The organism is Pseudomonas sp. BGA-UO-ETr-WB11 (assembly GCF_059567785.1).
In genome coordinates, this window is record NZ_JCAQOS010000005.1 from 281,720 (window position 1) to 339,390 (window position 57,671).

A 57,671-nucleotide genomic window follows, 5' to 3' on the forward strand; every position below is an offset into this window, starting at 1 on the left:
GTGTCGCTGAATGACGGGCCCATGGCGCGCGAAACACAGGCAGCCAGATAGACCACGCGCGGGCGCTGATCAGCGCTCGGCGCGGTGAGGCGAATGGATTGCGCCGCTTGCGGCATGGCTGCCGTCCACTGCGGTAGGCGATTGCCGGAGAGGCTGCGTAGCACGCTGGAGGCTTTGGCCAAGCGCGGTGCGCCGAGCAATTGGCGGACGCCGTTGGCCGCCATCAGGGTCAGCCGTGTGCCGGCTAGTGCATTGGCAAAGTGGCCAGCCAGCCAGTTGGCGGTGCCTGCGTGGTGCGCGTCACGGGCGCGTAGTTTACGCACCAGATCGCCGGTATTGATGCCCACCGGGCAGCGTTGGGCGCATAGACCGGTGGCGGCGCAGGTGTCGATGCCTTGGTACTGATAGGCCTGTTCCAGCTCCGTGGTGTCGATGCCGGCACGCTGTTTGGCCTGGATGTCGCGCCAGATGACGATGCGTTGGCGCGGGCTGAGGGTCAGGCCCTTGGCCGGGCAGACCGGCTCGCAGAAACCGCACTCGATACACTTGTCGACGATTTCGTCGGCGGCCGGTAGCGGCTTCAGGTGTTTGAGGTGGATTTGCGGGTCAACAGACAGCACCACGTCGGGGTTGAGGATGCCGTGGGGGTCGAGTAGGTGTTTGATCGTCCACATCAACTGGTAGGCATCGCTGCCCCATTCCAGCTCGACGAAGGGCGCCATATTGCGCCCGGTGCCGTGCTCGGCCTTAAGTGAACCACCGAACTCGACCGCCACCAGTTGCGTCACTTCGTCCATAAAGGCCGAGTAGCGCGCCACCTGCTCAGGTGTGTCGAAGCCTTGGGTGAAGACGAAGTGCAGGTTGCCTTCCAGGGCGTGGCCGAAAATGATCGCTTCGTCGTAGTGGTGTTTGTCGAACAGTTTCAGCAGACGATTGACGCCTGCGGCCAGTTGCTCGACCGGGAAGGTCACGTCTTCGATGATCACCGTGGTGCCGGTCTGGCGGACGGCGCCGACGGCGGGGAAGGTGTCCTTGCGGATCTTCCACAGCTGTTCATAGACGACTGGGTCGCTGCTGAAATCGACCTGTTTTTCCACCGGGAAGTGGGCGATGGAGGCCATGATCTGCGCCAGCTGCTCCTGCAGCAGCGCTTGGCTGGCGGCGCGGGATTCGATCAGCAGGGCGCAGGCGTTGGCGGACAGCGCCTTGACCCACACAGGCATGCCAGCCTTGTTCTCGACCGAGCGCAGGCTGCGCCGATCCAGTAATTCCACTGCCGACACCGGTTGGCTTTTCAGCACCGTCACGGCGTGGCAGCAGCTCTGCACGTCGGGGAATACCACCAGTGCGCTGGCCTTGTGCGGGTGGTCCGGCACTGTGTGGTAGGTGACCGAGCTGATAAAGCCCAGGGTGCCTTCCGAGCCGACCATCAGATGGCTGAGGATATCCAGCGGCAGCTCGTAGTCGATCAGAGCATTGAGTGACAGGCCGGTGGTGTTTTTCAGCCGGTATTTATGCCGAATTTTGGCGGCCAGTTCGGTGTTGGCACGGGTCTGCCGGCCCAGTTCGGCCAGTTGCTCCAGCAATTCGCCATGGCTGGCGTGAAAGCGCGCCACGCTGAGCGGGTCTTCGCTATCGAGTACGCTGCCGTCGGCCAAAATCAGGCGCATGCCGGCCAGGGTGTGATAGCTGTTCTGCGCTGTGCCGCAGCACATGCCGCTGGAGTTGTTGGCGACGATACCGCCGATTTTGCAGGCGTTGATCGAGGCCGGGTCGGGGCCGATTTTGCGTTGCAGCGGGGCCAGCACGGCGTTCGCCTGGGCGCCGATCACTCCGGGTTGCAGACGGATCTGCGCGCCGCCTTTGAGCAGTTCGCGGCCGTTCCAATTGTCGCCGAGAACGATCAGTACCGAGTCGCTGATGGCCTGGCCCGAAAGGCTGGTGCCGGCGGCGCGGAAGGTCACCGGCACCTGGTGGATGTTGGCCAGTTGCAGCAGCTCGACGACTTCGGCCTCGCTCTCAACCCGCAACACCAGCTTGGGGATCAGTCGGTAGAAGCTGGCGTCGGTACCGAAGGCCAGGGTCGACAACGGATCATCGAAGCGGCGGGTGACTGGGATCAGGCGTTCGACGGCGGCGAGAAAGGCGACGGGCAGGCTCATGGGCGCTCCGGATTATTGTCTGGTGTTACTTTTTGTAGGCGCGGAGTGTTCCGCGATGCCGTTTACCTTGAAAGCATCGCGGCTGAAGCCGCTCCTACAAAGTGCAGTGCAGTGCTCAACGGCCCAGTTCGCGCACCAGCGACTCGGCGCTGATGTCGCGGATCGACTTGGCGCCGGTCAGGGTCATGGCCACGCGCATTTCTTTATCGATGAGTTCCAGCAGGTTGCTCACGCCGGCACCACCGGCGGCGGCCAGGGCGTAGACGAAGGCGCGGCCGAGCATCACGCTGTCGGCGCCGAGGGCGAGCATGCGCACCACGTCGAGGCCGGTACGGATGCCGGAGTCGGCCAGAATCGCCAGGTCGCCTTTCACCGCGTCGGCAATCGCCGGCAGGGCGCGGGCGCTGGACAATACGCCGTCGAGCTGACGACCGCCGTGGTTGGAGACGACGATGCCGTCGGCACCGAAGCGCACCGCATCTTTGGCGTCTTCAGGGTCGAGGATGCCCTTGATGACCATGGGGCCGTCCCAGAAATCGCGAATCCACTGCAGGTCTTTCCACGAGATCGACGGGTCGAAGTTCTCGCCCAGCCAGCCAATGTAGTCGGCGAGGCCCGTGGGATTGCCACGGTAGGTGGAGATGTTGCCCAGGTCGTGAGGACGGCCGAGCAGGCCGACGTCCAAGGCCCAGCTTGGATGGGTCATGGCTTGCAGCATGCGGCGCAGCGGCGCATTGGGGCCGCTCATGCCGGAATGGGCGTCACGGTAGCGAGCGCCGGGCACGGGCATATCGACGGTGAACACCAGGGTGGTGACGCCGGCGGCCTTGGCCCGCTCCAGGGCGTTCTTCATAAAGCCGCGGTCTTTCAATACATACAGCTGGAACCACATGGGTCGGCTGATGGCGGGCGCCACTTCTTCAATCGGGCACACCGAGACGGTCGATAGGGTGAAGGGAATGCCTTTAGCGGCGGCTGCTTTGGCCGCCTGCACTTCGCCGCGGCGGGCGTACATGCCCGTCAGGCCGACCGGTGCGAGGGCCACCGGCATGGCCAGGGTTTCACCCAGCAATTGGGTTTCTAGGCTCAGCTGCGACATGTCGCGCAACACCCGCTGGCGCAGGGCGATGTCGGCCAGGTCGCTGACGTTACGGCGCAGCGTGTGCTCGGCGTAGGCGCCACCGTCGATGTAGTGAAACAGGAACGGCGGCAGCTTGCGCTGGGCAGCGGCGCGGTAGTCGGTGGAGGCGGAAATGATCATGGGATTCATACCAATTCAAGTACTGGAGCTGGGTGACTTCGGCCAGATCTCGCCAGTTGCGGCGAGACCGAACCGAAATGGCCGCGAGCTGAAATAAGCAGCTTGCGGCCATTGCTGGCGCCGGATCGCCGACGCGCAGCAGAGCCGAACGGTTAGTGGACCAGCATGCCGGTGAACACATACGCCTGCAGCAGGGTGATCAGGCCGACGAAGGCGGCGAAGATCAGGCTGTGCTTGAGGGTGAAGCGGAACAGGTCCGACTCCTTACCCACCAGGCCGGTGGCAGCGCAGGCCACGGCGATCGATTGCGGCGAGATCATCTTGCCAGTCACGCCGCCACTGGTATTGGCCGCCACCAGCAAGGTCGGATCGACGCCGATCTGGTGCGCGGTGGTGGCTTGCAGCGAGCTGAACAGGGCGTTGGACGAGGTATCCGAACCGGTGAGAAACACGCCCAGCCAGCCGAGGAACGGCGAGAAGAACGGGAACAGCACACCAGTGCCGGCCAGTACCAGGGCGAGCGTCGAGGACATGCCCGAGTAGTTGGTGACGAAGGCGAAAGCCAGCACCATGCCGATCGACAGGATGGGCAGTTTCAGCTCGATCAGGGTGTCACGCAGGGTGGTCAGACCAGTTTTCACATCAATGCGCAGGACCAGCATGGAAATCAGCGCGGAGAAGAAGATCGCCGTGCCGGTGGCCGAGACTGGGTCCAGTTTGTAGATGGCGGCAATCGGCGTGGGGTTGAGCACGATTGGCGCGACCTTGATCACCAGTTGATCCAGGTGCGGGATGGCGAAGTACAGCACCCAACTTTCCAGGGCGCCGCCGACGGCGAACAGCGCCTTGAAGGGTTTCAGTGTCCAGATGGTGACCAGCACGGTGAGGATCAGGAACGGCGACCAGGCTTTGAGTATCTGCCCGAAGCTATACGGCGAAGCGCTGGTGCTGCGAGCGCCGCCAAAGCCGCCAGCAAAGGCGCTGATGGCCGGGCTGACGCCTGCGACGGCGGCTTTGGCCGCGCGGGCTGGCTGCCAGAACTTGAGGAATAGGGTCAGGGAAATCAGGCTGACCAGTGCCGAGGTGATGTCCGGCAGTTCCGGGCCGATGAAGTTGGAAGTCAGGTATTGGGTGATGGCGAAACTGACACCGGCCACCAGGGCAGCCGGCCAGGTTTCCTTGATGCCGCGCCAGCCATCCATCATCGCTACCAGCCAGAACGGCACCAGTACGGACAGGAAGGGCAGTTGGCGGCCAGTCATGGCGCCGATCTTGAACGGGTCAATGCCGGTGACCTGGCCGGCCACGGTGATCGGGATGCCGAGGGCGCCGAAGGCTACCGGGGCGGTGTTGGCGATCAGGCACAGGCCGGCGGCGTACAGCGGGTTGAACCCCAGGCCGACCAGCAGGGCGGCGGTAATGGCCACCGGGGCGCCGAAACCAGCAGCGCCTTCGAGGAAGGCACCGAAGGCGAAGCCAATCAGGAGCACCTGCAAGCGTTGGTCATCGGTAATTGACAGCACCGAGCTGCGGATCACTTCAAACTGACCACTCTTAACCGTCAGTTTGTAGAGGAACACCGCGGCGACAATGATCCAGGCGATGGGCCACAAGCCATACGCGAAGCCATAGCCGGCGGCGGCGAAGGCCATGTCGGCGGGCATCTGGAAGGCGAAGATGGCCACGGCGATGGACAGCGCCAGGGTGATGCTGCCAGCCACGTGGCCCTTGAGGCGGAACACCGCCAGGGCGAGGAAGAAGAACACGATCGGAATCAGTGCCGCCATTGCCGACCAGCCAAGGCTGCCGAGTGGGGTGTAAAGCTGTTGCCAGGTTTGCATGATGGGGTGGCCCCTAATTGTTGTTGGAGTGCCTGGGCGAAAACGTGGCGGCAATTGGCAGGCCTTCAAACGTTTTCGTGATTAAATTGGTAATACCAATTTACAGAGCTGCTCGGTCAGGGTAAAAGCACATCCGGGCGCTGTCAATTTGTCGCGCTGCGACTTTGGTCTAGGGGTGGTCGTGGTTTGCTCGCTTGTCGGGCGTCGGCCGGCTGTTTAGGCTGGTGGCTGAGCTGGAATTAAGTCGTCGTGTTGCTGCCTGGCTGTCTGCGACGCCGTTTTGGAGTGGGTTATGGGTTTTGCACCGATCAATCAGCGCCGCTTGTCGGATGACATCGTCAGTCAGCTGGAAGCGCTGATTTTGGAGGGCTCGTTGAAGACCGGTGAGCGCCTGCCGGCCGAGCGGGCGTTGGCGGAACGCTTTGGCGTGTCACGGCCGTCACTGCGCGAGGCGATCCAGAAGCTGGTTGCCAAAGGCTTGCTGGTCAGCCGTCAGGGCGGTGGCAACTATGTCGCCGAGGGGCTGGGTGCAACGTTCAGCGACCCTTTGCTGCATTTGTTGGAGAGCAGCCCGGAGGCGCAGCGCGATCTGTTGGAGTTTCGCCATACGCTGGAAGGTTCTTGCGCCTTCTATGCGGCGCAGCGCGCCACCGAGCTTGACCGTGAGCGCTTGCGCGAGGCCTTCGAGGAATTGCAGCAGTGCTACGCCGGGATCGGCAAGGTCACCCGTGCACAGGAGGGCGCTGCCGATGCGCGCTTTCACCTGGCGATTGCCGAGGCCAGCCACAATGCCGTGTTGCTGCACACCATTCGCGCCCTGTTCGACCTGCTTAAGCGCAATGTGCTGACCAATATCGGCGGTATGTACGCCCAGCGCAGCGAAACCCGCGAGATGCTGATGCAGCAGCATGGCGAGTTATACGCGGCGATTATCGACGGCCAGGCCGAGCTGGCACGGCAGATCTCCAACCGGCATATCGATTATGTGCAGGAGGTGCTGGCGGAGGTCGGTCAGGAAGCTCAGCGCACGGCGCGAGCGCAGCGGCGGCAGGGTTTGTAGCGAGGGGCTCAGGCTGTGCGCGACCAGGGTCGCGCACGCATGATCAGTCTTCTTTACCCTTGGTGCGCACGGCGCGATGAAGTTCGCGATCGGAGTCGCGTTCCTTCTCGGTGTGGCGCTTGTCGTATTCCTTCTTGCCTTTGCCCAGGCCGATCTCGCACTTGATTAGGTGCTGCTTCCAGTAGATCGACAAGGCGACGCAGGCGTAGCCCTTCTGCTGCACTGCGGTGGTCAGCTTCTCCAGCTCGCGGCGGTTGAGCAGCAGTTTGCGCGTGCGCAAGGGGTCGGCGATGACGTGGGTGCAGGCGGCGGTCAGCGGCGTGATGTGGCAGCCGATCAACCAGGCTTCGTCATTTTTCAACAGCACGTAGCTGTCTACCAACTGCGCCTTGCCGGCACGCAGGCTTTTAACTTCCCAGCCAGCCAGAACCAGACCAGCCTCGAACTTGTGTTCGATGAAGTAGTCGTGACGGGCTTTCTTGTTTTGGGCAATGGTGCCCTGCGGGTGTTTCTTTTGCTTGGCCATAGGGGCGGCATTATAGGCAGTCGCGGGCTGCGCGGCTACGGCGAAGGCAGGCCCTTGAGAGGGGCAGAGGAAACCCGGACAATGCGCGCTGTTATTGGTTGTGGCTGAAGCTGTCGGTTGGATATGTCGGTGTGGCGCTGGCCTCGGTGTTGTTGCGGGGTGTGTCCGTCGCGCCTCTGCCGGCAGTCCTGGCGCCAGCCCGTTCGCTGCGCCATTGTTCAAGTGAGATCTGCATGACGACTCGTATTCTGCGTTCCGCCCTGTTGCCCTACCCGGCGGCGGTTCTTTATGGCCTGGTCAATGACGTGGCCCGCTACCCGGAGTTTCTGCCGTGGTGTTCGGCCACCGAAGTGCTGGAAGTCAGTGAGGTGCAGATGCTCGCTCGCTTGGTCATCGCCAAGGGCGGCCTGAGCCAGCGCTTCGTCACCCGTAATCAGTTGCAGCCTGGGCAGCGCATCGAGATGAATCTGGAAGAAGGGCCCTTTACCCAGTTGAATGGGGTCTGGGAATTCAAGGCGTTGGGTGAGCAGGCCTGCAAGATCAGCCTGGATTTGTCCTTCGATTATGCTGGCCCCTTGGTCAAAGCCACGTTGGGGCCGTTGTTCAATCAGGCTGCCAATACTTTGGTGGATGCCTTTTGTCAGCGGGTGAAACAGCTGCATGGATAAGTCGATGATTGTGATCGAGGTGGTCTATGCCCTGGCGGACAAGCAAAAGCTGCTGCGTCTGCAGGTGCCAGCGGGCACCACGTTGCGCGAAGCGGCCGAGCGCTCGGGGATGGCGGCACATTTTCCCGGTCTGGACCTGGCGACCTGTCCCTTGGGGATTTTCGGCAAGGCCGTGAGCAAGCCCCAGGAGCGGGTACTAGAGGAGGGTGAACGGGTAGAAATCTACCGGCCGCTTCTGGCTGATCCGAAGGAAGTGCGCAAACAGCGCGCAGCCAAGGCGGCGCAAGCCAAGGCCGGTGAGGGCTGAAGGCGCTTTGCACAAGGCAATAAAAAACCCGGATTTTCCGGGTTTTTTATTGCGCGGCAGAGTTACTGCGGCGAGGTTTCCAGCGGCTCGGGCGTAGGTACCGGTACGGTCTCGACGTTGTCCACTTCACGCTGGATTTTTTCTAGCAGTGAGCCAGGTGCTGGCGCGGCTTCAGGCTCTGTAGGGGCTTTGGCTTCTGCCTTGGGCGACGTACCTGGCTCGCTGGACGGCTGGCCAAGAATGGCCTCGTCACGGCTGACGCCGGGCATGAAGTCGCCAGACAGGCCTACCAGTTGATCACTTTCGTTGAAGAAAATGCTCACATGCTCCTGTAGACGCTGACCGCCGCCTGGTTGGATGCTGTAGAGGTAGTCCAGGCGATCGGCGTGGAAAGTGTCGCTGATCAGGGCATTGCCCATGATAAACCGCACTTGGCGTCGGGTCATTCCGGGCTTCAACTGGTCTATCATGTCTTGCGTTACGACATTGCCCTGTTGAATGTCGATTTTATAAACCCCGGGGAATGAACAACCGGCGAGTGCGAACAGTCCGGCGAACGTCAGGCTGGTAAGCAGGAGCTTGGTGTTTTGCATCGGTGGGTGACTTCCACTATCTTGGCTGGGCAATGTAAACCCCGATCATACCCGCATTAAAGGAAGCTGCGAAGCAGCATCCGTGAGAAAGCTGACCATGGTTGAAAATAGCGAGCTACGTAAAGTTGGCCTGAAAGTGACCCTGCCGCGGGTCAAGATTTTGCAGATGCTCGACTCCGCCGAGCATCGCCACATGAGTGCGGAAGATGTGTACAAGGCGCTGATGGAATCGGGCGAGGACGTCGGCCTGGCCACGGTTTATCGCGTGCTGACGCAGTTCGAGGCCGCGGGTTTGGTGGTGCGCCACAATTTTGATGGCGGCCATGCCGTGTTCGAACTGGCTGACGGCGGTCACCACGACCATATGGTCTGCGTGGAAAGCGGTGAGGTGATCGAATTCATTGATGCCGAAATCGAAAAGCGCCAGAAAGAGATTGTTAGCGAGCACGGTTTTGAGCTGGTAGACCACAATTTGGTGCTCTACGTACGCAAGAAAAAGTAAGCGCTGGTGTAATGGCAAAAAGGCGACCTCAGGGTCGCCTTTTTGCATTCTGGGTTCGCGGCGGCGTTTAGCTTTGTGCCGTGCTCACCATCTTGCGGGCATGGGCCAGGGATTCGCTGGTGAGATCGACGCCGCCAAGCATGCGGGCGATTTCCTCAATGCGGTCGCTGTCTTGCAGATGGGCTACGGCGGTGCGGGTGGCATCGCTGCCACGGGCTTTGTGCACGAACAGGTGGTGATGGCCCTGGGCGGCCACTTGCGGCAAGTGGGTGACGGTCAAGACCTGGCCGCGTTCACCCAGTCGGCGCAATAGCTGGCCAACCACTTCGGCGGTGGGGCCACCGATGCCAACGTCGACTTCGTCGAATACCAGGGTCGGCACCCGCGATGTCTGCGCGGTGATGACCTGAATTGCCAGGCTGATGCGTGACAGTTCGCCGCCTGAGGCCACCTTGGCCAAGGGTTTGAGCGGCTGGCCGGGGTTGGCGCTGACCAGTAATTCCACCTGCTCTTGCCCGTGGGGGTGGGGTTCGGCGTGAGCAGTTGCCCGCAGTTCGATAGTGAAGCGCCCGCCAGGCATGCCCAGGCGCTGGATTTCGCCTTCTACGGCGGTGGCCAACTGGCTGGCAGCGTCTTGACGCAGTTGGCTGAGTTCGGCGGCCTTGTCCTGATAGTGGCGGGCGTAAGCAGCCAGCTCACTGCTCAGGCGCTCGCAAGCCTGGTCGTCGGCATTCAGGCTTTCCAGTTCATCAAACAGTTGCTGTTGCAGGGCGCCGAGTTCGCTGGGCTGGATACGGTGTTTGCGGGCCAGGGTGTAGATGCTGTCCAGGCGCTCTTCCAGTTGTTGCTGGCGGGCTGGGTCGGCGTCGAAATGGTCGAGAAAGCGGTTCAGCTCGCCAACGGCTTCCTCGACCTGAATTTGGGCGCTGGCCAGCAGGTTTACGGCTTCGCTAAGGGCGCCAGGTGGGCTGTTGAATGGGCTCAGGCGCTGCAGGCTGGACGTCAGGGCGGACAGCACGTTGCCGCCGTCGTGCTCGCTGCATTGCTCCAGTACCAGGCGGCAGGCGCTGAGCAGGCTTTCTGCGTTGGCCAGGGCTTTGTGGTCTTGCTCCAGTTGCGGCAGCTCATTGTCGCCGAGGGCCAGATTGTCGAGTTCCTCAAGCTGGTAGCTGAGCAACTGATGACGCGCGCGTTGTTCGTCGCCGGCATTGGCCAGGCGCTCCAGCTCCTGACGGGTCTGGCGCCAGCGTTGGGCGGCCAGTTGCACCTGGCGCGCCAGCTCCTGGCTGCCGGCATATTCATCCAGCAGGCGGCGGTGGGTGTCAGGTTTAAGCAGGGATTGGTGTTCGTGCTGGTTGTGGATGTCGATCAGCAGTTCGCCAAGGGCCTTGAGGTCGCCTTGGGGGCAGGGCGAGCCGTTGATGTAGCTGCGCGAACGGCCTTCGGTGGTGATCACCCGGCGCAGGATGCACGGGCCGTCGTTGTCTAGGTCGCGCTCGCTCAGCCACTGGCGGGCTTCGGGGATGGCGGCCAGGTCGAAGCTGGCGAGAATGTCGGCCTTGTCGGCGCCTGGGCGCACCACGCCGCTGTCGGCACGATCGCCCAGGGCCAAGCCTAGGGCGTCGAGCATGATCGATTTGCCGGCGCCGGTTTCGCCGGTTATCACCGACATGCCGGCGTTCAGCTCGAGGTCGAGGTGTTCGACGATGGCGTAGTTGTGAACAGAAAGATGTACCAGCATGGTGGGCGCTCCCAGGCCTGTGTCTGGTTATTTATACAGTGTTTTGTTTGCGCCTGACAATCCTTGCTCGCCCTTGAAGCTGCAAAATCTGTCCCCATATAGAAGGCAGAAGTGCGAGCGCTGACTCGCCATTGTTTATCACAGGAGGAACGCATGGCTGACGAACAGAACCTGGATCCGCAGGCCTTTGAGGCGAATGTTGCTGAGGCAGCGGGTGATGACCTGGTGGCGCGCGTGCACGCCCTTGAGGAGCAGCTGGCAGCGGCCCAGGATCAAGCCCTGCGCGTGTTGGCTGATATGCAGAACGTGCGTCGCCGTGCCGAGCAGGACGTTGAAAAGGCGCACAAGTTCGCCCTGGAAAAATTCGCCAGCGATCTGTTGCCGGTTGTCGACAGCCTGGAGCGTGGCATTGAACTGACCAGCGCGGACGATGAGGCGATCAAGCCGGTGCGCGAAGGCATGGAGCTGACCCTTAAGCTGCTGCAGGACACCTTCCGCCGTTTCAGCATCGAGGCGCTTGATCCACACGGCGCACCGTTTAATGCCGAGCATCATCAGGCTATGGCGCTGCAGGAAAGTCCACATGTTGAGCCGAACAGCGTGCTCAAAGTGTTCCAGAAAGGCTATCTGCTGAGCGGTCGTCTGTTGCGCCCGGCCATGGTTGTGGTCAGCAAGGCTCCGACTGAGGCGCCACCGTCGATTGATGAGCAGGCTTGAAATTCGCCAGCCGGCCCCCATCTATTAGTACAAGCGATTAAGTGCTGCCGCGATCGGTAAACCCGAGTCGCGGAAATTCAAAATTTTGGGAGAGTTAAGAATGGGCAAAATTATTGGTATCGACCTGGGGACTACCAACTCCTGCGTCTCGGTTCTGGAAAACGGCGTCGCTAAAGTTATCGAGAACGCCGAAGGTGCACGCACCACTCCGTCGATCATTGCGTATGCCAACGACGGCGAAATTCTGGTTGGCCAGTCGGCCAAGCGTCAGGCTGTAACCAATCCGCACAACACCCTGTACGCGGTGAAGCGTCTGATTGGCCGCCGTTTTGAAGAAAGCGTTGTACAGAAAGACATCGAAATGGTGCCGTACAAGATCGTCAAGGCTGACAACGGTGACGCCTGGGTAGCGGTCAATGATCAGAAAATGGCCCCGCCACAAATTTCGGCTGAAATTCTGAAGAAGATGAAGAAAACCGCCGAAGACTACCTCGGCGAGCCAGTGACCGAAGCGGTGATTACCGTGCCGGCCTACTTCAACGACAGCCAGCGTCAGGCCACCAAAGACGCCGGCCGCATTGCCGGTCTGGACGTTAAGCGCATCATCAACGAGCCGACTGCGGCTGCGCTGGCTTACGGTATGGACAAGGCCAAAGGCGACCACACTGTGATCGTTTATGACCTGGGTGGCGGTACTTTCGACGTGTCGGTGATCGAGATCGCTGAAGTCGATGGCGAGCACCAGTTCGAAGTGTTGGCCACCAACGGCGACACCTTCCTCGGTGGTGAAGACTTCGACATTCGTCTGATCGACTACCTTGTCGACGAGTTCAAGAAAGAAAGCGGCATGAACCTCAAGGGTGATCCGCTGGCCATGCAGCGCCTGAAAGAAGCCGCTGAAAAAGCCAAGATTGAGCTGTCTTCGAGCCAGCAGACCGACGTCAACCTGCCGTACATCACTGCAGATGCCACCGGTCCTAAGCACTTGAACGTGAAAATCTCCCGCGCCAAGCTGGAGTCGCTGGTTGAAGACCTGGTGCAGCGCACCATCGAGCCTTGCCGTATCGCGTTGAAAGACGCCGGTATCGACGTTGGCGCGATCAACGACGTGATTCTGGTCGGTGGCCAGACTCGTATGCCGTTGGTGCAGAAGCTGGTAACCGATTTCTTCGGTAAAGAGGCGCGTAAAGACGTTAACCCGGACGAAGCAGTGGCCATGGGTGCTGCTATCCAGGGCGCGGTATTGTCGGGTGATGTGAAAGACGTATTGCTGCTCGACGTTAGCCCGCTGACCCTGGGTATCGAAACCATGGGTGGTGTGATGACCGCGCTGATCGAGAAAAACACCACGATTCCGACCAAGAAATCGCAAGTGTTCTCGACTGCTGACGATAACCAAGGCGCCGTGACCATTCACGTGCTGCAGGGCGAGCGTAAGCAAGCCAGCGGCAACAAGTCCTTGGGTAAATTCGACCTGGCCGAGATTCCGCCGGCTCCGCGTGGCGTACCGCAGATCGAAGTAACCTTCGATATCGACGCCAACGGCATCCTGCATGTCGGCGCGAAAGACAAGGCGACCGGCAAGACCCAGTCGATCGTGATCAAGGCCAACTCCGGTCTGTCTGAGGAAGAAATTCAGCAGATGGTTCGTGATGCTGAAGTCAACGCTGAAGAAGATCGTAAGTTCGAAGAGCTGGCGACCGCACGCAACCAGGGCGACCAGTTGGTGCATGCCACTCGCAAGATGATCACTGAGGCTGGCGATAAGGCCACTGCCGATGAGAAAGCGGCCATCGAAACCGCATTGAGTGCCCTGGAAGTAGCCGTTAAAGGCGACGACAAGGCTGAAATCGAAGCGAAGATGAGCGCTCTGTCGGAAGCGACAACACCGCTGGCGCAGAAAATGTACGCCGAGCAGCCACAGCAAGCCGGTGGTGCCGCTCAGGGTGCAGAAGAAGCAGCGGGCGCGGACGACGTGGTTGATGCCGAGTTCGAAGAAGTCAAAGACAACAAGTAAGCCTTAGCTGGTGACCCACAGGGATGTGGGTAATACGGCAGGCCGCCTGGAGCGGCTGCTGCCTTGAGCGGCTTTTTAGGTCAAGGACATTAGCTGGATTCGCCGCGCGGGAGCTTGCTCCCGCGTTGGCGTGTCTGGGGTAGACGATTTAAGAGTGCGAAAAACTTATGGCCAAGCGTGATTTTTATGAAGTTCTGGGTGTCGAGCGCGGCGCCAGCGAGGCGGAGCTGAAGAAGGCCTATCGCCGCCTGGCAATGAAGCATCACCCGGACCGCAATCCCGACGATAAAGCGTCGGAAGAGAAGTTCAAAGAGGCCAATGAGGCCTACGAAGTATTGTCCGATGCCAGCAAGCGTGCGGCTTACGATCAGTACGGTCATGCCGGTGTCGACCCGCAAATGGGTGGCGGCGGCGGTGGCGGGGCGAACTTCTCCGACATTTTTGGCGACGTGTTCAGTGACTTCTTTGGTGGTCAGCGCGGCGGTCAGCGTGGCGGTGCCCAGCGTGGCAGCGACCTGCGTTACACCCTGGAGCTGGATCTGGAAGAGGCAGTGCGTGGCACTACGGTGACCATTCGCGTGCCGACCCTGGTCAATTGCAAGCCGTGCGATGGCTCGGGTGCCAAGAAGGGCACCAGTCCGGTGACCTGTACCACCTGTGGTGGTATCGGCCAGGTGCGTATGCAGCAGGGCTTCTTTTCGGTGCAGCAGACCTGCCCGCGTTGCCACGGCAGCGGCAAGATGATTTCCGATCCGTGCACCAGCTGTCATGGCCAAGGCCGTGTCGAAGAGCAGAAGACCCTGTCGGTCAAGGTGCCGCCAGGCGTCGACACCGGCGACCGCATTCGTCTGACCGGCGAAGGCGAGGCGGGCACGTTGGGTGGGCCGGCAGGCGACCTGTATGTGGTGGTCAATGTGCGCGAGCACGCGATCTTCCAGCGTGACGGCAAGCACCTGTATTGCGACGTGCCGATCAGCTTTGCCGATGCAGCCTTGGGTGGCGAGCTGGAAGTGCCGACGCTGGATGGTCGGGTCAAGTTGAAAATTCCGGAAGGCACGCAAACCGGCAAGCTGTTCCGTTTGCGTGGCAAAGGCGTGGCGCCAGTGCGCGGCGGTGGTGCGGGCGACCTGATGTGTCGGGTGGCCGTGGAAACACCAGTGCACCTGGACAAGCGCCAGCGCGAATTGCTGGAAGAGTTCCGTCAGTCGCTGGCTGGCGATAGCTCGCACTCGCCGAAGGCCAATGGCTGGTTTGAGGGTGTGAAGCGTTTCTTCGGCGATTTGTAATTCGCAGCTGTGGGTTGCGGGTGGTGGGTCACGGCCTGCCACCCGGAGCGTGCGGCGTTAAGCCTTGGGCTTGGAGCTGAGAGTTATGCAACGTATTGCAGTGATGGGCGCCGCTGGGCGCATGGGCAAAACCCTGATCGAAGCGGTGCAGCAGGCCGCGGATGCGAGCTTGAGCGCGGCGATTGATCGTCCGGACAGCACCCTGGTGGGCGCTGATGTGGGTGAGTTGGCAGGCGTCGGTCGCCTGGGCTTGACCCTCGCGGGTGATCTGCAGGCTGTGGTCGAGCAGTTCGATGTGTTGATCGACTTTACCCATCCGTCAGTCACCCTGAAAAACCTTGAAGTCTGTCGCCAGGCGGGCAAGGCCATGGTAATTGGCACGACCGGTTTTTCCGTGGCTGAAAAGCTGCTGCTGGAGCAGGCTGCCAAGGACATTCCGATTGTGTTTGCCGCCAACTACAGCGTCGGCGTCAACCTGTGCCTGAAGCTGCTCGATACCGCCGCGCGAGTGCTGGGCGATGAGGTCGATATCGAAATCATCGAAGCGCACCACCGGCACAAGGTTGATGCGCCATCCGGTACGGCGCTGCGCATGGGTGAAGTGGTGGCCAATGCCTTGGGGCGCGATCTGCAAAAAGTGGCGGTGTATGGCCGTGAAGGCCAGACCGGTGCCCGCGAGCGCGAGACCATTGGCTTTGCCACGGTGCGTGCTGGCGATGTGGTCGGTGACCATACCGTGCTGTTTGCTGCGGATGGCGAGCGGGTGGAAATCACCCATAAAGCTTCCAGTCGGATGACCTTTGCCAAAGGCGCGGTGCGCTCGGCCTTGTGGTTGGATGGGCGTGCGGCGGGCCTCTACGACATGCAGGATGTGCTGGGTTTGCGCTGAGTCACTGAACTTGCTTGTCTTTGGGTTGGACCGCGAGAGGGCTTTCCTGTAAGCTACAGCTTTAGTATGTCCACTAAAAGTTACGCAGAATGAATCAGATAAAGAAGCGGGGTGACGGTTGGTACGTCATCCCGCTTTTTTACAATCTGCGTTTGCTTCACGCTTTGATCGACGGAGGTTTTCTTGAGTAAGCCAGCCATTCTCGCCCTTGCTGATGGCAGCATTTTTCGCGGCGAATCCATTGGAGCTGACGGGCAAACCGTTGGTGAAGTGGTGTTTAACACCGCAATGACCGGCTATCAGGAAATCCTCACCGATCCTTCCTATGCCCAGCAAATCGTCACCCTGACCTACCCGCACATCGGCAACACCGGCACTACGCCGGAAGATGCCGAGTCCAACCGCGTCTGGGCCGCCGGCCTGATCATTCGTGATCTGCCGCTGATTGCCAGCAACTGGCGTAACAAACAGCCACTGGACGAGTACCTGAAAGAGCACGGTACTGTGGCGATCGCCGGTCTCGATACCCGTCGCCTGACCCGCATCCTGCGTGAGAAAGGCGCACAGAATGGCTGCATTCTGGTCGGTGCGGATGCCACTGAAGAGAAAGCACTGGAACTGGCGCGCAGCTTCCCAGGCCTGAAAGGCATGGATCTGGCCAAAGTCGTCAGCTCCACTGAGCGCTACGAGTGGCGCTCCAGTGTCTGGAACCTGCAGACCGACAGCCATCCGGAAATTGCTGCCAGCGAACTGCCGTACCACGTGGTCGCCTACGATTTCGGCGTCAAGCTGAACATCCTGCGCATGCTGGTGGATCGCGGCTGCCGCCTGACCGTGGTGCCGGCACAAACCCCGGCCAGTGACGTGCTGGCGCTGAACCCGGATGGTGTGTTCCTGTCCAACGGCCCTGGCGACCCTGAACCGTGCGACTACGCGATTCAGGCGATCAAGGACGTGCTGGAAACCGATATTCCGGTATTCGGTATCTGCCTCGGTCACCAGTTGCTGGCCCTGGCCTCCGGCGCCAAGACCGTGAAAATGGGTCATGGTCACCACGGTGCCAACCACCCGGTGCAAGACCTGAAAACCAGTGTGGTGATGATCACCAGCCAGAACCACGGTTTCGCCGTGGAAGAAAGCAGCCTGCCAGCCAATCTGCGCGCCACCCACAAGTCGCTGTTCGACGGGACCCTGCAGGGTATCGAGCGCACCGACAAGGACGCGTTCAGCTTCCAGGGTCACCCGGAAGCCAGCCCGGGGCCGATGGATGTCGCGCCGCTGTTCGATCGTTTTATCGAAGCCATGGCCAAGCGCCGTTAAGCCCGCCGACTGACCAAAGGATTCGAGAGTAAGCACATGCCAAAACGTACAGACATTAAAAGTATCCTGATCCTCGGCGCCGGCCCTATCGTTATCGGCCAGGCCTGCGAATTCGACTACTCCGGCGCCCAGGCTTGTAAAGCCCTGCGCGAAGAGGGTTACCGGGTCATCCTGGTGAACTCCAATCCGGCCACCATCATGACCGACCCGGCCATGGCGGACGCCACCTACATCGAGCCGATCAAGTGGTCCACCGTGGCCAAGATCATCGAGAAGGAGCGCCCGGACGCGCTGCTGCCGACCATGGGCGGCCAGACGGCGCTGAACTGCGCACTGGACCTGGAGCGCCACGGCATTCTGGAAAAGTTCGGCGTGGAAATGATCGGCGCCAACGCCGACACCATCGACAAGGCTGAAGATCGCTCGCGCTTCGACAAGGCGATGAAAGACATCGGTCTGGCGTGCCCGGTTTCCGGTATCGCCCACGACATGGAAGAAGCCTACGGCGTACTCGAAAAAGTCGGCTTCCCGTGCATCATTCGTCCGTCTTTCACCATGGGCGGCACCGGCGGCGGCATCGCTTACAACCGTGAAGAGTTCGAAGAGATCTGCGCCCGCGGTCTGGACCTGTCGCCGACCAATGAGCTGCTGATCGACGAATCCCTGATCGGCTGGAAGGAATACGAGATGGAGGTCGTTCGAGACAAGAACGACAACTGCATCATCGTTTGCGCCATCGAAAACTTCGACCCGATGGGCGTGCACACCGGTGACTCGATCACCGTGGCCCCTGCGCAAACCCTGACCGACAAGGAATACCAGATCCTGCGTAACGCCTCCCTGGCGGTATTGCGCGAGATCGGCGTGGAAACCGGCGGCTCCAACGTGCAGTTTGGTATCTGCCCGGAAACCGGCCGCATGGTCGTGATCGAGATGAACCCGCGCGTGTCGCGTTCCTCGGCACTGGCCTCCAAAGCCACCGGTTTCCCGATCGCTAAGATCGCCGCCAAGCTGGCCGTGGGTTACACCCTCGACGAGCTGCAGAACGACATCACTGGCGGCCGTACGCCAGCGTCCTTCGAGCCGGCCATCGACTACGTGGTGACCAAGCTGCCGCGTTTTGCCTTTGAGAAATTCCCCAAGGCCGATGCGCGCCTGACCACCCAGATGAAATCTGTGGGTGAAGTGATGGCCATCGGCCGTACCTTCCAGGAATCGCTGCAGAAAGCCCTGCGCGGTCTGGAAGTGGGCGTTAACGGCTTCGACCCGAAGGTCGAGCCGAGCAACCCTGAGGCCGCCAGCATCATCAAGCGCGAGCTGACCGTGCCGGGCGCCGAGCGCATCTGGTATGTGGCTGATGCATTCCGTTCCGGCATGAGCTGCGACGATATCTACGCCCTGACCAAGATCGACCACTGGTTCCTGGTGCAGATCGAAGACCTGATCAAAGACGAAGAGCACATCAAGACCCTGGGTCTGGCGTCGATCGATCACGACCTGATGCGCAAGCTCAAGCGCAAGGGCTTCTCCGACGCGCGCCTGGCCAAGCTGCTGGGTGTGACCGAGAAGAACCTGCGTAACCAGCGCCACAAGCTGAAAGTGCTGCCGGTCTACAAGCGCGTTGACACCTGCGCCGCCGAGTTCGCTACTGACACCGCTTACCTGTACTCGACCTACGAGGAAGAGTGCGAGGCCAATCCGTCGACCCGCGACAAGATCATGATCCTCGGTGGCGGGCCAAACCGTATCGGCCAGGGCATCGAGTTCGACTACTGCTGCGTGCACGCGGCACTGGCGATGCGTGAAGACGGTTACGAGACCATCATGGTCAACTGCAACCCGGAAACCGTATCGACCGACTACGACACCTCCGATCGCCTGTACTTCGAGCCAGTAACCCTGGAAGACGTGCTGGAAATCGTTCGTGTCGAGCAGCCTAAGGGCGTCATCGTCCAGTACGGCGGCCAGACCCCGCTGAAACTGGCCCGTGCCTTGGAAGAGGCCGGCGTGCCAATCATCGGTACCTCGCCTGACGCCATCGACCGCGCCGAAGACCGCGAGCGCTTCCAGCAGATGGTGCAGCGCCTCAACCTGCGTCAGCCGGCCAACGTCACTGCTCGCAGTGAAGACGAAGCCCTGGCGGCCTCCAAGGCCATCGGCTACCCGCTGGTGGTGCGTCCATCCTACGTGTTGGGTGGTCGGGCGATGGAAATCGTCTACGAGGAAGAAGAGCTGCGTCGCTACATGCGTGAGGCTGTGAAGGTCTCCAACGACAGCCCGGTATTGCTGGATCACTTCCTCAACTGCGCCATCGAAGTGGACGTGGACGCGGTGTGCGATGGCGAGCAAGTGGTTATCGGCGCGATCATGCAGCACATCGAACAAGCGGGTGTGCACTCCGGTGACTCGGCGTGCTCGCTGCCGCCGTACTCGCTGCCGAAGCACATCCAGGACGAGATCCGCGACCAGGTCAAGAAAATGGCCCTGGAGCTCGGTGTGGTTGGTCTGATGAACGTGCAGATGGCCGTGCAGGGCGAGGACATCTACGTTATTGAAGTCAACCCGCGCGCTTCGCGTACCGTGCCGTTCGTCTCCAAGTGCATCGGTGAGTCGCTGGCCAAGATTGCTGCACGCGTAATGGCGGGCAAGACCCTGGCGGAAATCGGCTTCACCAAAGAAATCATCCCGCCGTTCTTCAGCGTTAAGGAAGCGGTGTTCCCGTTCGCCAAATTCCAGGGTGTGGACCCGATCCTCGGCCCAGAAATGAAGTCGACCGGTGAAGTGATGGGTGTTGGCGACAGCTTCGGCGAGGCGTTTGCCAAGGCTCAGCTGGGTGCCAGCGAGATTCTGCCGAACAGCGGTTGTGCCTTTATCAGCGTGCGCGATGACGACAAGCCACTGGTGGCTGATTTGGCGCGTGAGCTGGTTAATCTTGGCTTCGAAGTGGTGGCGACTGCCGGCACTGCGAAGATGATCGAGGCCGCTGGCTTGCCAGTGCGTCGCGTGAACAAGGTCACCGAAGGGCGTCCGCACGTGGTCGACATGATCAAGAATGACGAAGTCACCTTGATCATCAATACCACTGAAGGCCGTCAGTCGATTGCTGACTCTTACTCCATTCGTCGTAACGCTCTGCAGCACAAGATCTGTTGCACCACCACCTTGGCGGCGGGTTCGGCAATCTGTGAGGCGCTGAAGTTTGGTCCCGAGAAGACCGTGCGCCGGCTGCAGGATCTGCATGCAGGAATCAAGGGATGATCAAGTACCCAATGACTGTCCAGGGCGCCCGCGCCCTGGAAGAAGAGCTGCATCACCTGACCAAGGTGGTGCGCCCTAAACTCAGCCAGGACATCGGTACTGCGCGCGAGTTGGGTGACCTTAAAGAAAACGCCGAATACCACGCTGCTCGTGAGCAGCAGGGTATGGTTGAGGCGCGTGTGCGTGATATCGAAGGCCGTCTGCAGAACTCTGTGGTCATCGATGTCACCACCATTGCCCATACCGGCAAGGTGATTTTTGGCACCACCGTGGAAATCGCCAACGTCGAGACCGACGAAAGCGTGACCTACCACATCGTCGGTGAAGACGAGGCTGACTTTAAGCTCGGCAAGATCTCGGTTGGCTCACCCATCGCTCGCGCCCTGGTGGGCAAGAACGAAGGGGATGTGGTCACGGTGAAAACGCCGAGCGGCGTGGTCGAGTACGAGATCATTGAGGTTCGTCATCTCTAATACCGGCACTCTGCGCGCCGGCAGCATCAGTTGGCAGCTGGCTCAGACGTTCTGGGTCGGCGGCCTATGGTTGCTGCACTTCGTTGTGCTGCCGGCGTTGCCCAAAGTAGGGTTGGCGCCGCTGCTGGTCGATGAGGTGGCCGCGGTTTTATCGCCTTTGCTGGTGGGGTTTGCGGCCTTCTGTGCGCTGCTGCAGGGCGTAGTGCTGATGCAGGCGGAGGGTGCTGGCAGTCTCTGGCGCGACATGCGCGGGCAACTGCTGCTGACGGTGCAGGTGATGGCGGCCAGTTACCTGGGCGTGCATTACTGGTGGCCAGATGCGCTGCGTTGGTTGTCGTTCAGTTATCTGGTGTTGGCGTTGTGTGGTCTGCTGTTGGTACTGCAGCCAGTGCCAGGGATGAGCGGCAGGGCGAGCGGGGCTCGCCACTGAGCGTGGTGCGAGGTTAGAAGCTGTGTCGGCTAACGTTGGACAGCAGCTTGTTGGCCTTGGGATTTTTGCGGTAAATCAGTGCCATCTTGCCAATTACTTGTGCCAATTCGCTGTGCGAAGCCTTGCACAGTTCGTCGATAGCGGCGAGGCGAGCATCGCGTTCGGTGATGCGCAGCTGCACCTTGATCAGTTCGTGATCGCTGAGTGCGCGCTCCAGTTCGGCTAGCACGCCTTCGGTCAAACCATTGTCAGCCACTATCAATACCGGTTTCAGGTGGTGGCCAATAGATTTGAATTGTTTCTTCTGCTCTTGAGTGAGCGCCATAATCTGACCCCTGCGTCTGATCTTGTAAAAAGCGGCGGTCAGTTTACCCGAGCCACTCCGAACCCGCCCAGTTAATCACTGTCGTAAATTTTTGAGGTGCCCAGTGGCCCGCTCCAAGACTAGCCAGAACTGGCTGAGAGAACATTTCAACGATCCCTACGTGAAAATGGCGCAGAAGGATGGTTATCGCTCTCGTGCCAGCTACAAACTGCTGGAAATTCAAGAGAAGGATCGCATCCTGCGTCCGGGCAATACCGTGATCGATCTCGGCGCGGCCCCAGGTGGCTGGTCGCAGGTGACCAGTCGGGTGCTGGGGGATAAGGGGCGCCTGATCGCTTCGGATATTCTGGAGATGGACAGCATTCCGGATGTCACCTTTATCCAAGGCGACTTCACGGAGGAGTCGGTGCTGGCGCAGATTCTTGAGGCGGTCGGTAATCATCCGGTTGATCTTGTTATTTCCGACATGGCCCCCAATATGAGTGGTGTGAAGTTGGCCGATCAGGCGCGCGCGATGTACCTGTGCGAGCTGGCCCTTGATCTGGCTGGGCAGGTGTTGCGCCCGGGTGGTGATTTCCTGATCAAGATTTTCCAGGGCGAAGGCTTTGATGTGTACCACAAGCAGGTGCGCACGATGTTCGACAAGGTACAAATGCGTAAGCCCTTGTCGTCTCGTGACCGCTCCCGTGAGCAGTACCTGTTGGCCCGCGGATTTCGCGGCAACAACTAAGCGCTCGTGGCAGGCTCGCAGGCTGTGTGCGCTGGATGTTTCATAAAGGGTTACAGACGGCTTCTGCCAGAAGCGCGGCTTGTGTAGTAAGTTAGGCGGGTAAATAACCAGCCGTTATGCGAAGCACGGTCCAGCGCGCGGCCTGCTACAGAGGGTAGCTAATTGAACGATATGGCAAAAAATCTGATCTTGTGGTTGATCATCGCTGCCGTGCTGGTCACGGTGATGAACAATTTCTCCAGTCCTCCTGAGTCGCACAAACTCAATTATTCCGAGTTCATCCAGCAGGTACAGGAAGGCAAGGTCAAGGAAGTCACCGTCGATGGCTATCTGATCAGTGCCAAGAGTATCGATGGCAACACCTTCGATATCGTCCGTCCGGCGATTGCCGACAACGGCCTGATCAAGGATCTGATGGACAACAACGTCGCCATCGTCGGCAAGCAGCCAGAGCAGCAGAGCATCTGGACGCAACTGCTGGTGGCCAGCTTCCCGATTCTGGTAATGATCGCCGTGGTCATGTTCTTCATGCGCCAGATGCAAGGCGGTGCGGGCGGCAAAGGCGGTCCGATGAGCTTCGGCAAGAGCAAGGCGCGCCTGCTCTCAGAAGATCAGGTCAAGACTACGTTTGCTGACGTTGCCGGTTGCGATGAGGCCAAGGAAGAAGTCAGCGAGCTGGTTGAGTTCCTGCGTGATCCGGGCAAGTTTCAGCGCCTGGGTGGTCGCATCCCTCGTGGCGTACTGATGGTCGGCTCACCGGGTACCGGTAAGACTCTGCTGGCCAAAGCGGTGGCGGGTGAAGCCAAGGTGCCGTTCTTCACTATTTCCGGTTCTGATTTCGTCGAGATGTTCGTTGGTGTCGGCGCCAGCCGCGTGCGCGACATGTTCGAACAGGCCAAGAAGCATGCGCCGTGCATCATCTTCATCGACGAAATCGATGCGGTCGGTCGTCATCGTGGCGCCGGCATGGGTGGTGGTCACGACGAGCGCGAGCAGACCCTCAACCAGTTGCTGGTAGAGATGGACGGCTTCGAGATGAATGACGGCATCATCGTGATCGCCGCTACCAACCGTCCTGACGTGCTAGACCCTGCTTTGTTGCGCCCTGGTCGCTTCGACCGTCAGGTGGTGGTGGGCTTGCCCGATATCCGTGGTCGCGAGCAGATTCTGGCCGTGCACATGCGCAAGGTGCCGATGGGTGATGATGTTGAGCCGGCAGTGATTGCTCGCGGTACTCCTGGGTTCTCGGGCGCGGACCTGGCCAACCTGGTGAACGAAGCTTCTCTGTTCGCTGCGCGTGCGGGTAAGCGTGTGGTCGAGATGAAAGAATTCGAGCTGGCCAAAGACAAGATCATGATGGGTGCCGAGCGCAAATCCATGGTCATGTCAGATAAAGAGAAGCTTAATACGGCGTATCACGAGGCGGGTCACGCCATTGTTGGGCGCATCGTGCCTGAGCACGATCCGGTCTATAAGGTCTCCATCATTCCCCGTGGTCGCGCCTTGGGTGTGACCATGTTCCTGCCGGAAGAAGATCGCTACAGCCTCTCCAAGCGTGCGCTGACCAGCCAGATTTGCTCACTGTTTGGCGGGCGAATTGCTGAAGAAATGACCCTGGGCTTTGATGGCGTTACTACGGGTGCCTCCAACGACATCATGCGCGCCACGCAGTTGGCGAAGAACATGGTGACCAAGTGGGGGTTGTCGGAAAAGCTCGGTCCGCTGATGTATGCGGAGGAAGAGGGTGAAGTGTTCCTCGGTCGCAGCATGGGCAGTCAGCACAGCAATGTGTCGGCGGATACCGCCAAACTGATCGACTCGGAAGTGCGCAGCCTGATTGATCACTGCTACGGCACGGCCAAGCAGATCCTGGCAGATAACCGCGACAAGCTGGATCTCATGGCTGAAGCGTTGATGAAGTATGAAACCATCGACGCCGAGCAGATCGACGACATCATGAATGGTCGTCCCGCGCGCGAGCCGAAGGACTGGCAGGGTGGTTCGGGAAGCTCTTCCGGCAAGCCTGTTGTCGCGGAGTCGGCGGATCGTCCGGAAACGCCGATTGGCGGGCCGGCTGGCGAGCACTAAGGTCTTTTCATGAGTGTGCAGTACTCAACCCGATTGCCTTGCGGCAATCGGGTTTTGGATTTGGCCCATCCACAGGTGATGGGCATTCTTAATGTCACCCCTGATTCTTTCTCTGACGGTGGACGCTTTCGCCAGCGCGATGAAGCCTTGCGTCATGCTGCCGCAATGGTTGCGGCAGGCGCCAGCCTGATTGATGTCGGCGGCGAGTCGACGCGCCCGGGGGCGTTGCAGGTTTCTGCAGATGAAGAGTTGCAGCGGGTGGCGCCGGTGGTCGAGGCCATCGCCGCTGAGCTCGATGTGATCATCTCGGTGGATACCTCGTGCCCGCAGGTGATGCGCGAGAGTGCGCGCCTGGGCGCCGGCTTGATCAATGACGTGCGCTCGCTACGCCGTGAAGGTGCCCTACAGGCTGCGGCGGAAAGTGGTTTGCCGGTGTGCCTGATGCACATGCAGGGCGAGCCTGAGACTATGCAGAAGAACCCCCATTACGATGATTTGCTGGCTGAAGTTCAGGCTTTCTTTGCTGAGCGCATGGCCGCGTGCGCGGCGGCGGGTATTGCCGCTGAGCGGATCATTCTGGATCCAGGCTTCGGCTTTGCTAAAAATCTGCAGCACAACCTGAGTCTGTTCAAGCATATGCAGGTGTTGCACGGCTTTGCCCGGCCGTTGCTGGTGGGTGTTTCGCGCAAGAGCATGATTGGTCAGGCCTTGGGGCGCGAGGTGGATAAGCGCTTGGCGGGTGGCTTGGCGCTGGCGGCGCTGGCGGTGGCCAAGGGCGCGTGCATTTTGCGTGTGCATGACGTGGCGGAAACAGTTGATTTGGTTCGTATGATCGCCGCAGTTGAAGCGGCGCAATAACAGGATAGGAAGGCTATGAGCAGGAAGTATTTTGGCACTGACGGCATTCGTGGGCGGGTTGGCGAGTTTCCGATTACGCCGGACTTCATGCTCAAGCTGGGGTGGGCTGCGGGCACAGCGTTTCGTAAGCACGGCGTCTGCCGTGTGTTGATCGGCAAAGACACGCGTATTTCCGGCTACATGTTTGAGTCGGCGCTTGAGGCGGGGTTGTCTGCAGCCGGTGCTGACGTAATGCTGCTGGGGCCGATGCCGACGCCGGCAATCGCTTATCTGACGCGCACCTTTCATGCTGAGGCCGGTATCGTCATTAGTGCCTCGCACAACCCGCATCACGACAACGGCATCAAGTTTTTCTCCGGCAAGGGCACCAAGCTGCCGGATGAGATTGAGTTGATGATCGAAGAGTTGCTCGATGCGCCTATGACCGTGGTGGATTCGGCCAAGTTGGGCAAGGTCTCGCGGATCAACGATGCGGCGGGTCGTTATATCGAATTCTGCAAGAGTAGCGTGCCTAGTAGTACCGATTTCGCCGGCCTGAAGATTGTTCTCGATTGCGCCCATGGCGCGGCCTACAAAATAGCCCCGAGTGTGTTTCGCGAGCTTGGCGCCGAAGTGGTGGTGCTATCAGCTCAGCCTAACGGGCTGAATATCAATGATCAGTGTGGTTCGACCCATATGCAGGCGTTGCAGGCCGCGGTCTTGTCGGAGCAGGCGGATCTGGGGATTGCATTCGACGGTGATGCTGACCGTGTACTGATGGTGGATCACACCGGGGCGGTGGTGGATGGTGATGAGCTGCTGTTCATTATCGCGCGTGACCTGCAGCAGCGTGGCCGTTTGCAGGGTGGTGTGGTTGGTACCCTGATGAGTAATTTGGGCCTGGAGTTGGCCTTGGCAGAGCTGCAGATTCCCTTCGTGCGCGCCAAGGTTGGCGATCGCTATGTGATTGCGGATTTGTTGGCGCGTGATTGGCAGTTGGGCGGTGAAAACTCGGGGCATCTGGTTTGCTTCCAGCACACCACCACGGGTGATGCGATCATTGCTGGCTTGCAGGTTTTACTCGCCCTGCGTCGTTGCGAGATGACACTTGCAGAGGCGCGTAGTGGCTTGCGTAAGTGTCCGCAGGTGTTGATCAATGTGCGGTTTTCCGGCGCGCTGGATCCGCTGGAGCATCCCGAAGTCAAGGCGGCCTGCGCCGAAATTACTGAGCACATGGCTGGGCGTGGGCGGGTGTTGCTGCGCAAGTCGGGCACCGAGCCGTTGTTGCGAGTGATGGTAGAAGGCGATGACGAGCTGCAGGTGCGAGCCTGTGCCGAGCAACTGGCAGCTGTCGTTACACAGGTATGTGCCTGATTCTCTTGCCAGTATTGGAAGTGTTGGGTAACATCTGCGCCCACTTTGATCGACGAGGTAGAGCATGCGTCGCCCTATGGTAGCTGGTAACTGGAAAATGCACGGTACCTGCGCCAGCGTGGCTGAGCTTGCTGAAGGTCTGCGTGATCTTGCCTTGTCGTCGGATGTAGATGTGGCTGTATTCCCGTCCGCTTTGCACATCAGTCAGGTAATGGCTGTTTTGCAAGGTGTGAGTGTTGCAGTTGGTGCTCAGGATTGTTCGGTAGAGCCGATGCCGGGAGCGCTGACAGGTGAAGTCTCTGCGAGTCAGTTGCAGGATGCCGGTTGTGCCTTGGTGTTGGTGGGGCATTCCGAGCGTCGTCAGCTTCTGGGTGAGACGGATGAAGTGGTTGCGCGAAAATTTGCAGCTGCTCAAGCCTGCGGTCTGGTACCGGTTCTCTGTGTGGGTGAGACACTTGCGCAGCGCGAGGCGGGTAAGACCTTAGAGGTTGTTTCGCATCAATTGGGTTGTGTGATTGATGAGTTGGGCGTTGGTGCGTTTTCGCGAGCTGTGGTGGCGTATGAGCCTGTTTGGGCCATAGGCACCGGGCTCACGGCGACCCCTCAGCAGGCGCAGGAAGTTCATGCGGCTATTCGTCTGCAGTTAGCGGCGGAAAACGCAGAAGTTGCCGCTGGGGTAAGAATTCTTTATGGCGGCAGTGTTAAAGCCGCCAGTGCGGTTGAATTGTTCGGTATGCCGGACATCGATGGGGGGCTTGTCGGTGGCGCCTCCCTGAATGTTGATGAGTTTGGTGCGATTTGTCGCGCCGCAGGGAATTAAGAGATGCTCGAAACTGTCGTGGTGGTGATTCATCTGTTGGGCGCCCTGGGTGTGGTTGGTCTGGTGTTGCTGCAGCACGGTAAGGGTGCGGATGCTGGTGCGTCCTTCGGTTCGGGTGCTTCGGGTACCGTATTCGGCAGTCAAGGTTCTGCTACCTTTTTGAGTCGAGTTACTGGTATACTAGCGGCGGTTTTTTTCATCACTAGCTTGGGCTTGGGCTTCTTTGCTAAAGAGAAGTCTGATGCGCTGACTGACGTAGGCTTGCCAGATCCGGCGGTTCTCGAAGTTCAGCAAAGCAAGCCAGCTGCTGGTGATGTTCCGGTTCTTGAGCAGCAAAAATCTGCAGTTAATCCTGCTGATGTTCCTGCGGTTGAAGAGGCGGGTAAGTAAGAGTTTTGCCGAGGTGGTGGAATTGGTAGACACGCTACCTTGAGGTGGTAGTGGCTTAGGCTGTAGGGGTTCGAGTCCCCTTCTCGGTACCAAATACAGAAAGGCCCGCGACATGCGGGTCTTTTTGTTGCTGTAGGGTTTGGTTGACCCTTGCGTGGGTTCAATCGTATAATCCTGCCCCAGCTTTTATGTGGGTTGGGATGCTCTGGTGAGCAGTCAGGCTTATGGCTTGATGACGCTTTCGCCAGTGCCCGCAGTCAGTTTTCGCGGAGCCCCTTATTAGGGGCTTTTTGTTAGCTGGATGATTAGCGTCGCCCTATTTTGGCGACGTTTATTGGGATGGGCGTTTCGCCCATTTTTTATTTGTACGACATGCACGAGGAGTTCAGGTGTCGAGCAAGCTAGAAGAGTTGCAGGCCATGCTGGCTCCAGCGGTTGAGTCGCTTGGCTACCAGTGCTGGGGTATTGAATTTCTGTCCCAGGGGCGGCATTCGCTGCTGCGGGTGTATATCGATCATGCGAATGGCATTTTGGTGGAGGACTGCGAGGCAGTCAGTCGCCAGATCAGTGGCATTCTCGATGTAGAAGACCCGATCAGCGCCGAATATACCCTTGAGGTTTCATCGCCTGGTATGGACCGGCCTTTGTTCAGTCTTGAACAATTTGCGCTGCATGCCGGCGAACAAGTGAAAATCAAGTTGCGCTCCCCCTTTGAAGGGCGTCGCAACTTTCAGGGGCTCCTTCGCGGTGTGGAGGAGCAGGACGTGGTGGTGTTGGTGGATGACCACGAATTCCTCTTGCCGATCGACATGATCGACAAAGCCAATATTATTCCCAGATTTGATTGAGACGCGGATCCCGCGGAGTACGCGGATTGCGTGGATCCAATGGATTGCGAAAGGCGAGGCGTACGATGAGCAAAGAAGTACTGCTGGTTGTTGAGTCGGTATCCAACGAAAAGGGCGTACCGGCCAGCGTGATTTTTGAAGCCTTGGAGCTGGCTTTGGCCACTGCTACCAAAAAGCGCTTTGATGATGAAGTCGAGTTGCGTGTGGAGATCAATCGCCACACGGGCAACTACGACACCTACCGCCGTTGGGCTGTGGTTGATGAGATTGACCAAGTCAATCCTGAGATCGAGCTGACGCCGGAAGAGGCTCAGGAAAAACAGCCTGGCGCCAAAATTGGCGATGTAGTTGAAGAGAAGATCGACTCCATCGAGTTTGGCCGTATTGCTGCACAAACAGCCAAGCAGGTCATCGTACAAAAAGTTCGCGAAGCCGAGCGCGCGCAGGTGGTGGATGCCTATCGCGAGCGCGTGGGTGAGATTGTTTCCGGTACCGTAAAAAAGGTTACCCGCGATAACGTGATCGTTGACCTGGGCAACAATGCTGAGGCCATGCTCGCTCGCGAAGACATCATCTCCCGTGAAACTTTCCGCGTCGGCGCTCGCATGCGTGCGCTGCTGAAAGAGATTCGCACCGAGAATCGCGGCCCGCAGCTGATCCTGTCGCGCACCGCGCCGCAGATGCTGATTGAGCTGTTTCGTATCGAAGTGCCGGAGATCGCTGAAGAGTTGATCGAAGTGATGGCGGCTTCGCGTGATCCAGGTTCGCGCGCCAAGATTGCCGTGCGCTCCAAAGACAAACGTATCGATCCACAGGGTGCTTGCATTGGTATGCGCGGTTCGCGCGTGCAAGCGGTATCCGGTGAGCTCGGTGGCGAGCGTGTTGACATCGTGCTGTGGGATGACAATCCGGCGCAGTTCGTCATCAACGCCATGTCGCCAGCTGAAGTGGTTGCGATCATCGTTGATGAAGACGCCCATGCGATGGATATCGCTGTGGGTGAAGACAATTTGGCGCAAGCCATTGGCCGTGGTGGTCAGAACGTGCGTCTTGCCAGTCAGTTGACTGGTTGGACCTTGAACGTGATGACCGAAGCGGACATCCAGGCCAAGCAGCAAGCTGAAACCGGCGACATCCTGCAGCGCTTTATCGACGAGTTGGAAGTCGACGAAGAGCTGGCCCAGGTGCTGGTTGAGGAGGGCTTCACCAGCCTGGAAGAAATCGCCTATGTACCGGTGGAGGAAATGCTCAGCATCGACGGCTTTGACGAAGACATCGTCAATGAGTTGCGCGCCCGCGCCAAGGACCGCTTGCTGACCAAAGCCATCGCTACAGAAGAAAAACTGGCAGACGCCCACCCGGCCGAAGACCTGCTCTCACTTGAGGGTATGGACAACGACTTGGCATGCGAACTGGCAGTGCGTGGTGTGATTACCCGCGAAGACCTGGCCGAGCAGTCGATTGACGACCTGCTCGACATCGACGGCATCGACGCAGAGCGTGCCGGCAAGCTGATCATGGCCGCCCGAGCCCATTGGTTCGAGTAGTAGTAGCGGCCTAGGAGAGAGATGCATGACGCAAGTCACGGTGAAAGAACTGGCCCAAGTGGTCGACACACCAGTGGAGCGCCTGCTGCAGCAGATGTGTGAGGCAGGTTTGCCGCACACTAGCGCCGAGCAAGTTGTGACTGACAATGAGAAACAGGCCTTGTTGGCCCACCTCAAAAGCAGCCACGGCGCGAACAAAGCTGAACAGCCGCGCAAGATTACCTTGCAGCGCAAAACCACCAGCACCTTGCGTGTTGCTGGCAGCAAGAGCATCAGTGTTGAAGTGCGCAAGAAGAAAGTTTTTGTTGAGCGCAGCGCTGAAGAAATTGCCGCTGAGAAAAAACGCGAGATGGATGAAAAGCTGGCTGCCGAAACAGCCAAGCGTCAGGCCGATAACGATGCTCGTCGTGAAGCCAGCGTAGCTGCCCAGGCTGCCAGCCAGGCCGGTACGGCTGCTGAAGCACCTGTTGTTGCCGCTGTTGCAAGCGCGCCGGTAGCACCTAGCGCGCCGGTATCGGTTGCCGCTGCTGCACCTGTTGAAGAGCGCAAGAAAGACGAGCTGCGTCGCCCAGACAAGCCGCGTAATGAAGATGCTGAGCGCCGTGATCGCAAGAACACTGCTCACCGTCCGTCCGTGCAGGCTAAAGAAAAAGTGCCTGCGCCACGCGTTGCACCGCGTACCACCGACGAAGAAAGCGACAGCTTCCGTCGTGGTGGTCGTGGCAAGGGCAAGCTGAAGAAGCGTAACCAGCATGGCTTCCAGAGCCCAACCGGGCCGGTTGTGCGCGACGTTTCGATCGGCGAGACCATCACTGTGGGCGATCTGGCTCAGCAGATGTCGGTCAAGGCTGCCGAAGTCATCAAGTTCATGTTCAAGATGGGCACTCCGGTGACCATCAACCAGGTGCTGGACCAGGAAACTGCCCAGCTGATCGCCGAAGAACTGGGCCACAACGTCAAACTGGTCAGCGATACCGCGCTGGAAGATCAGTTGGCTGAGTCGCTGAAGTTTGAAGGTGAGGCGTTCTCCCGTGCGCCAGTTGTGACCGTAATGGGTCACGTTGACCATGGTAAGACGTCCCTGCTCGACTACATTCGTCGCGCCAAAGTGGCCGCTGGCGAAGCCGGTGGTATCACCCAGCACATCGGTGCCTACCACGTAGAAACCGAGCGCGGCATGGTGACCTTCCTTGATACCCCGGGTCACGCCGCGTTTACGTCGATGCGTGCCCGTGGTGCCAAGGCGACCGACATCGTGATTCTGGTGGTTGCCGCCGACGATGGCGTGATGCCGCAAACCATCGAGGCCGTTCAGCACGCCAAGGCTGCTGGTGTGCCGCTGGTGGTTGCCGTGAACAAAATCGACAAGCCGGGTGCCGATCTTGATCGCATCCGCAGCGAACTGTCGGTGCACGGCGTAACGTCTGAAGAGTGGGGCGGTGACACGCCGTTCGTTTCCGTCTCGGCGAAAGTCGGTACTGGCGTTGATGAACTGCTGGAAGCGGTATTGCTGCAGGCCGAGATTCTCGAACTGAAAGCCACTCCGTCTGCGCCTGGTCGTGGTGTTGTCGTTGAGTCGCGCCTGGACAAGGGCCGTGGCCCGGTGGCTACCGTGCTGGTTCAGGACGGTACTCTGCGTCAAGGCGACATGGTTCTGGTTGGCTCCAACTACGGCCGCATCCGCGCCATGCTGGACGAAAACGGCAAGGCCATCAAAGAAGCGGGCCCGTCGATTCCGGTCGAAATTCTTGGTCTGGACGGTACCCCTGAAGCCGGTGACGAGCTCAGCGTACTGGCCGACGAGAAGAAAGCCCGTGAAGTGGCGTTGTTCCGTCAAGGCAAGTTCCGCGAAGTGAAACTGGCCCGTGCTCACGCCGGCAAGCTGGAAAACATCTTCGAGAACATGGGTCAGGAAGAGAAGAAGACGCTCAACATCGTCCTCAAATCCGACGTCCGTGGTTCGCTGGAAGCCTTGCAGGGCGCCTTGGGCGGTCTGGGTAACGATGAAGTGCAGGTCTGCGTAGTGGGCGGCGGTGTCGGTGGTATCACCGAGAGCGATGCCAACCTGGCCCTGGCTTCCAAGGCAGTACTGTTCGGCTTCAACGTGCGTGCCGATGCCGGCGCGCGCAAGATCGTCGAGCAGGAAGGTCTGGATATGCGTTATTACAACGTCATCTACGACATCATCGAAGACGTCAAGAAGGCCCTGACCGGCATGCTCGGCAGCGACGTACGGGAGAATATCCTGGGTGTGGCTGAAGTGCGTGACGTGTTCCGTTCGCCGAAGTTTGGCGCGATTGCCGGCTGTATGGTTATCGAAGGTGTTGTGCACCGTAACCGTCCGATCCGCGTATTGCGTGAGGACGTGGTGATCTTCGAAGGCGAGCTGGAGTCCCTGCGTCGCTTCAAAGACGATGCCTCCGAAGTGCGTAACGGCATGGAGTGCGGTATCGGCGTGAAGAGCTACAACGACGTCAAGGTTGGCGACAAGATCGAAGTGTTCGAGAAAGTCCAAGTGGCCCGCAGCCTCTAAGCCGCGCGCTGTACAACGCAACGCCCGGTCCGGCTTTTGTCTGGCCGGGCGTTTGCCGCTTTCAGACTGGCGGGTTTTGCCCGTTGGTCGGTGACAGGTAACAACAGATGGCAAAAGACTACAGCCGTACCCAACGCATTGGCGACCAGATGCAGCGTGAGCTGGCCCAGCTGATCCGTCGTGAAATCAAAGACCCGCGCGTCGGTCTGGTGACCATCACCGCCGTGGAAGTCAGCCGGGACGTCGGCCACGCAAAGATTTTTATCACCGTCATGGGTGAAGACAGCGCCGAAGACATCGCCCAGAACCTCAAGGTGTTGAACGACGCGTCTGGTTTCCTGCGCATGCAGCTTGGGCGCGCCATGCAGCTGCGCAATGTGCCGCAATTGCACTTCCACTATGACGCCAGCGTCATGCGCGGTGCGCATCTGTCGGCATTGATCGAGCGCGCCGTGGCTGAAGACAATCAGCACGCGCCGGATGTGGCTGAGACCAAGGCGGAGGAATAAGCGCGTGGCTCAGGTTAAGCGTATTCGTCGTAACGTCAGTGGCATCATCCTGCTCGACAAGCCGAAAGGCTTTAGCTCCAACGCCGCTTTGCAGAAGGTGCGTTGGCTGCTGAATGCTGAGAAAGCCGGGCATACCGGCAGCCTCGATCCGCTGGCTACCGGCGTGTTGCCGCTGTGCTTTGGTGAGGCGACCAAGTTTTCCCAGTATTTGCTGGATGCCGACAAGGGTTATGAAACCCTGATGCAACTGGGCGTCACCACCACCACCGCGGACGCCGAAGGCGACGTGCTGGAGGAACGCGAAGTAACCGTTGGTCGTGCCGAAATCGAAGCGGCCCTGCCGGCGTTTCGCGGCCCGATCAGCCAGATCCCGCCGATGTATTCAGCCCTCAAGCGTGATGGCCAGCCGCTGTACAAGCTGGCGCGGGCCGGTGAGGTGGTGGAGCGCGAGCCGCGTTCTGTTACTATCAATCGCCTGGAATTACTGGCTGTGGATGGCACTCAAGCGCGTCTTGATGTGGCCTGCAGCAAGGGCACCTATATCCGTACCTTGGTTGAAGACCTGGGCTATGTGTTGGGTTGTGGCGCTCATGTGGCTGAGCTGCGCCGCACCCAGGCCGGGCCGTTCAGCCTGGCGCAGACGGTGACCCTGGAGCAGCTTGAGCAAGTGCACGCCGATGGCGGCAACGAGGCTGTTGATCAGTTTCTGCTGCCCTCTGACAGCGGTCTGGAGCATTGGCCGTTGGTGCACTTTACTGAGCACAGCTCGTTCTACTGGCTGCACGGGCAACCGGTCCGTGCGCCGGACGCGCCGCAGTTCGGCATGGTCCGGGTGCAAGATCACAACGGTCGCTTTATCGGTATCGGTGAAGTGAGCGAAGACGGGCGTATAGCGCCGCGTCGACTGATTCGGTCAGAATGACCGTAACGAGCCGCTGCTCGCTTTGGCGAATGGTGGTTCGATATTGAGGGTGGCTGTTAATAGGCGCGGTCACATCTCATTTTTAAATACGGGGAGTAGTCCCTGGCCTGTTACCTAAAGGAGCCCATCATGGCACTTAGCGTTGAAGATAAAGCCCAAATCGTAGCTGAATACCAGCAAGCTGTTGGTGACACTGGTTCGCCGGAAGTGCAAGTTGCACTGCTGACCGCCAACATCAACAAGTTGCAAGGTCACTTCAAAATCAACGGTAAAGATCACCACTCGCGTCGTGGTCTGATCCGTATGGTTAACCAGCGTCGTAAGTTGCTGGACTACCTGAAGGGCAAAGACGTTGCTCGTTACACCGCCCTGATTGCTCGCTTGGGTCTGCGTCGCTAATACGACGTTGTTGAGGTTGGTGGTCGCTCGTTTAGTGCCCTGTTGCTGCTCGCAGCTGCAGGGGGCTATCTGGTCGGCCTCCAGCCTCAAGTTTTATCTGGATAGCGTTCGGGTCCGATTCCCGCAGTTACCCACAAATCTTGCACTACCCCGCTGGGCACTTAGCTGTGTAACCGCTAGCGTGCAGCAAACCGATTTCCCCAAGGCAAAAAAGAAGGTAACAACACCGTGAACCCGGTTATCAAGAAATTCCAATTCGGTCAGTCGACCGTAACCCTCGAGACTGGCCGTATCGCCCGTCAAGCCTCCGGCGCTGTGCTGGTCACCGTCGATGACGACGTCACCGTACTGGTTGCCGTTACCGGCGCCAAGACTGCTGACCCAAGCAAAGGCTTTTTCCCGCTGTCCGTGCACTACCAGGAAAAAACCTACGCAGCCGGCAAGATCCCTGGCGGTTTCTTCAAGCGTGAAGCGCGCCCGAGCGAAAAAGAAACCCTGACCTCGCGCCTGATCGACCGTCCGATCCGTCCGCTGTTCCCGGAAGGCTTCCAGAACGAAGTGCAGGTCATCTGCACCGTGGTTTCCACCAGCAAGAAGACCGATCCGGACATCGCTGCGATGATCGGTACCTCGGCTGCCCTGGCGATCTCCGGCATCCCGTTCAACGGCCCGATCGGTGCAGCGCGCGTAGCTTTCCACCCGGAAACCGGCTACCTGCTGAACCCGACTTACGAGCAGCTCAAGGCCTCGAGCCTGGACATGGTCGTAGCCGGCACCAAAGACGCCGTACTGATGGTTGAATCGGAAGCCAAAGAGCTGACCGAAGACCAGATGTTGGGCGCCGTACTGTTCGCCCACGACGAATTCCAGGCCGTGATCCAGGCTGTGACCGAGCTGGCTGCCGAAGCCGCCAAGCCGACGTGGGACTGGTCCGCCAAGCCTGAGAACACTGCACTGCTGAGCGCTATCCGTAGCGAATTCGGCGAGGCGATCTCGCAGGCGTACACCATCACCGTCAAGCACGAGCGTTATGGCCGTCTGGGCGAACTGCGCAATGAAATCGTTGCCAAGTTCGCAGGCGTTGAAGGTCAACCGACCGCTGGCGAAGTGAAAGATGCCTTCGGCGAAATCGAATACCGCACCGTGCGCGAGAACATCGTTAACGGTAAGCCGCGTATCGATGGCCGTGACACCCGTACTGTACGTGGCCTGAACATCGAAGTCGGTGTTCTGGACAAGACCCACGGTTCGGCGCTGTTCACCCGCGGCGAAACCCAGGCGCTGGTCGTTGCCACCCTCGGTACCGCCCGTGACGCCCAGCTGCTCGACACCCTCGAAGGCGAGCGCAAAGACCCCTTCATGCTGCACTACAACTTCCCTCCGTACTCGGTGGGCGAGTGTGGTCGCATGGGCGCTACCGGCCGCCGCGAAATCGGTCACGGTCGTTTGGCCCGTCGCAGCATCGCGGCCATGCTGCCTGCTGCTGACGTGTTCCCGTACACCATCCGTGTTGTGTCGGAAATCACTGAATCCAACGGTTCCAGCTCCATGGCTTCCGTTTGCGGTGCTTCCCTGGCACTGATGGATGCCGGTGTGCCGATGAAGGCACCGGTTGCGGGTATCGCCATGGGTCTGGTTAAAGAAGGCGAGAAGTTCGCCGTTCTGACCGACATCCTCGGCGACGAAGACCACCTGGGCGACATGGACTTCAAAGTAGCCGGTACCGCCAATGGCGTTACTGCGCTGCAGATGGACATCAAGATCCAGGGCATCACCGAAGAGATCATGGAAATCGCCCTGAATCAGGCCCTGGAAGCACGCCTGAACATTCTCGGTCAGATGAACAAGATCATCGCCACTTCGCGCACCGAGTTGTCGGCTAACGCTCCAACCATGATCGCGATGAAGATCGACCAGGACAAGATTCGCGACGTGATCGGCAAGGGTGGCGCAACCATCCGTGCCATCTGCGAAGAAACCAAGGCCTCGATCGATATCGAAGACGACGGTTCGATCAAGATCTTCGGCGAATCCAAGGAAGCGGCCGAGGCTGCGCGTCAGCGCGTCCTGGGCATCACCGCGGAAGCCGAGATCGGCAAGATCTACATCGGTAAGGTTGAGCGCATCGTCGACTTCGGTGCCTTCGTTAACATCCTGCCGGGCAAAGACGGTCTGGTGCACATCTCGATGCTGAGCGACGCTCGTGTTGAGAAGGTTACCGACGTGTTGAAAGAAGGCCAGGAAGTGAAGGTTCTGGTTCTCGACGTCGACAACCGCGGTCGCATCAAGCTGTCGATCAAAGACGTTGCTGCTGCAGAAGCGCAAAACGCCAGCGCCTAATCGCGCAAGTGGCTAACGGAAAAGGGCCCTTCGGGGCCCTTTTTCATGCCTGCGATTTAGTACAATGCGGCCGAACTGCAATGATTGGCGCAGACGCGCGTACGCATAAGTTGCGCATCCTCTATGTACCCCCGGCTGGATTAACGTTCTAGCGCACCCTGAATCAAGCGAGAACCCCTTATCCATGCGCCTCGATAAATACATTGCCCAAACGACTGACCTATCGCGCGCCTTGGTGAAGTTGGCCTTAAGAAATAAACGAGTTCTGGTCAATGGCGAGCCGGTAAAAGACGCCAGCTTGCATCTAGCCCCGAGCGACAGCGTGCAGCTTGATGGTGAGCGGCTCAGCCCGGTCGGGCCGCGCTATTTTATGCTGCACAAACCGCTTGGCTACATCTGCGCGACTGTCGATAACGATCACCCCACGGTGCTTGAGCTACTCGATGAGCCGAACCAAAAAATCCTGCACATTGCCGGTCGCCTCGATATCGACACCACGGGACTGGTATTGATTACCGATGATGGCCAGTGGAGTCATCGTGTGACTTCGCCGCGGCATGACTGTGAAAAAACCTATTACGTTACCCTGGCAAATGATTTGGTCGCCGATGCCGAGGCAAAGCTACAGGCTGGCATCTTGCTCAAGAATGAAACACAGCTGACCAAACCCGCCACGCTGGAACGTCTATGTCGCAACGAAGTGCGCCTGACGATTAGCGAGGGGAAATACCATCAAGTAAAAAGAATGTTTGCCGCACTCGGCAATAGAGTCGTCGAACTGCACCGTGAGCGTATTGGCGCTATCACGTTGGACGATGCACTGGCCGTGGGGCACTATCGGCCATTGACGGAAGCGGAAATCCAAAGCATCCAGTAATCGCTACAGGCTAAAAAAACAAGGACGTATGCAATGGACAAGACCCACTGTCACTACCACCCGGCGCAGCCGGCCACCTGGCATTGCCCGGTTTGTCCGCGCGATTACGGCGATTGCTGCCTGCCACAGAATGCCGACGCCACTGATGATGACCCCCGCTGCCCGTTATGCCGTGGTGCGCTGACTTTTCTCGGTGCTGCCAACAGTGCGCAGCCGTTCTGGGAACGAATTTCCACGTTTTTCCGGTACGCCTTGCAGTCGGGACCGCTGGCGTTTGCCGGCTTGCTAACGCTGGCCAGCCTGTTTATGCCCAACTCGAAAATTCTCTGGATTGCCCTGCTCAGCGTGGCGACCAAATACCTGCACAGCGTCATCGAGGCCAGCAGCCAGGCGCTGCAGGAGGCGCCGAGCTTGCAGAGTGCCTTTGTTGGCGAAGGTTTTGGCCTGTTCTTCAAACAGCTGGCGGTGTTTCTCCTGGCGGGTGGTGCATTGTGGCTGGCCGCTGACTTTGACAGTGAGGCGCTGTTCTGGGGCGTCAATCTGCTGATCATGTTGGTGATGCCCGCCAGCATCATTCGTCTGGCCCTGGATAAAGAGCTGGGCGCGGCCCTTAGCCCGGAGTTGGTGGGCCAGGTGATCAAGGCCATGGGCTGGCGTTACCTGATCCTCTGGGTCTTCCTGTTTATTCTCTGGCAATCGCCGAACTACGTGACCTTTATGCTTTCCCATGGTTTGCCACGGGTGGTGCTGATGCCGGTTGCGGCGGGGTTGTTCGCTTATTTTGCCGTGGTGATGTGCGCCATGATGGGCTACGCGGTGTTCCAGTATCAGGGCGCTCTGGGCTACGTGATCGCCGACGAAAGCCGGCAGAACCATTTCCCGGCGGCGGAATATGCCCGGCGCAAGGCGCTGGCCGAGGCTGAGATACGCCTCAAGGAAGGGCAGAGCGAGCATGCGCTGGAGATTCTGGCGACGGCGTTGGAGCGGTCGGCCGACGACCTCAAACTCAATGAGCGCTTTCATCAACTGCTGTTTGGCTTGCAGGCTCGCGATCGTTGCTTGCGCCATCTGGCCCATTACCTGCCGCTGGCGGCGCGTCAGACGCCAGCCCTGGCCGCCACGGCGCTGCTCAATGCGCGGCAACTGCAGAGCGACTACCTGCCCGACGATGCGTTGTTATGCGAGCAGCTGGCGGGCGCCTTGCTGGCCAGGCACAAGACCCGCGAGGGTCTGAGTCTGCTGCGAAACCTGCATCAGCGCTTTCCGGATTATCCACACATTCCTCGGGCTTACCTGCTGGCGGCGCGGGGCTTTGCCGAAGGCCTCGGCCAACTGGAGCCGGCGCGGCAGTTGCTGGGGTTTATCCGCCAACGGTACCCGGCTTCGCCGTTGTTGGGCGAGGTGGCCAGCCTGGAAGCCATCATCACCAAGTTGGCGGCTGTTCCCTCTTAACTCAGCTGGGCGCGCAGCAGGCCAATTTGCGCGGCCTGCTCGGTTGCCGGGTAGGCCTGCTGGAGAAAGGCGGCGAGTTCGCCCAGTGCACGCGGTTGCTGGCGGGCCAGTTGTTTGGCCAGCGCCAGGGTCAGGACCGGCAGCTGCGCTGGGCGTAGCGCACCCTGGCTGAGTTTGCGCCAGGCGCCGAGTGCCCGAGCCGGCTCCTGGGCACGCAATAGACTCTGCAGCAGGTGTAACTGAATGGCCGGGTGTTGCAGCAGTTTGGCGTCAGCGGCCTGGCTGTCATCGGCCAGCTTTTGCAACAGGGCGAGCTGACCGCTGCCGACGGGCAGGGCAAACAACTGCTTGAGTACGGCGCTGAGTAGGGCTGAGTCCTGGCGGCTCTTGGCGACCGGATAGAGGCGCTCGAGCAGGGCCAGGCGCGCCGGGTAGCGACTCAGCAGGTCGAGGCCGCGGCTGGCGGCCTGGTCCAGGGCAAAACTGCCGATCAGCGCATCCAGGGCCGCCAGCTCCCGTTTGAATGGCGCGTCCGGGTCTTCCTTCAGTAGGAAGCTCTCATCCACCTTCAATCCGCCGAACTGGCGTGGCAGCCACACCAGCACAAAGCCGGCGACCAACCCGCCCAGGTGGGCATAGCGGTTGACGTTGTCGGCGCTGAGCATGCCGAGCAACTCCTTGCCCATCCACAGCGGCAAAATCCACAGCGCCGGTGCGCGGAAGTAGCCAAACAGTGGCCCCAGCCAGTAGAAGAAGTTGATCCGCCGCAGGCCGTAGACGCCCAGGTACATGCCCATCAGGCCGGAGACCGCCCCCGAGGCGCCGATACCGGTCTGCCAGGACGGCTCGAATACCCACCAGAACAGGTGCGAGGCCATACCGCTGACCAGGTAGAGGCTGAGAAACATCCAGCGGCCCAGGGCTATTTCCAGGGCAAAGCCGAAGATAAACAGGAACACCATATTGCCCAGCAGGTGATCGCTGCTGCCGTGCAGGAACATCGCCCCAAACAGGCCCTGCCAGGTGAACTTGGCCGGCACGAAGCCAAAGCGATAATTGCTGATGCTATCGCGGGCCGCTTCGGCGGGCGCGCGGGCGGCCTGCCAGGCGGGATCGGCCAGATAGTCTGAGTTACGGTGCAGCTGCTGCTCGAAGCGCAGGTCCTGCAGGATCATGATCGCCAGGTCACTTTGCCGTTGGCGCGCGAGGGCCTTTTGCTGGTCGGCGTCTAGCTCATGTTCGGCGCTGAAGGATTGGATAAAGGCGTTTTTTTCACGGCTCAGCAGGCCGGCATCAAGGTAAGTGCTTACGGCCTGTTCTTCCCGTGCCGGGTCGTTGCCCTGGTAGGCGAAGTAGATCAGGGTGTTGAGCACGATCAGCAGCAGGGTGATAACCGGTGGACGTTTCCAGTCCAGGGGGTGTTCGGCGGGCAGAATCAGCATCGGGGACGTCCGTGTCTGGGCGGCGTTTATTGGCCGCGTTTGCTTTCAACCTTGATCAGGCGGTTGGCTTCGAAGCGCAGGTAGTAATACATGCCGTTACGTGGGCCGTAACTCCACTCCTCAATGGGCACCTGGGTCGTGCCTCCGTAGTAGTCGATGACCTCGCGGTAGCCAAGGAACTGGCGGGTGACCGGCTCGCCGCATTTGCTTTGTACTTCACTGAGGTGGTCGTCGCTGGTAATCATGCCGCTGCCGCAGCGCAGGGTGGCTGCTTGGCAGAGCGGGCTGAGCAGCAGGGCGAGAGCCACAAGGAGGATTTTCACGGGCTATCCAGGTTGTTGCGTGGGTTGCCAGCCTACACGGCAGCCCGCCGCCTGTCAGCGGCGGGCGCGGTGCTTTACTCAGCGCCCAGTTGCAACGCGCTGGCAATCCGGCCGTCGGTGTCGCTTTGGCCAATGGCGACATCCAGCAGGTAGATGCGTTGGTCCGGCAGGCCGCCCTTGTCGACCAGGTATTGCTTGATGCTGGCGGCGCGGGCCTGACTCAGTTGGCGCAACAGCAGGTCGCTGCGGCCCCAGGAGTCCAGCACCCCGGCGCGCAGTTTGTCAGCGCGCAGCTCGTCGTCCAGCTCGCGCCAGTCGGCCGGGGGTTGTTGCTTGAGGCGCGCCCGGTAGATGCCTTCGAGCATGACCATTTTCTCGTCTTCAGGCACGTCGAGGGCGCTGGCGTCGGCCGGCACCTGATCGCCGCGGCGCTGCAGGATCTTGTAGTACGTGCTTTGGTATTCACGCTGCAGACGCTGTTCGGCCAGCAGTGGGCCGTCGCTGGCCTGGGCGCTGACGCCCTGGACCTCCAGGCGCAGCACCGGGCGCTCCTTGAGGGCCGAGGCCAGGGTGTCGAGGGTGCCGCGTGCCTGCGGGTCCAGTTCGCTGCTGCCGGCGCTGAATGGCACCCGGTCCATGTTCACCTCGTCGCCGCCGCTGACCAGGCCGCCGATAAACTTGAACGGCGCCTGGGCCGCACGTAGCACCAGATTGCGCAGGGTTTGCCAGACAATCGGCATGACGCTGAACTGCGGGTTGTTGAGATCGCCGGAGATCGGCAGTTGGATATCGATCTTGCCTTCAGTGTCCTTGAGCAGGGCAATGGCCAGGCGGATCGGCAGATCGACGGCGTCAGGGCTGTCCACTTTTTCGCCGAGTTCTAGTTGCTCAAGCAGCACTTTGTTTTCAGCGGTTAGTTGTCCTTTTTTGATCTGGTAATGCAGGTCGATATTCAGGCGACCCTTGCGGATGCGATAACCGGCAAACTTGCCCGAGTAGGGCGTCAGCGTCGTCAGTTCAACCTGCTTGAAACTCACCGCCATGTCCAGGCTGGCCAGCGGGTCGAAGGGGTTGAGGCTGCCGTTGATGGTGGCCGGTGCGTAGCGGTCGACCTTGCCCTGGATCGCAACCTTGGCCGGTTTCGGTTGGCGACTGTCGATGCGGCCGATCTGGCCATTGAGCTGCTGGATGGCAGTGGCGAAGTCCGGCCGCAGGCTGAGATCGGCAAAGTTGGCCGAGCCGTCTTTCAGCGTGATACCGCCAATGACGATGCCCAGGGGCTTGCCTGGTGCGCTCTTGGCCGCCGCCGGCGAGGCCGGTGCGGCGGGTTGCGGGATCAACAGGTCGCTGACGTTGGTGCTGCGGTCTTCGTTGATGATAAAGCGCGTATAGGGCTGCTCTAAGGTGATCGCCTTGATCGCCAGGCTGTCACCGTGGCGGTAGTCGAGGCCCTGCAGGTGCAGTTGGCGCCACTTGAGGAAGTCCCGCGACTTGAGGGTGTCGAGGGTATGCAGCTGGTTGATGCGCGTATCGCCGCTGATGTTGAACGCCAGCGGTGCAGTGCTTTGCAGGTCGACAGCCAGTTCGCTGCTGAGCAGCCCGCTGCGCAGCTCCAGGCGGATAAACGGGTTGATATAGGCCTGGGCCAGGCGCAGGTCGAGGTTCTGCGTACTGGCCTGCAACTTGGCGCTGACGGGGTTGAGATTAACCTGACCGCTGAGGGCCAGCTTGCCCAGCTTGCCGACGCCGGTATCGAGCTTGAGGTCGAATGGCGACTGGTTGAGGCTGTCGAAATTTTGCAGGTCAAGGTTCAGCGGGCCGACTTCAACCTTCACTTCCGGGCTGACGCCGCGGTCGGCCAGGTGCAGTTGATAACCGCGCAGTTGCACATCCTTGAGCAGCACTTGCCAGGGTTTGGCGGGCTCGCTGCTGGCGTTGTTCGCGCTGGCGTCCGCTGTCTGGCTGGCGGCCGGTGCGGGCGCTTCTGGCTTGGCGAATAGGGTTTGCCAGTCGAGTTGGCCGTCGGCCTCGCGGGCGGCCCAGGTTTCCAAGCCTTGGCTGCGGATCTTGCCGACCACCACCTGCTGCTTGACCAGGTCCAGGCTGGTGTCGCTGACGTTCAGCTCGGCCAGTTTGACCAGCGGGCGGCCGTCGGGGGCTTTGATGGCAAAGGGCGCGAGGGCAAGGCTGAGGTTGCTCAGTTGCAGCTGGGTGCCGCCGGCCAGGCTCAGTTGATAGTCGGTGGCCAGGTTGAGGATGCCTTCCTGCAAATCCAGGGGCACGGCGTCGCGCACGTAGGGCCAGATGCCTTTGAGCTTGCCATCGCTCAGTTGCAGATGGCCGCTGGAGCTGATCGGGCTGAGGCTCAGAGTGCCTTGCCATTCGACCTTGCCGCCATTGGGGCCGGTGGCCTGCAGGCTCAGTTCGGCATTGTCGTCGGGCAGGGTGCTGAGATTGTTGAGGCTGAGGTCGAGGCTGTCGTAGATGAATTCGATCGGCTCGCTCGGACGCAGGTCTTCAAAGTGCAAGGCGCCGCCAGCCAGAACAATGCGCTCGATGCGCAGCGGGAAGGGTTCGCTGGGCTCTGCGGGCTCAGTCGTGGCAGGGCTCGGGGGCAACTTGAACAGCTGGGCCAGGTTGAGCTGGCCGTCCTTGCTGAACAGCAACTCGACCTTGGCGCCGTTGAGTTCGACTTTGGCCAGGTGCAGGGCGCCGGTCCATAGACTGTCCAACTGCAGGTCGGCATACAGCTGAGCAAAGCCCAGCTGCGCCTTGTCGGCCTCGCCCAGGTGCAGGCCCCACAGGCTCAGCTCCAGGCTGAACGGGTTGAGCTGCACGCGCTCCAGTCGCGCCGGGACGTTGCTGAGCTGGCTCAGCTGCTGGTTGATGACGCGCAGGGCAATCCCGGGGAGGATCAGAAAGCCCAGCAGGCTGTAGAGGGTAACGGCGATCAGCATGGCGCCCAGGGCGCGTTTCAATCCTTTGTGCATGGCAGGCGCATCTATCTCGGCTGTAGATGGCCTTGAGTATGGCATGCAAGGGCTGAAATTTGCCTGATCTATAGCTGCAGAATCAGGGTTTTCAGGGGCGGCTGGCCGTCCAGCGAAGGGAAGTCAGAGGCCGGCGCCAGCACTTGGCAGTCACGCACCGGGCGGCCGAGTTTGCTCGCGCAGCGCAGCACCTGCTCGCGCCAGTCGGCCATGGTCACCTTCGCCAGGTTGTTGCAGCAGATCAGCACGCCGTCTTCGGCGGTGGCCAGCAGCGCCGGCTTAAGCAGGCTCTGGTAGTCGCGCAGCAGGTCGACGGTACCAAAGGCGCTCTTGGCCCAGGCTGGCGGATCGAGCAGCACCAGGTCGAACTGACGTTGCTGCAGGCGCGGATAACTTGGCAGCTTCTGCCCGCGACGTTGGGCAATCGGCAGGCCGGCCAGTTGGCGAATGGCTGGGAAATAGTCGGACTGGATAAATTCCATGACCGGCAACTCGGGGTTGAGCAGGCCGTTTTCCTGGCCGACGGCCAGGTTGCCTTCGGCAAAATCCAGGTTGCACACCGCGCTGGCGCCACCGGCCGCCGCAGCCAAGCCGACGCCGCAGGTGTAGGCGAACAGGTTGAGCACCGACTTGCCGCCGCTGTGCTGTTTGACCCAGCCGCGGGCATTGCGCAGGTCGAGAAACAGCAGCGGGTCCTGGCCGGGATGGCGCCCGCGTACCCGGTAATTAAGGCCCCATTCATGGCCGATCAGATCGTCCAGTGCAGCCGGTTCGGCCGCGTAGATCGGGTCGCTGCGGTCGATGCGCGAATTACCCTGGCTGCGGTCGTTGTAGACCAGTAGCAAGGGCTGATTGAGGTGCGCGCTGATCAGCTCATGGGCGCTCAGCACTTCATCGCGGCTGAGTTGTTGGTGAAAGGTCTGCACCAGCAATTGCGGGCCGTAGCGGTCGATGGTCAGGCCGCCAGCACCTTCCTGGCTGCCATGGAACAAGCGGTAACAGTCGGTGCCTTGGTGGTGCAGTTCAGCCAGCAGGGCGTCGCGGTTGGCGAGGGCGGCGCGCAGCGCCTGATTCAGAGTGGACATGCGCGCGGCCTCGAAATGGGGGCGGGAGTTTACCAAGAAAAGCGCCGGCACTTGGCCCAATGTTGTTCGTTTAAGGCGCCACAGCGGTAGCCCGGATGAAATCCGGGGGCGAATGCGCACGTCAACGAACCTCCCCGGATTTCATCCGGGCTACAAAAATGCCGTTCACTTGGCTTAAGCGAACGGCATTGCGGCACTTGGCCGGCGTTTTCATAGGTTAAGTGGGTCGTTGTGAACTCGTAGGATGGGTGGAGCGGCAGCGCCGCGATACCCATCAGCGGAGTCGATGGGTTACGCCGCTTTGCGGCTAACCCATCCTACGGCAAGGGGGTTTACTCGCGCTCAAGCGCCAGCGCTACGCCCTGACCGCCACCAATGCACAGGGTGGCGAGGCCTTTCTTGGCGTCGCGCTTGAGCATTTCGTGCAGCAGACTGACCAGCACGCGGCAGCCCGATGCGCCGATCGGATGGCCGAGGGCAATGGCGCCGCCGTTGACGTTGACCTTGCTGGCGTCCCAGTCGAGTTCCTTGCCGACGGCCAGGGCCTGGGCAGCGAAGGCTTCGTTGGCTTCGATCAGGTCCAGGTCGCTGAGCTGCCAGCCGGCTTTGGCCAGGCAGCGCTGAGTGGCGGACACTGGGCCGATGCCCATGATGGCCGGGTCGACACCGGCATTGGCGTAGGCGGCAATTTTTGCCAGCACGGGCAGGCCCAAGGCCTTGGCCTTGGCGGCGCTCATCAGCAGTACGGCGGCGGCGCCGTCGTTGAGGCTGGAGGCGTTACCGGCGGTGACCGAACCGTCCTTCTTGAACGCAGGCTTGAGCTTGGCCAGGGATTCGGCGGTGGTACCGGCGCGTGGTTGTTCGTCGGTAGCAAAGGCCACAGGCTCGCCTTTGCGCGACGGGATCAGTATCGGGGTGATTTCGTCGACAAAACGTCCGGCTTCGATGGCGGCCACGGCTTTCTGTTGCGAGGCAGCAGCGAAGGCATCCTGGGCTTCACGGCTGATGGCGTATTTGTCCACCAGGTTCTCGGCGGTGATGCCCATGTGGTAGTCGTTGAAGGCATCCCACAGGCCGTCGCTGATCATGGTGTCGATGACCTTTGCGTGACCCATGCGCAGGCCGGTGCGCGCGCCGGGCATGACGTAGTTGGACAGGCTCATGTTCTCCTGGCCGCCGGCGATGATCACCTCGGCATCGCCGCAGCGAATGGCCTGAGCGCCCAGGTGCAGGGCTTTAAGGCCTGAGCCGCAGACTTTGTTGAGGGTCAGGGCCGGTACGGCGTGTGGTAGGCCGGCTTTGATCGCGGTCTGGCGGGCCGGGTTCTGGCCGGCGCCGGCGGTCAGCACCTGGCCGAAGATCACTTCGTCGACCAGGGCCGGATCAAGCCCGGTTTGCTCCAGCAGTTGGCGGATCACGGCCGCGCCCAGGTCCACGGCGGACACAGTGGCCAAGGCACCCTGGAAGCTGCCAATGGCGGTACGGGTGGCGGCGACGATAACGACTTCTTGCATGACGCAATTCCTCATGACGGCTGCGAGCGGTCAATGACTGACCAAGATGGCGCTTATGGTCGCACAGTGAACCCCTGCTGAACCAGTCGCGGTGGCTCTAGCGCGGCGGCAGGCCCATGCGTTTGCGCGAGCGATGGCTGGCGCCGTTGCGCACTGCCCAGCGCAGGAGTGGGGCGATGCTGTGCACGCCCGCGCGAATCAGCGGGCGCTGCCAGGCGGGCTGCTGCAGGCCCAGTTGCTGCTGGGTCCAGGTCGGTAGCAGGTCGATGCCGGCCTGCATAAACAGTCTGGCAACGGGCGCTGCGGCGCGGCTGGGGGCCGGGGCATTGAACAGCACCTGGCAAATTTCCCGTGTGCGCTCATCGCAGACCAGTTGCGGGCGCATGGCATCGAGGTAGTCGGCCACCGCCTGGCGTGATTTCGGCACGTTGCTGGCGCCGAGGCGTTCGGCGACCAAGGCAATCTCGGCGTAGTAGCGGTCCTGTTCGGCGCCACTTAGCTGCGGGTTGAGGTAACGCAGGTAGCCGGCAAGAAAGCACGACACCTCGGCCACGTGGACCCAGGTCAGCAGCGCCGGGTCGCTGGCTGCATAACGGCGCCCGTCTGCGGCGGTGCCGGTGACCTTGAGGTGGATGGTGCGCACCTTGTCGATCAGCCAATCCGCGGAAGCGGTAGGGGCAAAGCTGGTGCCGGCGACAAACTGACCGGTGCGGCGCAGGCGGCCGAGCATGTCCTGGCGAAAATTGGAGTGGTCCCAGACGCCAGCCAGGGCCAGTGGATGGAGCATTTGCAGGAGCAGGGAGGCGATGCCACCGACCAGCATGCTGGTGAAGTCGTTGTGCACTTCCCAGGGCATGGAGTCCGGGCCGAAGAGGCCCGGATCACCCTCGGGGTGTTCGTAATCAATTTGCCCTAAGACCAGGCCGCTTAGGCTCATGACCCTGGCTTCGATACGGCGGCGCAGCGCTTCCATGCGGTGGCTCCTCAGCTATCGGCTTGAGTGTGGGGCTTAGCAGGCCGTTGAAAAACGTAGGCGAGGCAGGCAAGACATGGCGCTACCTTAGTAACAGCCTCCGGCTGGTCAAAACGGCGAGGAAGCGGAGTTTACGAGCTGTAAATGAGCATTCCGAGCCTGTTTTTAACGCAGGATTGCCAACGCAGGTAGTTTTTCAACCGCCCGCTTAACCGCGGTGACGGCCGCGGAAATAGTCGATCAGGCCTTGGGTGGAGGCGTCTTCGGCCTGTTCCGGGTCCCAGCTGGTCATGCGCTGGTAGACGTTCTTGCCCATCTCCTTGCCCAGCTCAACGCCCCACTGGTCGAAGGCGTTGATGCCCCAGATTACGCTCTGCACGAACACCTTGTGCTCGTACATTGCCACCAGTGCGCCCAGACGCCGCGGGCTGACCCGCTCCAGCACCAAGGTGTTGCTCGGGCGGTTGCCGGGGATGACCTTGTGCGGCGCAAGGCGCTGCACTTCATCTTCCAGCAGGCCTTTGGCGCGCAGTTCGGCCTCGGCTTCGCTGCGGGTCTTGCCGAGCATCAGGGCCTGGCTCTGTGACAGGCAGTTGGCGTACAGCCACTGGTGGTGGTCGGCCACCGGGTTGTAGCTGACCACCGGGACGATAAAGTCAGCCGGGATCAACTGGCTGCCCTGGTGCAGCAACTGGTGGTAAGCGTGCTGACCGTTACAGCCGACGCCGCCCCAGATCACCGGGCCGGTATCGGTATTTACCGGCGTGCCGTCGTGGCGCACGCTCTTGCCGTTGGACTCCATGTCCAGCTGTTGCAGGTGCTTGGTGATATTGCGCAGGTAGTGGTCGTACGGCAGGATCGCGTGGCTCTGGGCGCCCCAGAAGTTGCCGTACCAGACACCGAGCATACCGAGGATGACTGGCATGTTGCGTTCGAACGGCGCGCTCTGGAAGTGCTGGTCCATGCTGTAGGCGCCGGACAGCAGCTCCTTGAAGTTGGACATGCCAATCGCCAGGGCAATCGGCAAGCCGATGGCCGACCATAGCGAGTAACGACCGCCGACCCAGTCCCACATCGGGAAGATGTTCTCAGCACGGATGCCAAAGGCTTGGGCGGCTTCGCGGTTGCTCGATACGGCGATAAAGTGCCGATGCAGCGACTCTTCGCTGCCGCCCTGGGCCAGGTACCAGGCGCGGGCGGCCTGGGCATTCTTCAGGGTTTCCAGGGTGCCGAAGGTCTTCGACGAAACGATAAACAGGGTGGTCTCGGCGCGCAGCTTGCCGACCAGTTCGTGGAATTCGCTGCCGTCGATGTTGGCCAGGTAATGGCAGCTCACGCCTTTTTGCGCAAACGGCAGCAGGGCTTCGGACACCAGTTGTGGGCCGAGGAAGGAGCCGCCGATGCCGATGTTGACGATGTCGGTGATCGGCTTTTCGCTGTAGCCGCGCCACATGCCGCTGTGGATGCGGCCGACCAGCTCGGTCATCTGATTGAGCACGCGGTGCACTTCTGGCATCACGTTCACGCCGTTGACGGCCAGGCGCTCGCTGACCGGTCGGCGCAGGGCGGTGTGCAGCGCAGGGCGACCTTCCGAGCTGTTTACCAGCTCGCCGTCAAACAGGGCGCGGATGGCCTGTTCCAGGCCGCACTCGCGGGCCAGGTTGACCAGCAGGGTGCGGGTTTCACGGTTGATCAGGTTCTTCGAGTAATCGAGGAACAGGCTGCTGCTGGTCATCGAAAATTCGCTGAAACGCTGTGAATCTTCGGCAAAGGCCTGGCGCAGGGTGAAATTCTGCATGGCATCGCGATGCTCACTGAGTGCCTGCCAGGCGGGCAGGGTCGTGGCGTCGAGGGGGTTCTGGTAATACGCCATGTGGCGGCTTCCTTGAATTGTGTGCAGCCTTTGAGCATGAAAAAGCCCGGACAGTTCCGGGCTTGCCTTGCAGTCTAGCGTGCGGGCAGCGTTAGGCTACCTGTACGGGAATCGCATTGCTGGTGTGGCTCAGTTCGTTGCCCGGCGCCATATACAGCATGCGTGGCTGGAAGTTGGCCAGCTCGGCTTCGCTGTAATGGGCGTAGGCACAGATGATCACCCGATCGCCGACGCTGGCCTTATGCGCAGCAGCGCCATTCACCGAGATCATCCGTGAGCCGGCTTCACCGCGGATGGCGTAGGTGGTGAAGCGTTCGCCGTTGTCGACGTTATAGATCTGGATTTGCTCGTATTCACGGATGCCCGACAGGTCCAGCCATTCGCCGTCGATGGCGCAGGAGCCCTCGTAGTCGAGGATCGCATGGGTCACTTCGGCGCGGTGCAGTTTGGCTTTGAGCATGATGGCGTGCATGGCGAACTCCTTGGAGCGTATTCAATAGCGGACTGGCGCTGGTGTCAGGCCGGCAGGTCGAGATCGAAGGCCAGGTTGTCGATCAAGCGGGTGCTGCCGATAAAGGCAGCGGCGAGGATCACCAACTGGCGGTCTTCGCGACTGGCAGGCTTGAGGTCGCTGGCGTTGCGGATTTCCACATAGTCCGGGCGCAGGCCAGCGGCTTCCAGGCTGGCCTTGGCTTGGGCTTGCAGCTGGGCAAAGTCGCTGTCGCCAGCCCGTATGGCCTCAGCCAGGGTGCACAGGGTGCGGTAGATCCCGGGCGCACTGCTGCGCTGCTGGGCATCCAGGTAGCCGTTGCGCGAGGACAGTGCCAGGCCGTCGTCGGCGCGCACGGTCGGTTCGCCAATGATCTGGATCGGCATGTTGAGGTCGTGCACCAGGGTGCGGATCACCGCCAACTGCTGGTAATCCTTTTGCCCGAACACGGCCAGGTCCGGTTGGACCATGTTGAACAGCTTGCACACCACCGTGGCAACGCCGGCGAAGTGCCCAGGCCGACTGGCGCCACACAGACCGTCGGAAACGCCAGGCACGCTAACCAGGGTCTGGCCGGCCATGCCTTGCGGGTACATTTCTTCCACCGTTGGGGCGAACAGCAGGTTGCAGCCGGCATTCAGCAGGCGTTCCTGATCGGCTTCCAGGGTGCGCGGGTAGCTGGCGAGGTCTTCGTTGACGCCGAACTGCAGCGGATTGACGAAGATGCTGGCCACCACGAAGTCGACGCGCTGACCGGCTTTTTCCACCAGGGCGGCGTGGCCGTCATGCAGGTTGCCCATGGTCGGGACGAAACCAATGCGCTTGCCTTCGCCACGGGCGCGGGCCACTGCGGCGCGCAACTCGCGCACCGTTCTAACTGTATTCATGCAGAGAATCCGTGTTCGGCGGCCGGGAAGCTCGCGCCCTTGACTGCGCTGACATAGGCGCTGATGGCGGCGCTGATACTGTCCTGGCCGGCCATGAAGTTCTTCACAAACTTGGGGGTGCGGCCAGTCAGGGACAGACCCAGCAGGTCATGCAGCACCAGTACCTGACCGTCGGTAGCGGCGCCTGCGCCAATGCCAATCACCGGGATTTTCACCGCCTGGGTAATTTCTTCGGCCAGGCCGTTGGGCACGCATTCCAGCAGCAGCATGGCGGCGCCGGCCTGTTCCAGAGCTATGGCATCGGCACGCATCTGCCGCGCCTGGGCTTCCTGACGGCCCTGTACCTTGTAGCCGCCAAGGATGTTCACCGCTTGCGGGGTCAGGCCCAGGTGGGCGCAGGCGGGGATGCCGCGTTCGGCCAGCAGGCGGATGGGTTCGGCCAACCAGCCGGCCCCTTCGAGCTTGACCATGTGTGCACCGGCCTGCATCAGGGCTGCACAGTTATGCAGCGCCTGTTCGGTGGTGGCATAGGCCATGAAGGGCAGGTCCGCGAGAATCAGCGCGCCACGGTTACCGCGTTTCACGCAGGCGACGTGGTAAGCCATATCGGCAACGCTGACCGGCAGGGTGCTGTCATGGCCTTGCAGGACCATTCCCAGGGAGTCGCCGACCAGCAGCACCTCAACTCCGGCCTGGCTGGCAGCCTGGGCGAAGGTGGCGTCGTAGCAAGTCAACATGGCGATTTTCTCACCGCTCTGCTTGAGGCTTTGCAGGGTGGTCAGGGTTACATCAGGCATGGAAATCGTCCTCTTCTGCACCGGCAGGGGGCAACGGGACGCCTATAGTCGTGATGGGCGGGCGCGAAGTCAATTGCAGGTGTTACCGGCTTGTTACTGGCGTTACCGTCATGCCAGCGAATTATTTGTCTCTTCGGGCGTCAGGCGTTGCAGGCCGGTAAACGGGCACGCGGCCAGTAACGCACTGAGTTGGCGGCCATCGGCCAGAGTCAGTTGCGGGGCCAGGTCGGCCAGCGGATAGAGGACAAACGCGCGGGCCTGCAGGTGATAGTGCGGTACCTGCAGACGCGGTTCGTCAATCACGCGTTGGCCGAACAACAATATATCCAGATCCAGGGTGCGGGGTCCCCAGCGCTCGGCCTTGCGCACCCGCCCCTGGTCGAGCTCGATGGCTTGTAGGGCGTCGAGCAACTCCAACGGCGCCAGGGCGCAATCCAGTGCCGCCACTGCATTCACGTAGCGCGGCTGGTCGGCCGGGCCGAGCGGGTCGCTGAGGTAAAAGGACGATACGCCCAGCAACTGTGTGTGCGGCAGTGCGGCGATGGCCTGCAGGGCGCTGTGCAGTTGCTTGCGTGGCTCGGCCAAGTTGCTGCCGAGGCCGATATACACCCGTTCCATCATTCGCCTGCGGGGGCGCCGGCAGCTGGGCGGCGCTTGCGCCCATTGCGCTTGCGTTTACGTGGCGCGCCGCTGGCCTCTTCCTGCTGGCTGAGGTTGCGGATCATCACGCGGCGCTGGCTGTCGTTGACTTCCTGATAATCGGTCCACCAGTCGCCCAGGCCGCCGGTGTCTTCGCCGGCGTCTTCACGCAGCAGCAGGAAGTCGTAGCCGGCGCGGAAGCGTGGGTTTTCCAGCAGCAAGTCAGCACGTTTGCCCTGGCGCCGTGGCAAGCGCTCTTGCATGTCCCATATTTCGCGAATCGGGATGGTGAAGCGCTTGGGGATGGCAATGCGTTGGCACTGCTCGGCAATTAGCTGGTGCGCGGCTTCCTGCATGGCTGGAATGGCGGGCATGCCTTTGTCCTGCAGCTCGCTGACACGGGCCGGCAGGGCAGGCCAGAGCAGGGCGGCGAAGAGGAAGGCCGGGGTCACGGTCTTGCCTTGTTCGATGCGTCGGTCGGTGCTGGCCAGGGCCAGACGGATCAACTCGCCGGCGTATTCTGGGTCACGCTTGAGGGCGGCGGCCGCCGCCGGGAACAGAGGGGCAAAGAGGTTGTACTCAAGCAACAGCTCGAAGGTGTGTTCGGCATTGCCGGCCAAGAACAGTTTGAGCACTTCGTCGAACAGGCGTGCCGACGGAATCTCGTGCAGCAGGCGAGCCAGGCGTGGAATGGGTGCGGCACTGTGCTTTTCGATATCGAAGTCGAGCTTGGCGGCAAAACGCACGGCCCGCAGCATGCGCACTGGGTCTTCCTGGTAGCGTTTTTCCGGGTCGCCAATCAGACGAATCAGGCGATTGCGGATGTCATGCACGCCGTTGGCGTAATCGAGGATGCGTTCACAGCTGGCATCCAGGTACAGGGCGTTGATGGTGAAGTCGCGGCGCTGGGCATCATCTTCCAGGCTACCGTAGACGTTGTCGCGCAGGATGCGGCCGCTCTCGTTGCGCGATGACAGGTTGCTGTCTTCGTCTTCGTCGCCTTGCGGGTGATTGGCGCGGAAGGTGGCGACTTCAATGATTTCGCGGCCAAAGTGCACGTGCACCAGCTTGAAACGGCGGCCAATTACGCGGGCATTGCGAAATTCGGCACGAACCTGTTCCGGGGTGGCGCTGGTGGCCACGTCGAAGTCTTTGGGTTCAAGGTTCAGCAGTAGGTCGCGCACGCAGCCACCGACCAGGTAGGCCTGGTAGCCGGCCTGTTGCAGGCGGTCAACGACGCTCAGGGCGTAACGACTGATCTCGCCGCGGCGCAGTGGGTGCTGATTGCTGTTCAGCACTTCAGGGGTGCTGCGCTTGTGGGCGGCACGACGTAATGGAGATCGGAAAGACTGGAACAGCTTCTTCAGCATGGGCGGCACTGTTTGACGGGATAGGCGGCCACAACTAGGGATGACCGCAGGATAGGCGCGGATTCTAGCATTTGCCGGGAAGATGGTGTAGGAAGCTTGAGATGGTTTGCAAAGCTACTGGGGGAGCCGGAGCTCCCCCCCAAAGTAGGTGCGTGCTTCTTTTTTATTATTATGGCGGGCTTATTGTTTTTATTGGTTGACCCGTTCCCTTGGCTCTTCGGCTTCAGGAAAGCACCCCAAGCATGGGGTTTAAGGCAAACGGATTACTTTGGATGCTGATGTTGCCGCGATCTTCGATGCCTTGTGAGCATGTGCAGATCTAACCAGTTCGGGCGCTGCCTTGGGGCAGTTTTATTATTCTCGGCCTGGTATGGGGCAAACCCCTGAGGCAACTCCTCTCCAAAAGAATCAGTTAGCTGCGCCTCCGCATTGTTGTTTTTATTGTGCTGGAGTCGATGTGTCTTGTTTTTATTGTAGTGGGCAGTGCTTGTTATTGTTTTTGTACAGATGACATAGCAGAAGCCGTGCCAGTTTTTACGAATCCTTTAAAAACAATGACTTACGATTTATTGTGCTGTTTTCCAGGCACAAAAAAGCCGGGGTCTCGTTACCGTGGGCCCCGGCTTTTGTTACTGGCTATTGCTTGGGTAACAGCCTGTTGTGTGGTGTCTCCCGGCGGTGTAACGGGCTAACTGCTCACCGCGCCCGACTTGCGCCGCGGAATACCCAGGCGCTGGCGACGTTCCCACAGGCACTTGCGGCTGATGCCGAGCTTGCGGGCCAGTTCGGTCTCGGTCATGTGGTCCTGGTGTTCGAGCACGAAGTGCTGGAAGTAATCCTCCAGGGACAGGTCTTCGGTGGGCTCGTTACCGCTGTTGCTGCCGCTTTGTGGTGGCAGCAAGCCGATGAAGTCGTCTTCGTCGAGGTCGTCCAGCTCAATGTCGATGCCCAGCAGTTCAGCCGAGATTTCCGCGCTTTCACACAGGATGACCGCGCGCTCAATGGCATTTTCCAGTTCGCGCACGTTGCCTGGCCACGTGTAGTGGCGGATGGCTTGCTCGGCGTCGGCGCCAAAATACAGGTCACTGCGCCCCATTTTGGCGCTTTGGCGTGCCAGGAAAGATTGGGCGATTTCACCCACGTCGCTGTCGCGTTCGCGCAGTGCCGGCAGTTTCAAGGCGATCACGTGCAGGCGATAAAACAAGTCTTCGCGGAACTGGCCGGTTTTTGCCAGGGTTTTGAGGTCGCGGTGGGTCGCGGCGATCAGGCGCACGTCGACCTTCTGCGATTGCACCGAGCCAACCCGGCGGATCTCGCCTTCCTGCAGCACGCGCAGCAAGCGCGCCTGGGCTTCCAGTGGCAATTCGCCAATTTCATCGAGGAACAGTGTGCCGCCGTCGGCGGCTTCCACCAGGCCGGCACGGCCGGCGCTGGCGCCGGTGAAGGCGCCTTTCTCATGGCCGAACAGTTCGGACTCGATCAAGGATTCCGGGATGGCCGCGCAGTTCACTGAAATCATCGGTGCCTTGGCACGCCGGGACAGGTTGTGCAGGGCACGGGCCACCAGCTCTTTACCGGTGCCGGACTCGCCCTGGATCAGCACCGTGGAGTCGGTCGGCGCGACCTTGCGGATCTTGCTGTACAGCTCCTGCATCGGAGCGCAGGAGCCAATGATGCCGATCTCGCCATCTGCCGCGGTGCTCGGTTTGTCGCTGCTGCGACTGCCGCTCGCGCTGTTGCCGGCGCGCTCTGGCTGTTGATTTTTTGCTTCCTGGCGGTCACGCAGGATGCGCGCCACTGCCTGGAGCATTTCGTCGTGATCGAAGGGTTTGGCGATGTAATCGACCGCGCCCATTTTCATTGAGTCGACGGCCGAGCGCAGGCTCGCGTAGCTTGTCATGATCAGCACGGGAGCGCCTTGCGCCAGCTTGATCAGTTCGGTGCCCGGTGCGCCTGGCAGGCGCAGGTCACTGACCACCAGATCGAAGCTGGGAATGCTGAAGCGTTCCTGAGCTTCCTGCACCGAGCCGGCTTCGCTGACTTGGTACTGGTTGCGTTCCAGCAGGCGGCGCAGGGCCGAGCGGATAATGGTTTCGTCTTCGACGATGAGGATATGCGGCATCAATTCGGTTCTCTCGACGGTCTCAGTTCACAGCGGACGTCGCTTCAACATGCCTGGGCAATTTCACCCGAAAACGGGTGCCGCGCTGGCGCTCGGGATCGGCTGGGCTGTCGATGGTGATCTGGCCATAATGCTCTTCCACGATCGAATAGACCAGTGCAAGGCCAAGGCCAGTGCCCTGTCCGGGATCTTTGGTGGTGAAAAATGGTTCGAACAAACGGTCCATGATGGCTTTCGGAATTCCGCTGCCTTCGTCCTCCACCAGCAACTCGACGGTGTCCTCGTTGGCTTCGGTTTTGACCCGAATGGCGCCGCCCGGTTGGGATGCATCGCGGGCATTGGACAGCAGGTTGATCAGTACCTGGGCCAAGCGCTGGGCATCCCCGGTGACCAGGTGTTGGGGGTCGCAGAGGTTGAAGAACTGCACGTCGACGCTGTTGCGGTTGAGGGCCAGCAGGCTGATGGCATCCTGGGCGACATCGGCCAGGCACACGGCCTCGGCAGCGTGCTGGTGACCGCCGGCATGGGCGAAGTTCATCAGTGACTGGACGATGCGCGAGACCCGTTTGGTCTGCTCGAGAATCTGCGTGCTCATTTCGTTCAGCTCGCTGTCATCTGCCCGTTCTTCGCGCAGGTTCTGCGCCAGGCAAGCGATGCCGGTGATCGGGTTGCCGATCTCGTGGGCGACGCCGGCGGCCAGGCGGCCGATGGAGGCCAGGCGTTCGGAGTGGGCGAGCTTCTCTTCGAGCATCTGGGTGTCGGTCAGGTCTTCGAGCAAAATCACCAGGCCGCTGTTGCTCGGTGCCAAGGGTTCGCTGATGGCCGCCTTGCGCAGGTTCAGCCAGCGCACCTGGCCATCCTGCAGCAAGCGTTGTTTGTGCAGGTGCTCTTCCGGCGATTGGGCGAAGCTTTCCAGCAGGCCTTTCCAGGGTTCGCTCAGGGTGTTCAGGCGCGAGCCCACCACCTGCAGGGCGGAGATTTGCGTGAGCTCCTCCATGGCCCGGTTCCACATCAAAATTTCGCGGTCCTTGGCCAGCGAGCAGACGCCCATGGGCAGCTCTTGCAGGGTCTGGCGATGGTAGCGGCGCAGGGCGTCGAGCTCGGCCGCCAGGCCGGTCAGGCGTGAGCGGTAGTCTTCCAGGCGGTTTTCGATGAAGTGGATGTCTTCGCTGACGTAACCGCTGGTGGCGGACTTGTACGGCAGAAAGGTTTCCACCATGTCCTGGGCCACGCTGGGGCCCATCAGTCCCGAGAGGTTGGCTTCCAGGCGGTCGCGCAGGCGGCGCAGGGCGTAGGGACGGCGCTCGTCGAAGGGCAGGTGCAGGTCGCGCAGGGCCTGTTCGACTTCCTTCTGAGCGGTGATGGCGCCCAGGGGTTTGGACAGCTGGGTGGCGAAGTCCTGCGGCGAGTGGGCCAGCAGTTCGCGCCGCTGCGGGCGCGAGACATTGTCGACGGCGCAGGCTTCGGCAGCGCTGACTTCTTCACTGCTGGCCTCGGTAAACAGCGACACCAGGGTGAACACCAGAATGTTGGCAGCAAGCGAGGCTATTGCCGCCAGGTGCCAGCTGCTGTCGTCGAGGACGTAGACGATATCCAAAATCGGCAGGTAGATGCCTTGCAGATTGAACAGCAACGGCAGCAGGGTGGTGGCCAGCCAGATGGCGATGCCCACCAGCAGGCCGGCGATAAAGCCGCGGCGATTGGCGGTTGGCCAGTACAGCACCGAGAGCACGCCGGGAAGAAACTGCAGGGTGGCGACGAAGGAGGCGATGCCCAGGTTGGAGAGGTCCTGCTCGGCGCCTAGGAGCATATAGAAGCCGTAGCCAGCCATGATGATGGTGGCTATCAGCAGGCGCCGGGTCCATTTCAGCCAGCGATAGATGTTGCCCTCGGCGGGCGGCTGGTACAGCGGCAGCACCAGGTGGTTAAGGACCATGCCGGAGAGCGCCAGGGTCATTACGATGATCAGGCCGCTGGCTGCCGACAGGCCGCCGATGTAGGCAATCATGGCCAGCAGGCGATTGTCGGTGGCGATGCCGATGCCGAGGGTGAAGTACTCCGGGTTGGTTGGCGTGCCGAGTTTGAGGCCGGCCCAGAGGATCGGCGGGATGGCCAGGCTGATCA

48 protein-coding genes and 1 tRNA gene (2 of these 49 running past the window's edge) are annotated in these 57,671 nt (G+C 60.6%); 28 read left to right on the forward strand and 21 right to left on the reverse strand.

Features of this window, described 5'->3' with window-relative positions:
• The 3 genes from AC56DI_RS06705 to AC56DI_RS06715 all read right to left on the reverse strand — a co-directional run.
• Window positions 1–2,162, reverse strand: partial view of an FAD-binding and (Fe-S)-binding domain-containing protein gene (locus AC56DI_RS06705; RefSeq protein ID WP_496345463.1) — the 5' portion only. 652 nt of this gene lie to the left of the window's left edge; 2,162 of the gene's 2,814 nt are visible here — the first part of the coding sequence; the start codon lies at window positions 2,160–2,162; the stop codon falls past the left edge of the window.
• A gap of 115 nt (window positions 2,163–2,277) precedes the next feature.
• A complete protein-coding gene (gene lldD / locus AC56DI_RS06710) occupies window positions 2,278–3,423 on the reverse strand; it encodes an FMN-dependent L-lactate dehydrogenase LldD (RefSeq protein WP_496345819.1) in 1,146 nt (381 codons plus the stop codon).
• A 152-nt stretch (window positions 3,424–3,575) separates the two neighbouring features.
• Window positions 3,576–5,264, reverse strand: coding sequence for a lactate permease LctP family transporter (locus AC56DI_RS06715; RefSeq protein ID WP_324519893.1), 1,689 nt, complete (start codon window positions 5,262–5,264; stop codon window positions 3,576–3,578).
• 292 nt (window positions 5,265–5,556) lie between these two features.
• Between AC56DI_RS06715 and AC56DI_RS06720 the strand changes: the two genes are divergently transcribed.
• On the forward strand, window positions 5,557–6,324 hold the full coding sequence (locus AC56DI_RS06720; RefSeq protein ID WP_422589261.1) for an FCD domain-containing protein: 768 nt from the start codon (window positions 5,557–5,559) through the stop codon (window positions 6,322–6,324).
• Between the two features lie 43 nt (window positions 6,325–6,367).
• On the opposite strand, the gene smpB is transcribed toward AC56DI_RS06720, so the two are convergent.
• Window positions 6,368–6,850 (reverse strand): SsrA-binding protein SmpB, encoded by a 483-nt coding sequence (smpB, locus tag AC56DI_RS06725; RefSeq protein WP_496345464.1) that lies wholly within the window; start codon window positions 6,848–6,850, stop codon window positions 6,368–6,370.
• Window positions 6,851–7,083: 233 nt separating this feature from the next.
• Between smpB and AC56DI_RS06730 the strand changes: the two genes are divergently transcribed.
• Both AC56DI_RS06730 and AC56DI_RS06735 read left to right on the forward strand, forming a co-directional pair.
• The gene (locus tag AC56DI_RS06730; protein WP_422589260.1) at window positions 7,084–7,518 is read left to right on the forward strand and encodes a type II toxin-antitoxin system RatA family toxin; all 435 of its coding nucleotides are present in this window, start codon (window positions 7,084–7,086) and stop codon (window positions 7,516–7,518) included.
• Window positions 7,511–7,825: an RnfH family protein gene (locus tag AC56DI_RS06735; protein WP_496345465.1), complete on the forward strand. Its 315-nt coding sequence runs from the start codon at window positions 7,511–7,513 to the stop codon at window positions 7,823–7,825. The genes AC56DI_RS06730 and AC56DI_RS06735 overlap by 8 nt, the downstream gene beginning before the upstream one ends.
• A 62-nt stretch (window positions 7,826–7,887) precedes the next feature.
• On the opposite strand, the gene AC56DI_RS06740 is transcribed toward AC56DI_RS06735, so the two are convergent.
• Window positions 7,888–8,418 carry an outer membrane protein assembly factor BamE gene (locus tag AC56DI_RS06740; protein ID WP_496345466.1) on the reverse strand — a complete coding sequence of 177 codons (531 nt, stop codon included), beginning with the start codon at window positions 8,416–8,418 and terminating at the stop codon, window positions 7,888–7,890.
• A gap of 97 nt (window positions 8,419–8,515) precedes the next feature.
• Between AC56DI_RS06740 and fur the strand changes: the two genes are divergently transcribed.
• Entirely contained in the window at window positions 8,516–8,920 is a 405-nt protein-coding gene (fur, locus tag AC56DI_RS06745) for a ferric iron uptake transcriptional regulator (protein ID WP_496345467.1), read from the forward strand.
• A 67-nt stretch (window positions 8,921–8,987) separates the two neighbouring features.
• Here the strand turns inward: fur and recN are convergent, their stop codons facing one another.
• Complete coding sequence (gene recN / locus AC56DI_RS06750) at window positions 8,988–10,661, reverse strand: DNA repair protein RecN (protein ID WP_496345468.1); 1,674 nt, start codon at window positions 10,659–10,661, stop codon at window positions 8,988–8,990.
• A 153-nt stretch (window positions 10,662–10,814) separates the two neighbouring features.
• Here recN and grpE point away from each other — a divergent pair, with 153 nt between their 5' ends.
• The 8 genes from grpE (at window position 10,815) to AC56DI_RS06790 (ending at window position 21,051) form a co-directional block, all read left to right on the forward strand.
• Window positions 10,815–11,378 (forward strand): nucleotide exchange factor GrpE, encoded by a 564-nt coding sequence (grpE, locus tag AC56DI_RS06755; protein WP_496345469.1) that lies wholly within the window; start codon window positions 10,815–10,817, stop codon window positions 11,376–11,378.
• 100 nt (window positions 11,379–11,478) lie between these two features.
• Window positions 11,479–13,395: a molecular chaperone DnaK gene (gene dnaK / locus AC56DI_RS06760; protein WP_496345470.1), complete on the forward strand. Its 1,917-nt coding sequence runs from the start codon at window positions 11,479–11,481 to the stop codon at window positions 13,393–13,395.
• A gap of 167 nt (window positions 13,396–13,562) precedes the next feature.
• The gene (gene dnaJ / locus AC56DI_RS06765; protein ID WP_496345471.1) at window positions 13,563–14,681 is read left to right on the forward strand and encodes a molecular chaperone DnaJ; all 1,119 of its coding nucleotides are present in this window, start codon (window positions 13,563–13,565) and stop codon (window positions 14,679–14,681) included.
• Between the two features lie 85 nt (window positions 14,682–14,766).
• A complete protein-coding gene (gene dapB / locus AC56DI_RS06770; protein ID WP_324519880.1) occupies window positions 14,767–15,570 on the forward strand; it encodes a 4-hydroxy-tetrahydrodipicolinate reductase in 804 nt (267 codons plus the stop codon).
• A 183-nt stretch (window positions 15,571–15,753) separates the two neighbouring features.
• Entirely contained in the window at window positions 15,754–16,890 is a 1,137-nt protein-coding gene (gene carA / locus AC56DI_RS06775; protein ID WP_324519879.1) for a glutamine-hydrolyzing carbamoyl-phosphate synthase small subunit, read from the forward strand.
• A 36-nt stretch (window positions 16,891–16,926) separates the two neighbouring features.
• Window positions 16,927–20,148, forward strand: coding sequence for a carbamoyl-phosphate synthase large subunit (gene carB, locus AC56DI_RS06780; RefSeq protein WP_324519878.1), 3,222 nt, complete (start codon window positions 16,927–16,929; stop codon window positions 20,146–20,148).
• On the forward strand, window positions 20,145–20,621 hold the full coding sequence (gene greA, locus AC56DI_RS06785; RefSeq protein ID WP_324519877.1) for a transcription elongation factor GreA: 477 nt from the start codon (window positions 20,145–20,147) through the stop codon (window positions 20,619–20,621). Before carB ends, greA begins: the two co-directional genes overlap by 4 nt.
• 10 nt (window positions 20,622–20,631) lie before the next feature.
• Window positions 20,632–21,051: a DUF4149 domain-containing protein gene (locus AC56DI_RS06790; RefSeq protein ID WP_496345820.1), complete on the forward strand. Its 420-nt coding sequence runs from the start codon at window positions 20,632–20,634 to the stop codon at window positions 21,049–21,051.
• Window positions 21,052–21,064: 13 nt separating this feature from the next.
• On the opposite strand, the gene AC56DI_RS06795 is transcribed toward AC56DI_RS06790, so the two are convergent.
• Entirely contained in the window at window positions 21,065–21,376 is a 312-nt protein-coding gene (locus tag AC56DI_RS06795; protein ID WP_324519876.1) for a YhbY family RNA-binding protein, read from the reverse strand.
• A 103-nt stretch (window positions 21,377–21,479) separates the two neighbouring features.
• Here AC56DI_RS06795 and rlmE point away from each other — a divergent pair, with 103 nt between their 5' ends.
• The 16 genes from rlmE to AC56DI_RS06875 all read left to right on the forward strand — a co-directional run bounded on the left by rlmE (window position 21,480) and on the right by AC56DI_RS06875 (window position 39,042).
• Window positions 21,480–22,106, forward strand: coding sequence for a 23S rRNA (uridine(2552)-2'-O)-methyltransferase RlmE (gene rlmE / locus AC56DI_RS06800; RefSeq protein WP_496345472.1), 627 nt, complete (start codon window positions 21,480–21,482; stop codon window positions 22,104–22,106).
• A 171-nt stretch (window positions 22,107–22,277) separates the two neighbouring features.
• Window positions 22,278–24,194 (forward strand): ATP-dependent zinc metalloprotease FtsH, encoded by a 1,917-nt coding sequence (gene ftsH / locus AC56DI_RS06805; protein ID WP_324519874.1) that lies wholly within the window; start codon window positions 22,278–22,280, stop codon window positions 24,192–24,194.
• Between the two features lie 9 nt (window positions 24,195–24,203).
• Window positions 24,204–25,052, forward strand: a complete 849-nt coding sequence (gene folP / locus AC56DI_RS06810; protein WP_496345473.1) for a dihydropteroate synthase — start codon at window positions 24,204–24,206, stop codon at window positions 25,050–25,052.
• 15 nt (window positions 25,053–25,067) lie between these two features.
• On the forward strand, window positions 25,068–26,405 hold the full coding sequence (glmM, locus tag AC56DI_RS06815) for a phosphoglucosamine mutase (protein ID WP_496345474.1): 1,338 nt from the start codon (window positions 25,068–25,070) through the stop codon (window positions 26,403–26,405).
• 64 nt (window positions 26,406–26,469) lie between these two features.
• On the forward strand, window positions 26,470–27,225 hold the full coding sequence (tpiA, locus tag AC56DI_RS06820) for a triose-phosphate isomerase (RefSeq protein WP_496345475.1): 756 nt from the start codon (window positions 26,470–26,472) through the stop codon (window positions 27,223–27,225).
• 3 nt (window positions 27,226–27,228) lie between these two features.
• Window positions 27,229–27,615, forward strand: coding sequence for a preprotein translocase subunit SecG (gene secG, locus AC56DI_RS06825; protein WP_496345476.1), 387 nt, complete (start codon window positions 27,229–27,231; stop codon window positions 27,613–27,615).
• A gap of 7 nt (window positions 27,616–27,622) precedes the next feature.
• Window positions 27,623–27,707 (forward strand) — tRNA-Leu (locus tag AC56DI_RS06830).
• Between the two features lie 297 nt (window positions 27,708–28,004).
• The gene (gene rimP / locus AC56DI_RS06835) at window positions 28,005–28,463 is read left to right on the forward strand and encodes a ribosome maturation factor RimP (protein ID WP_324519867.1); all 459 of its coding nucleotides are present in this window, start codon (window positions 28,005–28,007) and stop codon (window positions 28,461–28,463) included.
• A gap of 65 nt (window positions 28,464–28,528) precedes the next feature.
• Window positions 28,529–30,010 carry a transcription termination factor NusA gene (nusA, locus tag AC56DI_RS06840; RefSeq protein ID WP_324519865.1) on the forward strand — a complete coding sequence of 494 codons (1,482 nt, stop codon included), beginning with the start codon at window positions 28,529–28,531 and terminating at the stop codon, window positions 30,008–30,010.
• A gap of 25 nt (window positions 30,011–30,035) precedes the next feature.
• The gene (gene infB / locus AC56DI_RS06845; protein WP_496345477.1) at window positions 30,036–32,543 is read left to right on the forward strand and encodes a translation initiation factor IF-2; all 2,508 of its coding nucleotides are present in this window, start codon (window positions 30,036–30,038) and stop codon (window positions 32,541–32,543) included.
• Between the two features lie 107 nt (window positions 32,544–32,650).
• Window positions 32,651–33,052: a 30S ribosome-binding factor RbfA gene (gene rbfA / locus AC56DI_RS06850; RefSeq protein ID WP_422589246.1), complete on the forward strand. Its 402-nt coding sequence runs from the start codon at window positions 32,651–32,653 to the stop codon at window positions 33,050–33,052.
• 4 nt (window positions 33,053–33,056) lie between these two features.
• Complete coding sequence (gene truB / locus AC56DI_RS06855; protein ID WP_496345478.1) at window positions 33,057–33,974, forward strand: tRNA pseudouridine(55) synthase TruB; 918 nt, start codon at window positions 33,057–33,059, stop codon at window positions 33,972–33,974.
• A 129-nt stretch (window positions 33,975–34,103) separates the two neighbouring features.
• The gene (gene rpsO, locus AC56DI_RS06860) at window positions 34,104–34,373 is read left to right on the forward strand and encodes a 30S ribosomal protein S15 (protein WP_496345479.1); all 270 of its coding nucleotides are present in this window, start codon (window positions 34,104–34,106) and stop codon (window positions 34,371–34,373) included.
• Between the two features lie 228 nt (window positions 34,374–34,601).
• On the forward strand, window positions 34,602–36,713 hold the full coding sequence (pnp, locus tag AC56DI_RS06865) for a polyribonucleotide nucleotidyltransferase (protein ID WP_496345480.1): 2,112 nt from the start codon (window positions 34,602–34,604) through the stop codon (window positions 36,711–36,713).
• 184 nt (window positions 36,714–36,897) lie between these two features.
• Window positions 36,898–37,590 (forward strand): 16S rRNA pseudouridine(516) synthase RsuA, encoded by a 693-nt coding sequence (gene rsuA, locus AC56DI_RS06870; protein ID WP_496345481.1) that lies wholly within the window; start codon window positions 36,898–36,900, stop codon window positions 37,588–37,590.
• Window positions 37,591–37,623: 33 nt separating this feature from the next.
• Complete coding sequence (locus AC56DI_RS06875) at window positions 37,624–39,042, forward strand: hypothetical protein (protein WP_496345482.1); 1,419 nt, start codon at window positions 37,624–37,626, stop codon at window positions 39,040–39,042.
• Here AC56DI_RS06875 and AC56DI_RS06880 read toward each other — a convergent pair.
• The 14 genes from AC56DI_RS06880 to AC56DI_RS06945 form a co-directional block, all read right to left on the reverse strand.
• Window positions 39,039–40,484, reverse strand: a complete 1,446-nt coding sequence (locus AC56DI_RS06880) for a rhomboid family intramembrane serine protease (RefSeq protein WP_496345483.1) — start codon at window positions 40,482–40,484, stop codon at window positions 39,039–39,041. The genes AC56DI_RS06875 and AC56DI_RS06880 overlap by 4 nt on opposite strands.
• 26 nt (window positions 40,485–40,510) lie before the next feature.
• Complete coding sequence (locus AC56DI_RS06885) at window positions 40,511–40,807, reverse strand: DUF2845 domain-containing protein (protein WP_496345484.1); 297 nt, start codon at window positions 40,805–40,807, stop codon at window positions 40,511–40,513.
• Between the two features lie 74 nt (window positions 40,808–40,881).
• Window positions 40,882–43,797 (reverse strand): DUF748 domain-containing protein, encoded by a 2,916-nt coding sequence (locus AC56DI_RS06890; RefSeq protein WP_496345485.1) that lies wholly within the window; start codon window positions 43,795–43,797, stop codon window positions 40,882–40,884.
• 68 nt (window positions 43,798–43,865) lie between these two features.
• Entirely contained in the window at window positions 43,866–44,882 is a 1,017-nt protein-coding gene (locus AC56DI_RS06895; RefSeq protein WP_496345486.1) for a class I SAM-dependent rRNA methyltransferase, read from the reverse strand.
• A 332-nt stretch (window positions 44,883–45,214) separates the two neighbouring features.
• On the reverse strand, window positions 45,215–46,396 hold the full coding sequence (locus AC56DI_RS06900) for an acetyl-CoA C-acetyltransferase (RefSeq protein ID WP_496345487.1): 1,182 nt from the start codon (window positions 46,394–46,396) through the stop codon (window positions 45,215–45,217).
• A 97-nt stretch (window positions 46,397–46,493) separates the two neighbouring features.
• On the reverse strand, window positions 46,494–47,369 hold the full coding sequence (locus AC56DI_RS06905) for an oxygenase MpaB family protein (protein WP_496345488.1): 876 nt from the start codon (window positions 47,367–47,369) through the stop codon (window positions 46,494–46,496).
• Window positions 47,370–47,577: 208 nt separating this feature from the next.
• Window positions 47,578–49,242, reverse strand: a complete 1,665-nt coding sequence (gene pgi, locus AC56DI_RS06910) for a glucose-6-phosphate isomerase (protein WP_496345489.1) — start codon at window positions 49,240–49,242, stop codon at window positions 47,578–47,580.
• Between the two features lie 91 nt (window positions 49,243–49,333).
• Window positions 49,334–49,714, reverse strand: coding sequence for an aspartate 1-decarboxylase (gene panD / locus AC56DI_RS06915; RefSeq protein WP_496345490.1), 381 nt, complete (start codon window positions 49,712–49,714; stop codon window positions 49,334–49,336).
• 44 nt (window positions 49,715–49,758) lie between these two features.
• Window positions 49,759–50,619 carry a pantoate--beta-alanine ligase gene (gene panC, locus AC56DI_RS06920; RefSeq protein ID WP_496345491.1) on the reverse strand — a complete coding sequence of 287 codons (861 nt, stop codon included), beginning with the start codon at window positions 50,617–50,619 and terminating at the stop codon, window positions 49,759–49,761.
• Window positions 50,616–51,416: a 3-methyl-2-oxobutanoate hydroxymethyltransferase gene (panB, locus tag AC56DI_RS06925; protein ID WP_496345492.1), complete on the reverse strand. Its 801-nt coding sequence runs from the start codon at window positions 51,414–51,416 to the stop codon at window positions 50,616–50,618. The genes panC and panB overlap by 4 nt, the downstream gene beginning before the upstream one ends.
• 108 nt (window positions 51,417–51,524) lie before the next feature.
• Complete coding sequence (folK, locus tag AC56DI_RS06930; protein ID WP_496345493.1) at window positions 51,525–52,034, reverse strand: 2-amino-4-hydroxy-6-hydroxymethyldihydropteridine diphosphokinase; 510 nt, start codon at window positions 52,032–52,034, stop codon at window positions 51,525–51,527.
• Window positions 52,034–53,425, reverse strand: a complete 1,392-nt coding sequence (locus tag AC56DI_RS06935; RefSeq protein WP_496345494.1) for a polynucleotide adenylyltransferase PcnB — start codon at window positions 53,423–53,425, stop codon at window positions 52,034–52,036. Before AC56DI_RS06935 ends, folK begins: the two co-directional genes overlap by 1 nt.
• Window positions 53,426–54,113: 688 nt before the next feature.
• Window positions 54,114–55,547: a sigma-54-dependent transcriptional regulator gene (locus AC56DI_RS06940; protein WP_496345495.1), complete on the reverse strand. Its 1,434-nt coding sequence runs from the start codon at window positions 55,545–55,547 to the stop codon at window positions 54,114–54,116.
• Window positions 55,548–55,569: 22 nt separating this feature from the next.
• Window positions 55,570–57,671, reverse strand: partial view of a sensor histidine kinase gene (locus tag AC56DI_RS06945; protein WP_496345496.1) — the 3' portion only. 853 nt of this gene lie beyond the right edge of the window; the window shows 2,102 of its 2,955 coding nt (coding positions 854–2,955); its start codon lies off the right edge, out of view; the stop codon is at window positions 55,570–55,572.

Bases quoted from the DNA above. Each gene is read 5' to 3' on its own strand.
- lldD (WP_496345819.1), bottom strand. From the start codon at position 3,423: ATGATCATTTCCGCCTCCACCGACTACCGCGCCGCTGCCCAGCGCAAG.
- AC56DI_RS06715 (WP_324519893.1), bottom strand. From the start codon at position 5,264: ATGCAAACCTGGCAACAGCTTTACACCCCACTCGGCAGCCTTGGCTGG.
- AC56DI_RS06720 (WP_422589261.1), top strand. From the start codon at position 5,557: ATGGGTTTTGCACCGATCAATCAGCGCCGCTTGTCGGATGACATCGTC.
- smpB (WP_496345464.1), bottom strand. From the start codon at position 6,850: ATGGCCAAGCAAAAGAAACACCCGCAGGGCACCATTGCCCAAAACAAG.
- AC56DI_RS06730 (WP_422589260.1), top strand. From the start codon at position 7,084: ATGACGACTCGTATTCTGCGTTCCGCCCTGTTGCCCTACCCGGCGGCG.
- AC56DI_RS06735 (WP_496345465.1), top strand. From the start codon at position 7,511: ATGGATAAGTCGATGATTGTGATCGAGGTGGTCTATGCCCTGGCGGAC.
- AC56DI_RS06740 (WP_496345466.1), bottom strand. From the start codon at position 8,418: ATGCAAAACACCAAGCTCCTGCTTACCAGCCTGACGTTCGCCGGACTG.
- fur (WP_496345467.1), top strand. From the start codon at position 8,516: ATGGTTGAAAATAGCGAGCTACGTAAAGTTGGCCTGAAAGTGACCCTG.
- recN (WP_496345468.1), bottom strand. From the start codon at position 10,661: ATGCTGGTACATCTTTCTGTTCACAACTACGCCATCGTCGAACACCTC.
- grpE (WP_496345469.1), top strand. From the start codon at position 10,815: ATGGCTGACGAACAGAACCTGGATCCGCAGGCCTTTGAGGCGAATGTT.
- dnaK (WP_496345470.1), top strand. From the start codon at position 11,479: ATGGGCAAAATTATTGGTATCGACCTGGGGACTACCAACTCCTGCGTC.
- dnaJ (WP_496345471.1), top strand. From the start codon at position 13,563: ATGGCCAAGCGTGATTTTTATGAAGTTCTGGGTGTCGAGCGCGGCGCC.
- dapB (WP_324519880.1), top strand. From the start codon at position 14,767: ATGCAACGTATTGCAGTGATGGGCGCCGCTGGGCGCATGGGCAAAACC.
- carB (WP_324519878.1), top strand. From the start codon at position 16,927: ATGCCAAAACGTACAGACATTAAAAGTATCCTGATCCTCGGCGCCGGC.
- greA (WP_324519877.1), top strand. From the start codon at position 20,145: ATGATCAAGTACCCAATGACTGTCCAGGGCGCCCGCGCCCTGGAAGAA.
- AC56DI_RS06795 (WP_324519876.1), bottom strand. From the start codon at position 21,376: ATGGCGCTCACTCAAGAGCAGAAGAAACAATTCAAATCTATTGGCCAC.
- ftsH (WP_324519874.1), top strand. From the start codon at position 22,278: ATGGCAAAAAATCTGATCTTGTGGTTGATCATCGCTGCCGTGCTGGTC.
- folP (WP_496345473.1), top strand. From the start codon at position 24,204: ATGAGTGTGCAGTACTCAACCCGATTGCCTTGCGGCAATCGGGTTTTG.
- glmM (WP_496345474.1), top strand. From the start codon at position 25,068: ATGAGCAGGAAGTATTTTGGCACTGACGGCATTCGTGGGCGGGTTGGC.
- tpiA (WP_496345475.1), top strand. From the start codon at position 26,470: ATGCGTCGCCCTATGGTAGCTGGTAACTGGAAAATGCACGGTACCTGC.
- secG (WP_496345476.1), top strand. From the start codon at position 27,229: ATGCTCGAAACTGTCGTGGTGGTGATTCATCTGTTGGGCGCCCTGGGT.
- nusA (WP_324519865.1), top strand. From the start codon at position 28,529: ATGAGCAAAGAAGTACTGCTGGTTGTTGAGTCGGTATCCAACGAAAAG.
- infB (WP_496345477.1), top strand. From the start codon at position 30,036: ATGACGCAAGTCACGGTGAAAGAACTGGCCCAAGTGGTCGACACACCA.
- rbfA (WP_422589246.1), top strand. From the start codon at position 32,651: ATGGCAAAAGACTACAGCCGTACCCAACGCATTGGCGACCAGATGCAG.
- rpsO (WP_496345479.1), top strand. From the start codon at position 34,104: ATGGCACTTAGCGTTGAAGATAAAGCCCAAATCGTAGCTGAATACCAG.
- rsuA (WP_496345481.1), top strand. From the start codon at position 36,898: ATGCGCCTCGATAAATACATTGCCCAAACGACTGACCTATCGCGCGCC.
- AC56DI_RS06875 (WP_496345482.1), top strand. From the start codon at position 37,624: ATGGACAAGACCCACTGTCACTACCACCCGGCGCAGCCGGCCACCTGG.
- AC56DI_RS06880 (WP_496345483.1), bottom strand. From the start codon at position 40,484: ATGCTGATTCTGCCCGCCGAACACCCCCTGGACTGGAAACGTCCACCG.
- AC56DI_RS06890 (WP_496345485.1), bottom strand. From the start codon at position 43,797: ATGCACAAAGGATTGAAACGCGCCCTGGGCGCCATGCTGATCGCCGTT.
- AC56DI_RS06895 (WP_496345486.1), bottom strand. From the start codon at position 44,882: ATGTCCACTCTGAATCAGGCGCTGCGCGCCGCCCTCGCCAACCGCGAC.
- AC56DI_RS06900 (WP_496345487.1), bottom strand. From the start codon at position 46,396: ATGCAAGAAGTCGTTATCGTCGCCGCCACCCGTACCGCCATTGGCAGC.
- AC56DI_RS06905 (WP_496345488.1), bottom strand. From the start codon at position 47,369: ATGGAAGCGCTGCGCCGCCGTATCGAAGCCAGGGTCATGAGCCTAAGC.
- pgi (WP_496345489.1), bottom strand. From the start codon at position 49,242: ATGGCGTATTACCAGAACCCCCTCGACGCCACGACCCTGCCCGCCTGG.
- panD (WP_496345490.1), bottom strand. From the start codon at position 49,714: ATGCACGCCATCATGCTCAAAGCCAAACTGCACCGCGCCGAAGTGACC.
- panC (WP_496345491.1), bottom strand. From the start codon at position 50,619: ATGAATACAGTTAGAACGGTGCGCGAGTTGCGCGCCGCAGTGGCCCGC.
- panB (WP_496345492.1), bottom strand. From the start codon at position 51,416: ATGCCTGATGTAACCCTGACCACCCTGCAAAGCCTCAAGCAGAGCGGT.
- folK (WP_496345493.1), bottom strand. From the start codon at position 52,034: ATGGAACGGGTGTATATCGGCCTCGGCAGCAACTTGGCCGAGCCACGC.
- AC56DI_RS06935 (WP_496345494.1), bottom strand. From the start codon at position 53,425: ATGCTGAAGAAGCTGTTCCAGTCTTTCCGATCTCCATTACGTCGTGCC.
- AC56DI_RS06940 (WP_496345495.1), bottom strand. From the start codon at position 55,547: ATGCCGCATATCCTCATCGTCGAAGACGAAACCATTATCCGCTCGGCC.